This window comes from Streptomyces sp. NPDC056527 (genome assembly GCF_042794475.1).
GTDB lineage: Bacteria > Actinomycetota > Actinomycetes > Streptomycetales > Streptomycetaceae > Streptomyces.
Genome location: NZ_JBHTTQ010000060.1, coordinates 1 through 43,633, shown reverse-complemented (window position 1 = coordinate 43,633; position 43,633 = coordinate 1). Strand labels below are relative to the sequence as shown.

The window sequence follows — 43,633 nt, the reverse complement described above, 5'->3', positions numbered from 1 at the left end:
CGACGTGGGGGCCGGGCGCCGCCTGCCGGCGGCGCCCGTCATGGGTCACACGTCGCCGAATACGATCTCCCGCTTGAGGATCTTGCCGGTGGCGCCCTTCGGCAGCGCCTCCACGAGCTTGATCTCCCGCGGGTACTTGTACGGTGCCACACGCTCCCGTACGAACTCCCGCAGTTCGTCGGTCGTCACGTCCGCCCCGGGGCGCGGGGCGACCGCGGCCGCGACCTCCTCGCCGAGGGTCGGATGGGGCAGGCCGAAGACCGCCGCCTCGGCGACAGTGGGGTGTTCGTACAGCACCTCCTCCACCTCGCGCGGGTAGACGTTGAAGCCACCGCGGATGATGAGGTCCTTCTTGCGGTCGACGATGTAGTAGTAGCCGTCCTCGTCGACGCGTGCGAGGTCTCCGGTGCGCAGCCAGCCGTCCCGGAGTGCCTCGGCGGTGGCCTCCGGACGGCCGAGGTACCCCTTCATGATGTTGTGGCCGCGCACACACAGCTCCCCGACACCGTCGTGAACGTCGATCAGGCACAGCTCGACGCCCTCGATCGGAGTACCCACCGAGCCTGCCTTGCGCGGGCGGTCGAGGTGGTTGAAGCAGGCGACGGGCGAGGTTTCCGACATCCCGAAGCCTTCCAGCACCGGCGTGTCGAAGGCCTTCTCGAAGCCGTGCAGCACCTCCACGGGCAGGGACGCACCGCCGGACACGCACAGGCGCAGGGTGGCCGTGTCATGTGTCTCGGACTGCGCGGTACGAGCGGTGAGCAGTGCGGCGTACATGGTGGGCACGCCGGCGAAGACGGTGACGCCCCGGTCGTGGACGGTCCGCAGTGCATCGGCCGGGACGAAGCGGGTCATCAGGGTGAGCCGGGCCCCCGCTGCGACGGCGGCGTTCATCGCGCAGGTCTGGCCGAACGCGTGGAACAGCGGCAGGCAGCCCAGGATCACGTCCTCGGGAGTGAGGCGGAAGAGCGAGCGCGCGCAGATCTCGGCGTTGCGCAGCAGGTTGGCGTGGGTGAGTTCGGCGCCCTTCGGGGAACCGGTGGTCCCGGAGGTGTAGAGCAGGACGGCGGTGTCGTCGTCGGCACGAGGCTGCGGGCCCGCCGGCTCCGGATGCCCGGCGAGCAGTTCGGTGAGCGTACCCGCGGAGAGCGGGACCACGGCCGCCGCGGTGCCTTCGGCGCCCCGCACCGCGTCCGCGGCGCACATCTCGTCGGCGAACAGCAGCACCGCGCCGGAGTCCCGCAGGTAGTGGGCGATCTCCCGGGGCTTCAACAGCGGGTTCATGGGGACGACGACGGCACCGGCACGCAGGATGCCGTGGTAAAGGACGGGGAAGTCGAGGGTGTTGGGCAGCATCACGCCCACCCGGTCGCCCGGATTGACGCCCCGGCCGGTGAGCAGCGCGGCGCACCGGCCCGAGAGGGTGTCCAGTTCGACGTAGGTGAGAGCGCTTGCGCCCAGCTCGACGGCGGTACGGGGACCGTGCTCGGCGGCGGCGCGCCGGAGGTTCTCGGCGAGGTTCATGTGACTGCTTCGGGTCCGAGGGAGGTGTCTTGGGGCGGAGGTGTCAGCCGCGCAGGGCGGAGGCGAAGAGGCCCGGGAGCTTGGCGGCGGATGGTGCGGCCGTGAAACGGGTCAGCCGCTCGAGGGTCGTCAGGGCTGTGCGGTTGGTCGCGAAGTGCGGCGGACGCGGCGCCAGTGACGGCGAGCCGGTGAACAGGCCGCGAGGGGCGGGCGCGAACGGCGAGCGGACCACCGTCTTCTCGATGTCCTCCAGCAGATACGCGTTGTGCACGAAGCCGACGCCGCTGCCGATGTCCTGCCGGGTGTGGCCGGGGTACGCGCCCCATGGGGTGTACCCCAGCAGGAAGCCGATCGCGCACCAGGCGTTGACTCCGACGGTGCCGTAGCGCAGCCCCGCCACGGCGGAGTCGACGGCGGCGCGGTGGGCACGCTCGGTCCCGGGGTGGACGATGAGCGTCGCGCCCAGGGTGCCGGGCAGCCTGTCGTTGGCGAAGTCCACGGCCTCGCGGAGGAACACGTCCGCGTCGGCTCCCGGCAGCCGGACGACGCCGAGCGCGCTGCCGAACACCTCGTCGGTGAGCATGACGTCGTCCTCGACGGTGAGATCGGGGACGAGGACCCGGCAGTTCCCTTCACCGAGCACCTCCGCCTGGGGATGGGCGGCCCGGACCGCGTCCAGCCTGCCCTCCGCGCCCGGGTAGTAGTCGGTGCGCGGCGGCAGTTCGCGCAGCACCCGGCGGATCTCGCCGAGCAGCCGGTCACTGCCCTCCCAGTCACGGGGCAGGATCAGGATCTGGCTGGCGACGCAGTTGTGCCCCGAGTTGTTCATCTTGCTGGTGACGATGTGCTCGGCCTGGTACCGGAAGTCGGCGGCGCTCCAGTCGCCCGGCGCCACGATGCACGGTGTGACACCCCCGAGTTCGCTGCTGAAGGGCTTGGCGTTCAGCGGCCTGTCGGTGCGGCGGCGTTCGGCGGCCTGCTCGTCCGTGCCCCACACGATCGCGTCGTGGGTACGGTCGCTCCCGGTGACATGGATGGAGTCGACGAGGTCGTGTGCGGCGAGGTAGCCCCCGACATCCGCGCCTCCGTCGACGAAGCGCAGCCAGCCCTGGTCGACGAACTCGCCGAGCACGTGCTCGAAGTGCGGGCGGAGGTAGGCGTTGACCGGGTTCATCTTGGCGATGACGGTCTGCCCCTCGGCGTAGAGCTTGTGCAGGATGTCGAGCGGGGTGATGGCCGCGACATTGCCCGCGCCCAGCACCAGCGCGACGGCTGGTCGGCCGGCGCGTCCCCGGTACTCCCCGGCGGCCCTGTCGAGGACCTGCCGCGCCGTGGTGCCGGGGAGGGCCCACACCTGGGCGCTGGTCCCGTTCTGCAGCAGCGTGTCCCAGCCGGTGGCGGGGAAGACGTCCACGACGGCGCGCCCGTCGCGCTCGTGCACGGCCCCCGGGTCGACGGGGGGCTTGCCGGCGGCGATCCGGCGCAGCACGTGCAGATGGGCGCTCACCCCCTGGGCGAGGGCCCACGGGGCGCCGATCCAGTCCTCGGCGGCCCACGGGGAGTCGGGGGCGAAGCCCTTGGCCGCGGCTGCGTCCGCGACCATCGCCGCCGCGCGTGCGGCGATCCGCGGCAACATGCGCTCCAGCAGCGGTATCCGCTCGGCGATCGGCGAGGCCGTCCAGGTCTCGGCGCCGGCGCGCAGTTCGGCGACGGCGCGGTCCAGCTGTGCGGTGTCGAGGGCGGTGACGGAGGTCATGCGCTTTCAACTCCTGGTCGATGGTGGGGATGGCCGGAAGGGTGGGCGGGACGCTGCGCTGCGCCGTCGAGTGCGCGGCAGTGCTTCCTGCGCCTTCGCCCTGGAGGATCAGGCGCGCAGCCGGGCCCGGTCGCGGGACGGGTTGACGAGGGTGGCGGAGAGCAGCCCACCGACGAGCAGCATCGCGCCGGTGATGATCACAGCGTTCTGGTAGCCGTCCGGGCCTTGCCTGTCGACCATGATTCCGATGATGGCGGGAGCGGCCAGCCCCGCCGTGGTGACCACGGCGTTCATCACGCCGAGGGCCCCACTGGCACGGCCGGGCGGCGCGAGTTCGGAGACGGTGGTGGCCGCGACGGCTGCGTAGGATCCGGCGAGGCCGAATCCGATGGCGAGCAGCGCGGTCTTGGCGCCGGCGCCGTCCACCAGAGGCACACCGAGGCATGCGACCGCGCCGAGGGTGAGTGTCGCACCGCCGACGCCGCCGCGCGCCCACTTGGTGCTGACGCCACGCCGCATCAGCGATCCGGTGACTCCCGCCTGCGTCAGCAGGACGACCGCGCCCATCACCCACGGGAGCACCACGAGGCGGCCGGCTTCGGCGGAGGAGTAGCCGAGTCCGTTGTGCAGGTAGGAGGGCAGCCAGACCAGCATCAGTGCCACGGCCCAATAGCACGTGAAGTACGCGGCGGTGACGGCCAGCCAGGTGGGGGTGGAGAAGATGCGCCGGTAGGTGACGCGCTCGTCGGCCGCTTCGGGGGTCTCGGCGCCGGCCGGTGCGTCAGCGGTTCGGTGCGGTCCGGTCCCGCCGAGGAAGTGCCAGGCCACCGCCCAGATCAGTCCGATGGCGGCGAGCGCCCACAGGGCCGTGCGCCAGTGGTGGTTGTCGATGATCCACGTGAGTCCGGGGGCCGCGGTGACCACGCCGAGGGTGACTCCGAGGGTGACCAGGGCGCCGGGCAGGTTGCGCCGTTGGTCGGGGAACCAGCTGAACGTGGCGTGCTGGGCGACCGGGAACGCGGGACCCTCGGCGGCGCCGAGCATGATCCGGGAGCCGATCAGCACGGCGAGCCCGCCGCCGATGGCGGGCGGCACCTGGGCCACCGACCAGAGCAGCGCCATGATCAGGATCACCGTGGTGGGCCGCACCTTGTCGGCGTACAGGCCGACCACGACGGCGGCGATGGAGAAGAGCAGGAAGAACGCGCTGTTGGCGAGGCCGAACTGGGTGGCGCTGAGGCTCAGATCCGCACGGATCTCGTCGGCCGCCAGTCCCAGCACGGACTTGTCCGCGAAATTGATCATCATGAACACGACGAGCAGACCGGTGACGGTCCAGGCACGGGACCTGGTACCGCGGCCTGCCGACGTCGGATCGCCGAGCTGTCTCGACGTGGTGTCAGCGGCGGTCACGGATCCTCCGGAGGGGTGCGGCCGGCGTCGTTGCCGGGCGGGGAGGGCGAGAGGGCAGGGGAAGGGCAGGAAGGACTTGAAGGACAGCGGGATTCGAGGTCCCGGGGCCGGCTGCCGGCCCCGGACCGGGAATGCGCGGGATCAGGAGAGGGGAACGCCCTCGATCGCGATGCGCTCCATCACCCGGCGTCGCGGGTAGTAGTCGTTGATCGCGTAGTGCTGGGTGGCGATGTTGTCCCAGATCGCGATCGAGTCGGCCTCCCAGCGGAAGCGGATCTGGTACTCGGGGATGCGGGCCTGCAGCACCAGCTCGTCCACCAGCTCACGGCTCTCGGCGTCCGAGAGGCCGACGATGCGGGTGGTGAAGGGCTCGTTGACGTAGAGCGTCCTGCGACCGCTGCGCGGATGGCGCACGACGACCGGGTGCTCGACCTGCGGCCAGTTCTCGCGGAAGGCCGCCTTCTGCTCGCCGTTCATCAGAGCGCCCCAGCTGGGCTCCCAGTCGTGGACCGCGGTGAGGTTCTCGATCCGCTCCTTGAGCTCTTCCGAGAGGTTGTCGTACGCGGCGCCCATGTCCGCCCACATCGTGTCCCCACCGGCGGCCGGGACCTCGATGGCGCGCAGGACCGAGCCGAGGGCCGGGTTGACCATGAACGAGTGATCGCTGTGCCAGATGTTCTTGTTCCCCTTGGACTTGGCGTCCTTGGCGAGCCGGGACACCCCGGCGTGCTCGGTCCCGGGGAAGAACGGGTTGGGCTCCGGCGAGCCCCAGAGGCCGGCCAGCGCGAGCTGGTGCTCGGCCGTGAAGCCGGTCTGACCGCGAAAGAAGATCACCTTCCACTCCAGCAGCGCCTGCCGCAGCTCCTCGGCGAGAGCCTCGCCGATCCCCTGCGTGAGGTCGACGCCGCCGAGCACGGCACCGAAGTGCGGAGTGAGCGGGGTGATGTCGAGGATCTCGTACCGGGTCTCCGGGGTGCCGGGCGACATGCGGTCGAGCACACGTGTCCCGTAGTACATCAGGGGCTTGTCGAGTACGGGCTTGGGGGCGGCGACGGTGGCGTCCATGATCCCTCCGAACGGCTCGAAGATTCGATACCGGCAGTATTGATATGCGCCGACGCCGTCGGCAAGGGGTTGCGGCCACCAAATTCAAAACTGCCGGTAACGAATTCCTCGCCCGAGAAACCCGCCGGGTACAGACCGAGGAGGAAGCCCCGTCAGGGCGCGGCGCCGACGGCGCGCCCGATGAGGTCGACCACCGCGTCCACCAACCGCTCGTCGGGCATGCGCTGTTCGGCGATCATCCGGAACAGCAGCGAGGCGGCGACCAGCGTCACCGCCGCCTCCACGTCGATACCGGGGTCGACGTCGCCGCGCACGATCCCCCGCTCGAAGATGTTCCGCGTCTCCGCCGCGACCCGCGCGGTGTACTCCCCGTACGCGCCGCGCTCGGCGCCCGCGTCGGCCGCGGTGCCGATCACACCGGCCAGCAGCCGGTCGACCCCCGGAGTGCGGTACGCCTCCAGACGCGCCGTGAGCACGGCTCGCAGCTCGGCACGGAAGTCACCCATGTCCGGAACGGTCAACGGACCGACCCGCGACTCGGCGGCGGCGATGACGAGGTCCTGCTTGGTCGGCCATCGCCGGTACATCGACGGCTTGCTGACCCCGGCCCGGGCGGCCACCGCGTCCATCGTGACCGCGCCCATGCCCTGCTCGGCCACCAGCGCGACCACGGCGTCCAGCACCGCGCGGGTGACCCGCTCCTCCCGGGGCCGCCCAGGACCTCGCCCGCTACCCCGCCCCACCTGCTCGTCGACCATGCCCTGACCCTACGGGCGCCGACGATGATCATCCACTCCGTCGGCGCAGGCCCGTCGACACCCACCGGGCCGCGGCCTTCCCCGCTCCCTCATCGCGGCCGAGCCGGTCACCGCGCACCGCGGCCGTCCGACAGCGAGGCCTGACGACGGGACGCGGCCCCGGGCACATGCGCCGGGGTCGCGTCCCGCATCCGGCCCGACAGGGCGTGCCCGCCTCTGGCGTGAAGGTCTGAACGGTGATTCACTGCTTCTATGGCATACCGCAAGACCCCGGCCGAGCTGGCCCGGCTCAGCAGCGCACGGGAGCATCTGGTCCAGCAGGCCACCGACGTCGTGGCCGATGTGGGCTGGGCGCAGGCCTCGGTGAACGCCGTCGCCGCCGCGGCCGGCATCGCGGCCGGCTCGGTCTACCAGCACTTCCCGTCCAAGACGGCGCTGGCCGTCGAGGTCTTCCGGCGCGCCTCCGGCCGTGAGGTCGAGGTGCTGGGCGAGGTGCTGCGCAGCCCGGGTGATCCGGTCGAGCGTCTCGCGCGAGGCGTCGAGGTGTTCGCCCGGCGGTCCCTCGAACGCCGGGGACTGGCCTACGCCTTGCTCGCGGCCCCCGCCGAGCCCGCCGTCGGCGCCGAGCGCCTGGAGTTCCGGCGCCGGTACCGAACGCTGTTCGCCGAGGTCGTGAGCGAGGGGGTGGCCTCGGGCGTGCTGCCGCCCCAGAACCCGGAGGTCACCGCCGCCGCCCTGACCGGTGCCATCGGCGAGGTGCTGGTGGACCCGCTCGGCGCCCCCGACGGGGACTCCTCCGACCGGCTCATCGCCGAGCTGACCGCGATGTCCCTGCGCTGCCTGGGCGCCGGGCAGGCCCCGGCGGGCTGACCGGCCGCACCCGACTCGCACGGACCACGACCGCACCGCCCTTCCCGACGGCTCCGCCCCTCCTCCCGACGACCCCGAAGGACACGCCCATGACCAGCACCACCGACACCCGGCCGGTCAGCAACCCCACCGCCCGCACCCACGACGTGACCAACCAGGCCCCTCCGCTGGTCGGCCACGACGTCGCCGAGGACCCGGTCCTGCTGGAGGGGGTGCGTCGTGAAGGCGCCGAGTGGTACCTCGACGACCTGCACCGGCTCGGTCGTCGTACCGGCAGCGAGGAGGTGCAGCGCTGGGCCGAGGAGGCCAACCGCCACGAGCCCGTGCTGCGCACACACGACCGCTACGGCAACCGCGTCGACGAGGTCGACTTCCACCCCTCGTACCACGCCCTGATGGACGTCGCGATCGGCGAGGGTCTGGCCGGCGCGCCCTGGGCCGACGAAAGGCCCGGCGTCCACGTGGCGCGCGCGGCGGGCTTCATGGTGTGGAGCTCCGCCGAGGCGGGACACGGCTGTCCGGTGTCGATGACGTACGCCGCGGTGCCGGCGCTGCGCAACTCCCCCGAACTGGCCAAGGAGTACGAGCCGCTGCTGACCGGCCGCGTGTACGACCCGGTCCTCAAGGCGCCCGGCGTCAAGGGCGGTCTGCTCGCCGGGATGGGCATGACGGAGAAGCAGGGAGGAACCGACGTACGGGCCAACACCACGACGGCCGTGCGGACGGCCGACGGGAGCTGGCGGCTGCGCGGGCACAAGTGGTTCACCAGCGCCCCGATGAACGACCTGTTCCTCGTCCTCGCGCAGGCGCCGGGCGGCCTGTCCTGCTTCCTCGTCCCGCGCGTGCTGCCCGACGGCAGTCGCAACACCTTCCGCATCCAGCGTCTGAAGGACAAGCTCGGCAACCGCTCCAACGCCAGCAGCGAGCCCGAGTTCGACGACACCGTGGCCTGGCTGGTCGGCGCCGAGGGCAAGGGCGTGCGGACCATCATCGACATGGTCACCATGACCCGCCTGGACTGCATCCTCGGCTCGGCCTCCGGCACGCGCGCCGCCCTCGCGCAGGCCGCCCACCACGCCCGCCACCGCTCGGTGTTCGGCGCCAAGCTCATCGACCAGCCGCTCATGCGCAACGTCCTGGCGGACCTGGCCCTGGAGTCGGAGGCCGCCACCACCCTCGCCCTGCGGGTCGCGGGCGCGACCGATCGCGCCCAGCGCGGCGACGCCGGCGAGCGGGCGTTCCTCCGGCTGGCCACGGCTGTCGGCAAGTACTGGGTGTGCAAGCGCCAGCCGGCGGCCGTGGCCGAGGCCCTGGAGTGCCTGGGCGGCAACGGCTACGACGAGGCCTCGGGCATGCCCCGGTTGTACCGGGAGGCGCCCCTCAACGGCATCTGGGAGGGTTCGGGGAACGTCAACGCCCTCGACGTGCTGCGGGCGCTGCTCCGGGAGCCGGAGTCGCTGGCGGCCTTCCGCGCCGAGGTGGAGTCGGCGGCGGGCGCCGACGCCCGGCTCGACGCGGCCTGGCGGGAGGTGCTGGGCGAGCTGGCACGACCGGAGGACGCCGAACTCCGCGCCAGGCGCCTGGTGGAACGCCTCGCCCTCGTCCTGCAGGGCTCCCTGCTCGTACGACACGCCCCCGCTCCGGTGGCGGACGCCTTCTGTGCCTCCCGGCTGGCCGGCGACCGGGGCCTGGCCTTCGGCACCCTGCCGACGGGCACCGACTTCCCGGCGGTCCTCGATCGCCTGCCCGCCGGTCTGGGATAGCGGCGGCACCTGGAGGGGGTCCCGGGTTCCCCCTCCAGGTGGACCGGCACGTCAGATTCTGCGGGCGTGGAGGGCGTGGGCGCCCAGCGCGAGCGGGGTGTGGCCGACGAGTTCGAGGCCGTGGTCCTCGAACAGCCGGGCGTAGTGGTCGACCGTACGCTCACGGCCTCCGGTGTTGCACATCATGTGGAGGTCCCACGCGGTGGCGAGCGAGGGGGTGTCGTCGGCCGGCAGCAGGCGCTCGACGACGAGGAGGTCCGCGTGCCGGGGCATGGCGTCGGCGCAGTGACGCAGGATGCTCCGGCAGCGGTCGTCGTCCCAGTCGTGCAGGACGCGGGAGAGGATGTAGACGTCGGCGCCCGGGGGTACGTCCGCGAAGTCACCCGCCCGGTAGGCGCACCGCTCGCCCACATCGGTGGCGGCCAGGTACGTGCGCGCCGCGGCGAGGACCTGAGGGCGTTCGAGGAGGATGCCGCGCAGGGCGGGGTGGGCGGTCAGGATGCGGCCGAGGAGTTCGCCGGTGCCGCCGGCGATGTCGACCACGGTGCGAGAGCGGCCCGGGGCGGCGGCGGCGGTCAGGACCGGGTGCGAGGGGAGGGCATCGAACATGGCGGCGCTCGACACCATCGACTGGTCGAAAAGGGTGGCCAGTTCGGGGTCGCGGGCGAAGTGGTCGAAGTGGTTCTCGCCGTAGAGGTGCTCGAAGCCGGGCTGTCCGCTGCGTACGGTGTGGGTCAGGTGGGCGAAGGACTGGTAGAAGGGGCCGCCGTACATCAGCGCCAGGGGCCGCATCGAGCCCGGGGCCTCCGCGTCCAGGAGTGCGCCGACGCCGGTGAGGCGGAATCCGTCCGGGCCTTCGGAGACCACACCGAGCATGGCGAGGTACCGCAGCAGGGTCGCCAGGCTGTTCGGGTCGGCGCCGACGGTCCGGGCCAGCTCCGAACTGTCCACCCCGGTGCGGCGGTTCATGGCCTCCGGTAGCCGAAGCCGCGCGCAGGCCGCCAGGGCCTGGGTGGACCAGGCGCCGGTCAGCAGCCACAGGAGCGCTTCCGCCGGCTGAGGTTCGCCTGCCCGTCGCGCGTGCCCCGCCGGGGCGAGGGGCCGCCCGAGGTGCTCGGACAGTACGTCCCGGTGGTCTCCGCTCGCGTAGAGCTCGACGCGCCGGTACGCCGTCTTCGTGTCGGCGGGGGCGGTGAAGTAGAACACCGTGCCGTCCTCGTGCGGGTTGTACCCACCCCCGTCGGCAACCGCGCCGTGCCGCGCGAAGCTCGCCAGCAGCCCGCGCAGCACCAGCGGGTCGGGCCGGGCGACGTCGAAGGCGAGGTGCGCCTCGTGGTCCAGGCGGCGTTCCTCCGCAGCGATCCCGGACAGCCCGGAACCCGGTGGCACCGTCAATGCGAACACCTCGACCGCCCGGTGTTCTTCGGCGGGGCCGCGGACCCCGGGACGGAGAATCCTTACGTCAAGATCCGCGGGCTTACGGCGGTGACGCGCCGCGAGGCGTTCGCGCACGACGACACTGGGTTGCGCCTGCGCGTCGGCGGGCAGGCCGCATGCCGCCAGGTCCGTCCGCAGCGTCTGCTCGTCGGGCGGGAACACGAGCACGGCGGCGTGCGCGAAGTCGCATCGGTCCGTCAGTGCCCGCAGTTCGGGACCGTCGAGGCCGGGCAGCACACGTGAGAGCAGGACGGACGTGTCCTGCTCCCGGACGAACGCGGCCGTCGCGCTCAGCCGCTCCGCGTCGTCGCCGGCGTTCGCCGCCGTCCTGCTCGTGGGCGTCGTGGTCGCCGTCGTCGTGGTCGCGGGCATGGTGAAGGGATGTTCGGAATGCATTCCCTGTCCGTGTGTGAAGGAGGAAGCCCGGGCCCGGCCACCGGAGCACGCCGTGCACAGGCACGGGCAGCCCGGGGCCAGGCCCGGAACGGGACGAAAGAAGGAAGAAGGGGTCGGTCAGATGCCGACGTAGTTCTCGGCGAACCAGTCCTGTTGGGTGCGCGAGGTGCGCAGCGAGGCGATCCGGGAGTGGCGCAGACGCTCCTGGAAGACGGAGGCACCCTCGGAACCCGGTGCGTCGTGCAGGAGGCGGATCATCCAGTGCGAGAACTCCTGGGCGCGCCAGATGTGGGCCAGGCACCGCTCCGAGTAGGAGGCCAGGGGCTCGGGGTCGCCGTGAGCGAGGACCGCGGTCAGGGCCCGGGCCAGGATCTCCGCCTCCAGCACCGCGAGGTTGGCGCCCTTCGCGGCGGACGGGCTGATCAGGGCGGCGGCGTCGCCCACCAGGAACAGCGAGCCGTGGCGCAGCGGTTCGAGCACGTCGGACTCGAGGTCGACGACGGCGCGCTGGACGAACCGGCCGCGCAGCAGGGGTCCGTACTCGGTCGCGCGCATGCGCAGGTCGAGCTCGTCCCAGATCCGGTCCTCGCTCAAGGCGTCGACCCGGGTGCCGCGTTCACACTGCAGGTAGTACCGGGTGATCTCGGCGGAACGGGCCATGTGCCCGGCGAATCCGCGCGGATGGGTCGCGTAGCCCACGGCGTCGATGCTCGGCGGCGCCTCGGCGAGCAGGCCCAGCCAGGACACGCCGTGGTCGCGGCGGTGGCGGTGGACCCTGTCCGGCGGCAGCGAGCGCCGCCCCACCCCGTGCCGGCCGTCGCAGGCGGCGACGTACCGTGCCCGCCACCGTCCGGGGCGCCCGTCCCCCTCCCGCACGGTCACCGCAGGGGTGGGGCCGTCCGCGTCGGTCACGGCGACCGCCTCGGTGTCGAATCGGATCCGCCCCCCTGCGTCGACGAACCGCTCCAGCAGATCGGAGACCAGCTCGTGCTGCGGATAGACGGTGTGCGGCTCGCCCCGGCCGAGCCCTCGGTAGTCCAGGCGGAAGCGGCCGTCCTCGGTACGGAACTCGCAGACGCTGTGCTCCTGCCCGCGTCGGCGCAGGCCCTCGTCCAGACCGTTGCGTTCGAGGATCCGCACGGTGTTCGCGGCGAGGAAACCCGCCCGCGCACGGTTCCGGACATGGTCACGACCGGCACGTTCCACCACGACACAGTCGATGCCGCTGCGAAGTAAGAGGTTCCCCAGGACCAGTCCTGCCGGACCGGCCCCGAGGATGACCACATCAGCCGAGTGCTGGGCGACCCTGGCGTACTGACTCTCTGTCACAACGGTGGATCATAGGCACTGGAAAATATGTGGACCGTCAAATATCACCCGAATGCGCGACAAGATGCGAAAAGGATTCTGCCCTCGCCGAGGAACGCGTAGAGCGCCCTGGACCCCGCCGGTCACGGCAGCCGCTCGCATCACCTCGCCGCCCGACGGCAGCGCGCTGAGCCGATGGGGTCGAAACCCTGCCGGGTACCCCGTCCGCACCCCTCACGGACAGCGGTGTTGCGATGATCCATGTCACTGTCGTGGGACCTTCAGAAGGCCACGGCGCAGCCCTTAGCGTTGCCGAAACGAGCCGGGCGCGACGCGGGCGAGTGCCGCTCCCACGGCACGACGTACGCGGGGACGTGTCGGCGACCCGTTGCTCATCACCGGCAGGGTGAAGGGATCATGATGTTCCGCAAGGTACTGGTGGCCAATCGCGGGGAGATCGCGATTCGCGCGTTCCGCGCGGGCTACGAACTGGGTGCGCGCACGGTCGCCGTCTTCCCCCACGAGGACCGCAACTCTCTGCACCGGCTGAAGGCCGACGAGGCGTACGAGATCGGTGAGCCCGGACATCCGGTGCGGGCCTACCTCTCCGTGGAGGAGATCATCCGGGCGGCCCGCCTCTCCGGTGCCGACGCCGTCTATCCGGGGTACGGATTCCTGTCCGAGAACCCGGAACTGGCCCGCGCCTGCGAGGAGGCGGGCATCACGTTCGTGGGCCCGAGCGCGCAGACCCTGGAGCTGACCGGGAACAAGGCGCGAGCCGTGGCCGCCGCCCGGGAGGCGGGTGTGCCCGTGCTCGGTTCCTCGGCGCCCTCCACCGACGTGGACGAGCTGGTGGCCGCGGCCGAGGGCATCGGCTTCCCGGTGTTCGTCAAGGCCGTCGCCGGCGGCGGCGGTCGCGGCATGCGGCGGGTCGAGGATCCGGCGATGCTGCGCGAGTCCATCGAGGCGGCGGCCCGCGAGGCCGAGTCCGCCTTCGGCGACGCGACCGTCTTCCTGGAGAAGGCCGTCGTCGACCCGCGCCACATCGAGGTGCAGATCCTCGCCGACGGCGAGGGCAACGTCATCCACCTGTTCGAGCGCGACTGCTCCCTGCAGCGGCGCCACCAGAAGGTGATCGAACTCGCGCCCGCCCCGAACCTCGATCCGGAGGTGCGACAGCGCATCTGCGACGACGCCGTGAGGTTCGCCCGTCGGATCGGCTACCGCAACGCGGGCACGGTGGAGTTCCTCCTCGACCGCGAAGGCAACCACGTCTTCATCGAGATGAATCCGCGCATCCAGGTCGAGCACACGGTGACCGAGGAGGTCACCGACATCGATCTGGTGCAGTCGCAGCTGCGCATCGCCTCCGGCGAGACCCTTGCCGACCTCGGCCTGGCGCAGGAGTCCGTCGTCCTGCGCGGTGCCGCCCTGCAGTGCCGGATCACCACCGAGGACCCGGCCAACGGCTTCCGCCCGGACACCGGCATGATCAGCGCGTACCGCTCCCCCGGAGGCTCCGGCATCCGGCTCGACGGCGGCACCACCCACGCCGGTACGGAGGTCAGCGCCCACTTCGACTCGATGCTGGTCAAGCTGACCTGCCGGGGCCGGGACTTCGGGACCGCCGTCGACCGGGCCCGGCGCGCGGTGGCCGAGTTCCGCATCCGGGGCGTGTCCACGAACATCCCCTTCCTGCAGGCCGTGCTCGACGACCCTGACTTCCAGGCGGGACACGTCACGACGGCCTTCATCGAGCAGCGGCCGCACCTGCTCACCGCGCGCCACTCCGGCGACCGCGGCACCAAGCTGCTCACCTACCTCGCCGACGTGACCGTGAACAAGCCGCACGGCCCTCGGCCCGAGCTGATCGCCCCGGCCGACAAGCTGCCGGCGCTGCCCGCCGGCGAGCCGGCCGCCGGCTCCCGGCAGAGGCTCCTCGCGCTCGGCCCGGAGGGCTTCGCGCGGAGCCTGCGCGAGTCACCGACCATCGGTGTCACCGACACCACCTTCCGCGACGCCCACCAGTCGCTCCTCGCCACCCGGGTCCGGACCAAGGACCTGCTGGCCGTCGCCCCCACGGTGGCGCACAGCCTGCCGCAGCTGCTGTCCCTGGAGTGCTGGGGCGGCGCCACGTACGACGTCGCGCTGCGCTTCCTCGCGGAGGACCCGTGGGAGCGCCTCGCCGCCCTGCGCGAGGCCGTGCCGAACATCTGCCTGCAGATGCTGCTGCGGGGTCGTAACACCGTGGGGTACACCCCGTATCCGACCGAGGTGACCGACGCCTTCGTCCAGGAGGCCGCCGCCACCGGCATCGACATCTTCCGGATCTTCGACGCGCTCAACGACGTCGACCAGATGCGCCCCGCCATCGAGGCCGTACGGGAGACCGGGACGGCGGTGGCCGAGGTCGCGCTCTGCTACACGTCCGACCTCTCCGACCCGGCGGAGAAGCTGTACACGCTGGACTACTACCTGCGGCTGGCCGAGAAGATCGTCGCCGCGGGGGCGCATGTGCTGGCGGTCAAGGACATGGCGGGGCTGCTGCGTGCCCCCGCCGCGGCCAAGCTCGTCTCCGCGCTGCGCAGTGAGTTCGACCTGCCCGTGCACATCCACACCCATGACACCGCCGGCGGCCAGCTCGCCACGTATCTCGCGGCGATCCAGGCCGGGGCGGACGCGGTGGACGGCGCGGTGGCCTCCATGGCCGGTACCACCTCTCAGCCGTCGCTGTCGGCGATCGTCGCCGCGACCGACCACTCCGACCGGCCCACCGGCCTCGACCTGCAGGCGGTCGGTGACCTGGAGCCGTACTGGGAGAGCGTCCGCAAGATCTACGCGCCCTTCGAGGCGGGTCTGGACTCGCCGACCGGGCGCGTGTACCACCACGAGATTCCCGGCGGGCAGCTCTCCAACCTGCGCACGCAGGCCGTCGCGCTCGGCCTGGGCGACCGTTTCGAGGACGTCGAGTCGACGTACGCCGCCGCGGACCGGATGCTGGGCCGGCTGGTGAAGGTCACGCCGTCGTCGAAGGTGGTGGGTGACCTCGCGCTGCATCTCGTGGGCGCCGGGGTGGCGCCCGAGGACTTCGAGGCGGCACCGAACCGCTTCGACATCCCCGACTCGGTCGTCGGCTTCCTGCACGGCGAGCTGGGCACGCCGCCGGGCGGCTGGCCGGAGCCGTTCCGCAGCAAGGCGCTGGAGGGCCGCGCCGGCCCCAAGCCGATGCGGGAGCTGACCGCGGAGGACCGCACCGGCCTGGCCAAGGACCGGCGCGCGACGCTGAACCGCCTTCTCTTCCCCGGCCCGACGAAGGCGTTCGAGACGCACCGTCAGGCGTACGGCGACACCAGCGTGCTCGACAGCAAGGACTTCTTCTACGGGCTGCGCCCGGGGAAGGAGTACGCCGTCGACTTCGGGCCCGGTGTGCGGCTGCTGATCGAGCTGGAGGCCATCGGCGAGGCCGACGAACGCGGCATGCGCACCGTCGTGTCGACCCTGAACGGCCAACTGCGGCCGATCCAGGTACGCGACAACGCGGCGGCCGCCGACCTCCCGGTGACCGAGAAGGCCGACAGGTCCGATCCCGGCCATGTCGCCGCGCCGTTCGCGGGCGTGGTCACGCTGGCCGTCGCCGAGGGCGACGAGGTCGAGGCCGGTGCGACGGTGGCCACCATCGAGGCGATGAAGATGGAGGCCGCGATCACCGCCCCGAGGAGCGGACGGGTGTCCCGCCTGGCCATCACCAGGATCCAGCAGGTGGAGGGCGGCGACCTCCTCGTCGAGATCGGGTGAGGCGCGTGTCGTGAGGCGGCCGGGACACCGAGCCAGGTGTCCCGGCCTCCGCCTGCCCTGAGGACGTGCGGACGCCGGCGCGCTCGGGCGAAGACGGCCGGCTTCGCGTCCGAGGACGAGGACGCGGACGCGGACGCGGACGCGGACGAGCCGGACGACGAGCGCCGGCGGCCCCGGAGGGACGTACGCGCCGCCGCTCGACCCGCTGGAGAGTGCCCGATCGTGATTCCGTGGGACCGGATCTCGTACGGGGGCACCGCGCGCCGGCCGGGTCTCCGTGATGTCCGAACCACGGAGCGCGGGCAGAATTGACGTGAGCGTCCCGCTCCGCCGGTGGGCAACGCACTCGCCTTTCGTCCGTGCCCGGAAAGGGGGCCTGGTGTCCTCGCCTCGACCGGGGGGTCGGCCGGGGGACGAGCAGGCTCCCGGGCCTCTCTGGTCTGAACCCGGGACGCTGCTGGAGCACGTGGCCGTGGCCGTGCTCGGCATCGACCAGGAGGGCAGGATCTGCTACTGGGGGCCCGGTGCTCAGCGGCTCTTCGGCCACGAGGCCGCGGACGTGCTGTCCCGGCCCGCCGCCGTCCTCTTTCCCGCCGCTCCCCTCGACGGCACCGGTGCGGCGGAGCGCCTCGCGGAGCGCGGCCGCACGCTGGGCTACTGGCGGACGCGCGTACCGACGCTGCACCAGGACGGCAGGGTCTTCGACTGCGGGTTCCGGGTCTTCCCGGTGACCGGAGCCGAGGGCGACTCCGTCATCCTCGGGCTGGCGAGCGAGAGCGAGGGGCTCGACCGGGTCAAGACCAACCTCGCCTTTCTCGACGCGCTCTTCGAGACGTGCCCGATCGGCCTGGTGATGCTCGACGAGAACCTGCGCTACGTCCATCTCAACCAGGCCCTGGCGGACATGGACGGGATCCCGATCGAGGACCACATCGGGCGGACCACGGAAGAGTTCATGATCACGTCCGACGGGGGCGAGTACCAGCGCATGCTGCGGGCCGTCGCCGACGGGGGCCGGCCCGTCGTGAGCACGCTGGTCGTCCTGCGTACGCCGGGCCGCCCCGACCGGGACCAGGTACGCTCCGTGAGCTTCTTCCCCCTCAGCCAGGCCGTCGGCACGCGGGCCGGCCTGGGCGGTCTCCTCGTGGACGTCACCGACCGTGAGCAGGCCATCGTGGAGGCGGCGGCCGGGCGGCAGAGACTGGCGCTGCTGGACCGGGCCGCGAACCGCGTCGGCACGACGCTGGACGTGAACGTCACCGCCCGCGAGCTGGTCGACGCGGTCGTTCCCGAGTTCTGCGACGCCTCCGTGGTGGAGGTCGTGGAGTGGAAGGACGAACGCGAGGTGTTCGATCCGGAATCGGTACTGGTCACCCGCCGGATCGCGGCCGGTACGTGCCTGCCGCCTCCCGCCCCCGAGCTGGTCGGCGGCCTGGAGACCGTCACCTACCCGCCCGGCTCCACCATCCACGAGACCCTCATGACGGGCCGGCCCGTCTGCGTCCCCGTGGACGCCGACTTCATGACCAGGACGGTCATCCACCGAGCCCGCACCCGGCTCCTGATCGACAGCGGTCTGACGTCCCTGCTCATCGCTCCGCTCATCGCGCGGGGCACGGTACAGGGCATCGCCATGTTCGGCCGCTCCGGTGGCCGCCCGGTCTTCACGCGGCAGGACCTCAGCCTGGCGGGCGAACTCGCCTCGCGGGCCGCGCTGTGCCTGGACAACGCACGGCTCTACAGCCGGGTCCAGGACATCGCGCTCACCCTCCAGCGGGAGCTGCTGCCCACCGCCCTGGCGAACAACCCGTCCGTGCGCGTCGCCCACCGTTACCTGCCCGGAAGTCACGCCACGGAGGTCGGCGGCGACTGGTACGACGTGATCGACCTGCCGGGCGGCCGTGTGGCGCTGGTGGTCGGCGACGTGATGGGGCACGGCGTGCCCGCGGCGGCGGCGATGGGTCGCCTCCGCATCACCGCGAAGGCACTGGCCCGCCAGAACCTGGAACCCGACAGTCTCCTCGGGGAGCTCGACGCCTGCGCCCAGGACGCCGGCATCGCCTACGCGACCTGCCTCTACATCCGCTACGACCCGACGACGGGCCTGGCCCGCATCGCGAACGCGGGCCACCTGCCACCGCTGCGCCGTAGGGCGGACGGCACGGTCGAGTCCATCGACGAGGTGCTGGGGGTGCCGCTCGGCGTCGGCGACGTGCCCTTCCGTACGACGGAGATCGAACTCCACGACGGTGACACCCTCGCGCTGTACACCGACGGCCTGGTCGAGGCACGCGGCGTCGACATCGGCGAGGGCATGGCGGCGCTGCGGACGCAACTCGCGGGCGCGACCGGCACGTTGGAGGAGACGGCGGACGGCATCCTGGCGCGTCTGCTCCCCGGCGGGTCCACCGACGACGCCGTGATCGTCCTCGCCCGGATCCGGCGTCGAGACCCCGGACCCGGGCCGGGTGACCAGGACTGAGGCCGGGCCCGGTCGGGCTGTTCGACGTCGGGGCGGCGACGCGCGGCCTCGTCAGCCTCCGCTGGACGAGCGCACCCGCAGCCGCGGAAGAACGAACAACCGGTGCCGGGGCGCGTCGGGCTGCTGGAGTCTGCGCACCAACAACTCCACGGCGGAAGCGCCGACTTCATGCTTCGCCGGGGCGACGGCGCTCAGCGGGATGTCGGCGAGCCCCGCCACCTCGTCGTCGTACGCCACGATCGCGACATCGCCGGGGACCTGGACGGACCGCGCGCGCAGCCGCCTCAACAGCGCGAGGGCCTCGTTGTCGGGATGGGCGATGACGGCGTCGACGCGGCCGGCCGCGGCGGCGTCGAGCAACTCCTCGACCGGGCTGTCGCACTCCGGACTCCCGGGGCCCGCACCGGCGGTGCCCAGGACGCACGTCGCAAGAGGGGCTTCGAGCCCGGCGGCGCGCACGCCGGCCTCGAAGCCCTCGATGATCCACTGCGCGGTCGGGCTCGTGCCACGTACGAGCAGCGCGAGGCGGGTGCGACCCGCCTCCGCGAGATGACGCACGGCCAGACGCGCCCCGTGGACGTGGTCGGACACCACATGGTCGATCCCGGCCGTCTCGTCGGCCTCTGGCCTGCGCTCCACGATCACGACGGGGACGGGCAGTTGCTCGTACCAGCCACGCGGGCCCGTCGGCACCACCAGCAGCCCGTCGATGCCGTCGGCGATCATCCTCTCGACCTGTGCGCGCTCCTCGTCCGCGTCGTATCCCGAGATGTCCAGCACCAGTCGGGCGTTCCGCGAGGCCGCGGCCTCGCGCGCGCCCTTGATCACCTCGGGGTAGTAGTAGTCGGCGGACGGCACGATCAGGCCGATCACGCGCTCCCGGCCCCGGGCCGGTGCGACGGGATCCCCGTCGGCGGGTGCGGTCTCCGCCCAGGTCTCGGGGAGCATGGCGCCGCCGTGCACCCTGGCGACCAGACCGCGGTCGGCGAGGACCTCCACGTCGCGGCGGATCGTGACCGGGGAGACGCCCAGCTCGGCGGCGAAGTCGCTGACCCGCAGGGAGCCCTCTTCCCGCAGCCGGCGCAGGATCGCCTGGTGCCTGTGTTCCGCGTGCACTTCCCCGCTCCCCTCGTACGACATCCCAGTTCAGAAGGAGTGTAGCCACCTTGAGATCGATTCTGTCGGTTTTCTATCGAATGGACAACCAGGGGCCGTTCCTGTCCAAACCGTTGCCCTTTTGGTTGTCTGCGTGTTAGAAACCCCCACGCTTACGAGCCAGCGACAGCGCCGAGGCAACGACGCGCTCCTCCCGTAAAGGTCGTCTCCCATGCCATCTCCCTGGCGTCGCCGCACATTCCTCCACGCCGCCGGTGGGGGCGCGCTCGCCCTCGGACTCAGCGGAACGCTCGCGCACCCGTCCCACGCCTCGGAAGTCCTCGGCTCCGGCGACACGTTCGACACATCCGCCACGGCGTCCGACGCGGAGTTCGACGCGCTGCGCGGCAAGTGGCGCGACCTCGTCCTCGGTACGGGCTTCAGCCCGACCGCGGAGCCCTACCGGACCATCCTCGGCAACCTCGGCACGACCGCGGCCGGCTACCGGACGACCATGGCCCCGGCCGTCGGTTCGCTCTGGCCCGGCCGCTCCTGGACCGACCCGGAGCCCGATCTCGACGCCGAGTCCTACGCCTTCTCGGCGACCATGAACGACAGCTACAACCGGCTGCGCACCATGGCCGAGGCGTACTCCCAGCCCGGCACCGGACTGACCGGGGACGCCGGGCTCCGTGACGCCGTCCTCACGGGCCTCGACCACCTCTACTCCGAGGTCTACAACGAGAACACCGCACGGTACGGCAACTGGTACAACTGGCAGATCGGCGCTCCTCAGGCGCTGATGGACACCTGCGTGCTGATGTACGACCACCTGTCGGACACGCAGATCGCCGACTACTGCCGCGCCGTCGACGCGTTCGTGCCGGATTCGGTCTTCGCCTCGTACACGGGCACCAGCACCGGCGCCAACCGGGTCGACCTCTGTCGCGGAGTCATCCTGCGCGGGATCGTCGGCAAGGACCCGGCCAGGATCGCGCTGGCGTCCCAGGCGCTGGCACCGGTCTTCCCCTACGTCACCTCGGGCGACGGCTTCTACGACGACGGATCTTTCGTCCAGCACCGCAACGTCCCCTACATCGGCGGCTACGGCGCGGTGCTGCACGACGGAGTGGGCCGGCTGCTCGCCCTGCTGCGCGGGTCGAGCTGGGAGGTGAAGGACGCCGGCACCCAGCTCTTCCTCGACACGATCGAGAAGGCCGTCGCGCCGTTCATCTACAACGGTCTGATGATGGACAACGTCAGCAGCCGGGGCATCAGCCGCATCGGCACCAACGAGCACCAGCGGGCCCACGGCCTGATGGCGACCATCCTGCTGGTCGGCCAGGGGGCGAGCCCCGAGGAGAACGCCCGCTGGCGGGCGATGGTCAAGGGCTGGCTGCAACGCGACTACCACTACCCCGCGCTCAAGAACCCCGGTCTCAGCCTGATCAGGGCATCGCTCCTGCAGGCGCTGCAGGACGACACCTCCGTCAAGGCCGCCCCCGAGCCCGTCGAGCACCGGCTGTTCCACAACATGGCACGAGCCACCCACCGTCGTCGCGACTGGGCGGCCTCCGTCTCCATGGCCTCGAACCGCATCGCCCACTACGAGTTCGGCAACGGCGAGCACGCCCGTGGCTATCACACCGGCGCCGGGTGGCTGTCCTGGTGGGGCAGCGACTTCGGTCTGGAGCAGTACTCGGACGCCTACTGGCCCACCGTCGACCCGTACCGCCTGCCCGGTATCACCGCCTCGCGCAAGCCGCTCGCCGACGGCGAGGGCGGCAACTGGGGTCAGCCCATGCCGGACGCGGCCTGGGTCGGCGGCACCACCGACGGCGAGTACGCCGCCATCGGCCAGCACCTCAAGGGCATCTCCAGCACCATGGATGCCAAGAAGTCCTGGTTCTGCCTCGACGACTCCGTCGTCTGCCTCGGCGCCGGTATCACCTCCGCCGACGGCCACGCCGTCGAGACGACCGTCGACAACCGGGCCCTCGGCGCCGCCGGAGCACCGGTCCTCACCGTCGACGGCAAGGCACAGCCCCTCACGCAGGGCTGGACGGCCACCTTCGACGGCGCCGAGTGGGCCCACATCGCCGGGCAGGCGGGCTATGTCTTCCCCGGCGGCGCCAAGCTCAGCGCGGTACGCGAGGAGCGCACCGGGTCCTGGCGGGACATCAACACCGGCGGCTCCCCCGACCCGATCACCCGCCGCTACCTGACCCTCTTCACCGACCACGGTGTCGATCCGGCCGACGGCGACTACGCCTACGTCCTGCTGCCGGGCGCCGGCGCCAGGACCACGGCCCAACGCGCCTGCGACCGGGGGTGGTTGCGGATCCTCGCCAACTCCGGTGCCCAGCAGGGCGTCCGCGTCCCGAAGCTGGGGCTCACCGCGGTGAACTTCTGGACCGCGGGCACCGTCGAGAGGCTCCGGGCGAGCGCACCCGCCTCCGTCCTCGTACGGGAGCACCGCAACGGCACGGCGACCATCGTCGTCTCGGACCCCGCGCGGCAGGCCACCTCGCTGGACATCGTCTGGAACCGCAGGGTGAGCAAGGTGCTCTCCAAGCCCGTCACGGTCACCGCCGCGACCACAGGATCGTCGCTGAAGCTGACCTTCGGCGACCTCAGCGGCCAGGCCGGCGCACCGCAGAAGGTCACCGTCCGCCTCGGCTGACACCAGGCCGGAGGTGCCTGTCCCCGGCCGGGCGCAAGTCCGAGGCAGGGGCGGCGCCTCCGGGACGGTGGCCGACGGCTCCGTCGCCGAACAATCGACTCGGCTCCCCCGCCGACGTCGTCGTCCCCGCGCCGCTCTCCCGAGGTCCACCCTCCCCCCACCACTGCCAGGGTGCGCACCTCTCCCGGGTCCCGCTCTCCCCCCACCGGAGGAACCCATGCGTCACGACAACGCCCGAAGCGCCTCGCTCTCGGACGCCGGCAGGTCCCCCGCCGACCGGCAGGCGCCGCCCCGGCGGCGCAGGCGCCTGCTGACCCCCACGGCGCCGGCCGCGGCACTCTCGCTCGTCCTGGCGACACCCGCGCATGCGACGGTCGAGTGGGACGGCGACGCGGACAACGGAGGCACCGCGGTGTTCGCCTCGGTGCTGTGCGACTCCCCGTCGTACGTGTACCAGCCGGACTGGGGCGACGGCCGCGGGAAGATCTTCGGCTTCACCAAGGCGGTGGGCTCCGAGCGTTGCGAGGGCCACGGCATCGCCGGCCGCACCCTCACGTCCGGCAGGACGTACTGGTTCGGCTGGGAGTCCATGACCAAGACCGGCAACGCCCAGACCGTCTTCCAGTGGAAGTCATGGGGCACCGGTGACGAGCACGATCAGAACTACCCGGTGATCATGAAGGTCGAGGACAGCCGGCTGAAGATCTGGTACGTCGCCCCGGGCGAGCAGTGGATCTCCGTCGGCAGCGTCGCCTGGACGCCGGCCACCTGGAACAAGATCGAGCTGGGCATCGACGCCCAGACCTCCACGAGCGGTTCCTTCGCCCTGTACGTCAACGGTCAACTGGTCGTCGACCGCCGGAACGCGCGGACGTGGGATCTCAAGGGCAACGTCCCCCGCTGGGGCTCGTACGGCTCCACGATCGTCGACGTCGAGTCCGTCCACTGGGTCGACGGCCTGAAGATGGGCACGACGCGGGCCGACGTCGACTGACCCACGGGCTCCGGACGCCGGAGCCTGCCGACGGTTGGTGAGAACGGACCAGGGAGGGTGAGTGCCGCCCACGCGCGGGACCGTCGGCCCGGCCTAGCGTGGACGGAGCGGGGCGATCCCGCCCCCACCCTCTTCCGCCTTCACCGAGGACTGATCCCATGCCCATGCAACCCTGGTTCCCCGATGCCAAGTTGGGCCAGCTCCCACAGAGCCGTCCAGACCTCGGCGTCCGCCCTGCGCGGAGCGCGCGGTGCCACCGCGATGGCCCGCAGCAGAAGCTCCGTGAGGGCCGGTGTCCGCGCCCCCGCGTCCTGGCCGGGGCACCCGGCGCCGACTCCGGGTGCCCCGCACGTTCGGATCCCGTTGCCGGGGGCGGCGTCTCATCCCTGGCGGCCCGCCAACTCGACCAGGGAGGTGAGGACTTCCTTGCCCGACTCCCGCTCCCGCGCGTCGCACAGGACCACCGGTGTGCCCGGGTCGAGGTCGAGGGCGTACGCGACCTCCTGCGCGGTGTGGTCCCGGGCGCCGTCGAAGCAGTTGACCGCGACGACGAACGGGAGCCGGCGGCGCTCGAAGTAGTCGATCGCCGGGAAGGAGTCCACCAGTCGACGGGTGTCCGCGAGCACCACCGCGGCCAGTACACCCCGGGGACGGTGGGGGCCCCGCCTCTCTAAAGTGGGGTCCGGCCCCTGACTTTCGACAGGCGGGAGCCGGGGTCAGGCGTCGTCGGTGGACAGGCCCGTGCGGTACGCGATCCGGGCGGCCTCGACGCGGTTGGACACGCCGAGCCGCGCGAGAAGCTGGGTGACGTGTGCCTTGACCGTGCCCTCGGTCATGCCCAGTTCGGCCCCGATGTCCGCGTTGGACAGTCCCCGCCCGAGCAGCCGCAGCACGTCGAGCTGGCGGGCGGTCAGCGAGGCGACCCGTGGGTCGTCCTCGGCGGTCGTGCCGCCCCCGTCGCGCGTGGTGAGGTCGATGACGTGGCCGGTCACCGTGGAGCCGAACGCCGCGTGGCCCTCGGCGACACTGCGCAGGGCTCCGAGCAGATCCGCCGGTGGGGTGTCCTTGACGAGGAAGCCGACCGCTCCGGCCGCGAGGGCCTGCTCGACGTACTCGTCCTGGCCGAACGTGGTGAGGATCAGGACGGCCGGCGGCGACGGCAGTTCCCTCAGCCGTCGGGTCGCGGTGATCCCGTCCATTCCGGGCATCCGCACGTCCATCGCCACGATGTCGGGGAGCAGGCGACGTGCCTGGTCGACCGCGATGTGCCCGTCCCACGCCTCCGCGATCACGCGCAGGTCCGGCGCGGCGTCGATGATCGCCCGCAGCCCGTCGCGTACGGCCGGGTCGTCGTCCGCGACGAGGACCGTGATCATGAGCTGATCCCCATGGCCCCATGCTCGCCCGGATCGCGGACGCGGGCGACGCGACGGACCGGACGGGTGAGGGGCGGGACCGCTCGCCGTGCCCGAGTCACCCTCGCTGACTACCGTGGCGACATGGCCGCTACGCCGCTCTCCCGCTGGCCTCCGCGGCGCGTCGACGCCCTGGTCACCGCGGTGGTCGTCGCGCTCGGCATCGCCGACTCCTGGGTGAAGCCGTCCAGCGGTCTGCTGACCGGTCTGCCGACTCCGGTGATCGCGGCCTGTTCGGCGGTGGTCGGCCTGAGCCTGTGGTGGCGCAGGCGATGGCCCCATCTGGTCGCCGTGTTCGTGACGGTCATGCACGTGGTGTCCTTCACCCCGGTGGCGCTGGCCGCCGCGATGTACACCGTCGGCAGCCTGGACCGGCGGCTGAGGGTCCTCTTCGCGTACGGCGTCGCCGGGTTCGTCGCCGGTCTGGCCGGGCTGCGCGGAGGGCTGCCGAACGCCGGGATCCGGGAGGCCGCGTACTCACTGGCCGCGATCGTCGGACCGCTGGCCGTCGGGTACGCGGTCGGTGTACGGCGCGATCTGACGGCGGCCGTGCAGGCCAGGGTGGCGGTCCTGGAGCGCGAGAACCGGCTTCTGGACGAGCGCGCTCGTGCGGAGGAGCGGGCCGAGATCGCCCGCGAGATGCACGACGTGGTCGGCCACCGGGTCAGCAACATGGTGCTGGCCGCCGGTGCCCTGGAGTCGGGCCCGGCCGCAGAGGTGCCGGAGGCGGCCCGTACGGCGGAACTGATCCGGTCCGACGGCCGGCAGGCGCTGGAGGAACTCCGCGAGATCCTCGGCGTGCTCGCCCCCTCCCGGATGACGGCCGGAGAACCGACCGGGGCGGCGGCGGGCGTACGGGCCGCGGTGCCGTCCGGGCCGGACACGGAGGAGCTGTCCGACCTGGTGGCGCATGCCCGCGACCGCGGACAGGAGGTGGAGCTGCGGGTGAACGGCCATCCGGAGATCCTGCCGCTCCCGATGCAGCGCGCCCTGCACCGGATCGTGCGGGAGGCGCTGACCAACGCCGCGAAACACGCTCCAGGGGCGACCGTGCGGGTGGACGTCGCCTGCCGAGCCGACGGCGTGCACCTCGATGTCGCGAACTCGGCCCCGACGCGTCCCACGTCGCCCGATCTGCCCAGCGGCGGGCACGGAGTCGTCGGCCTGACCGAGCGTGTCGCCCTGCTCGGCGGCACACTGACCGCTGGGCCGCGCGACGGCGGCTTCCTGCTCTCGGCCTTCATCCCCCACAGTCGGGGAGCATCCTCACGAGGAGCACCATGAGCATCCGGGTCCTGATCGCGGACGACAACGAGATCACCCGGCGCGGACTGCTGTGGATCATCGACGCCAGCGGTGACATCGAGGTGTGCGGCGAGGCGGCGGACGGGGAGGAGGCTCTCGTCCGGACCGAGGAGAGCGGGCCGGACGTGGTGCTGCTCGACATCCGGATGCCCAGGGTCGACGGCCTGGCCGCGCTCCCCCGGCTGCTGGCGCTGCCGAGGCCGCCGAAGGTGCTGATGCTCACCACCTTCCACGACGACGAGCAGGTACGGACGGCGCTGCGTGCCGGGGCCTCCGGGTTCCTCCTCAAGGACACCCCGCCCGACGAGCTGCTGCGCGCGATCCGCGACGTCCACGGCGGCCGGGCGGTCCTCGGCCCGCCGGTCGCCAAGCGCCTGGTGGACGGCCTCGCCCACAGCTCGGGCGGGCTCGCTCCCGAGGAACAGGGCCGGCTCGACTCGCTCACCGCTCGCGAGCGCGATGTCCTCCGACTGCTCTCCCGGGGGCTCACCAACAGCGAGATCGCGACCGAACTCGGCACCACGGAGGGGACGGTCAAGGGGTACGTGAGTGCCGTGCTGGCCAAACTGGGCGCGGACAGCCGGGTCCAGGCGGCCCGCGTGGCCTACCGGGCCGGCCTGGACACGGACTGACGGGTCCCGGTCTCCGGTCTTGGTATCCGGCCCCGGTCCCGGCCTCACTCTCCGGTCGGGTCTCCGGTCCGGCCCCGGCCTCAGTCTCCGGTCCTGGGTCTCCGGGGCGGCTCACCGCCGCGTCGTGGGAGCGTCGCGCGGCCGGGCACCGCCTCGACCGTGGCGATCGGGCGGTGCTCGGCGGTCCCCACGGGTCAGCTGTCGGCGGCCGTGCTCAGGGCGTCACGCGAACGTCGGGCCGAAAGCCGAGCCGACCCCGACCCCCTACTTTCGTCACCTCGGACGCCGACGATGGGCACCCCGGCGGGCTCGGATGCGCCGGGACGATGGAGTAGTGGCGCGGCACCGCCCTCCTCCTCCCCCTCCTCGGCAGGGCGGCGCCGCCCCCCGCCCGTCAGGGCACACCGAGACTGGGAGTTCATCGTGAACGCACACAGCGGCATCGCCGTCCTGCCCCGCCACCCCCGCGCCGCCGCCGACGCCCGCCACGTCCTCGGCCGGATCGCCCCCGAGGGCCACGACGAGGTGGACATGGCGGCCCTGCTCCTGAGCGAGGTCGTCTCGAACGCGGTCCGGCATGCGGAGGGACCCGCCATCGAGATCGCCGTCGGCTACGACCGGGGTGCCGGTGTGGTCACCGGAGCCGTCTTCGACACGAATCCCCGCATGGGTTCGGGTGTCCGGTCCAGCCGGGACGAGGCGGACACCGACGAGACGGAGCTGGAGACGGGTCGTGGGCTGGATCTGCTGGATGCGGTGGCCGGGGCCTGGGGCGTGGCCACGGTCGGCGACCAGGGCAAGTGGGTCTGGTTCCAGGTCCAGGCGGCCTGACCCAGGGGGCGCCCGCGGACCCGGTCGACGGGACGGCGACCGCTGTGGGGACGGGCCGCGGGGGCGGGCCCTGGGGGCGGGCCTGTGGGGCCCAAGGGGGCGCGCCGAGCTTCGCGCTCGGGGCGGGAGCTCGGCGCACGTCGGGGTCCGTCTACCAGATCGCCTCGACCCACTCGGGGTGGTCGATGAACGGGTTGCGGTTGCCCTGGTAGGTGCCGTGGATGATGTCGTTGCGGCGTTCCTCGAAGGCGCTCGGCGGGTCCTGCTCGTTCCACTGCTTCAGGACCGAGAGGCGGCCGTGGAAGCGGACGCTGCCGTTGGTGGTCGACTCGTTGGGCTCCAGGTCGGCCCAGGCGTCGTCCCCCTCGTAGCGGACGGCCATGTAGAGGATCATGCGGGCCACGTCACCCTTGTCCGCGTCGCGCGGCTCGAAGGAGTTGGAGTCCGTGTAGCTGCCGGGCGCGCCGCTCACCGCGCTGCCGCCGTTGTCGAAGTCCTTGTTGCCGCGGATGCTGTTGACCTGGACGTCCGCGGGGCGCAGGTGGTGGAGGTCGGTGCCGGGGCCCGCCGAGGTGCCGAAGTTGCCGTGGGACTGGGCCCACACGTGCTCGCGGTTCCAGTCGCCCACGTCGCCGCCGTTGAGGGCCTTGCTGCGCGAGGTGCCGCTGTACAGCAGGATCACGTTGCCGCTGTTGTTCGGGTCCTGGTCGGTGACCTTCAGCGCGTTCCAGACCGCGTCGTACGAGATCTTGCTCTGGCTGCTGATGATCGTGTGCAGCGAGGACTTCAGGCTCGTTCCGGTCTTGCCGATCGCGTTCTTGTAGTACGTGCTGTCGTACGCGGTGGTCGTGGCGCTCGCGGGGGGCGCGGTGACCGCCGGAAGGGTGAGGCCGAGGATGACGGCGCCTACGGCTGCCGCCTTCGCCTTCCATCTGCCTATCTGTACAACGGACATGGGGGGTGTCCTTTCCTGGGGACGGCCGTGCCGGGACGGGATGGTGCGGCTGAACGGCGTCGCGATCTACGCGTGTTGACTTCTGGCAACCGGGAGCGTGGCATGGATGCGTGGTCGGCCGTGTAACCGGGAGAAGGCTTTTCCGTGACGTTCTCGCATACGGCGCGACCGCCGGCCGGGCGGCGGTGAACTTCTCCGACGGAGAAGAAAGTTCGGCCGGAGGTGAATCCTTTCCCGACCCCGCCGCCTCCTATCTGCGAACCGGCCGAACGCGCCGGCGGAACCGGGAGGAACCACCCATGTTGATCACTGGCATCGTCGTCGTCGGAGCCCTGCTCGTGGGGGCATGCAGCTGGCACCTGACGCGGCGTTACAGGAGCCGGGGTTGACCAGGCCCGCGAGCGCGGCATTCCGATATGAGTAGCTCATGAACCAACGCTTCCGCTGGCCGGACGAGCGGCTGATCAAGGCCGCTCAGAACGGCGACGTCACGTCGCTCATCACCGTCGTCATGGAATCGCAGCCGCATGTGCGCAAGTTCGCGGGATCGCTGTGCGCCTCGCCGCAGGACGCGGAGGACGCGACGCAGGAGGCGCTGATCATCCTCTACCGGAAGATCGGCACCCTGCGGGCCACCGGCGCGCTCGCCTCGTGGATGTTCCGGATCGTGCGCAACGAGTGCCTCCGGCAGGTACGGCTGCTCGTCTCGCGGAGTGACGAGGCGTCGCACGAGGCGGAGGCGTCCGCGGAACCGTCCGCCGAGGAGGCGGTGTTGCGCAGGCTGGAGGCGGAGCGGATCGCGGTCGCGGTCGGTGCCCTTCCGCGTGATCAGCGGCAGGTCCTGATCATGCGGGACATACAGGGGCTGCCGGGCGGGACCGTCGCCCATTCGCTCGGTCTGAGCAACGCCGCGATGAAGTCCCGGCTGCACCGAGCACGCGCAGCCCTGCGGGACTCCTTGGCAGCGAGCGAACGAACACCCGAGCACACCGTCGACCGATCCGTCGGAGGAGACCCACCACTGTGAACATCGTGAAGCCCGCGCAGGGAGCGAAGGCCCGGTCCACGGCGCCCGGGCCCGACTTCGCCAGCACGTCCGTCCCGCGCCACCTGGCGCGCGGCGCCATCGGGTTCGGGCTGATCATCGGCTCGATCGCCCTGGTGCCCGTCGTCGGCCCGGCCGCCCTGCTGGCGGCCCCGTTGGCCCTGATCGCCTTCCGCGGCTGCCCCACCTGCTGGATGGTCGGCCTGGCACAGACCGTCTCCCGCGGCCGGCTGGAGCGCCGGTGCGAGGACGGCGTCTGCACCCTCACCAAGGCGCACCCGGCGGGGGTCGACAGCCCCTGACGGCCCCGCGCCGACACTCCATTACCGCTCCTAACCGGCCATGCGCAAGCCATAGACGGGAGAATCCTTGCCGACGCATTAGACTGGCGGGCTGTTTGGCGCCGGATCGGAACAACCTGGGCAGACCCGGGCTCCGCCGGCGACCCGGACGGTGCCGGGAACGAGACGCGAGGTCCGATGGCAGCCACACCAGAGCGCGGTGACATCACTCTGCTCGACGAGGGGGGCACATGGGAGGAGGAGTCCGGCAAGTCCGCCCGGTTCTCCGCCGGACCAGCCGCCCCGGTGCGCACCCTCGTCGACGTCTTCGAGGCGTCCGTACGGGCCTACCCCGACGAGCTCGCCCTGGACGACGGCGACACCCGGCTGACCTACCGGGCGCTGGCCGCGGAGGTCGAGCGCCGACGGCGCGCCCTGGCGGCCGCCGGGGTGGGGCTCGGCGACCGGGTCGGCGTCCGCGTGCCCTCCGGGACCAACGAGCTGTACGTGGCCATCCTGGCCGTGCTCGCCGCGGGCGCCGCCTATGTACCGGTCGACGCCGAAGACCCGGACGAGCGGGCGGAGCTGGTCTTCGGCGAGGCGGGCGTGCGGGCCGTCCTCGGCGCGGGGCACCGGATCGACGTCACCGCGCGCGAGGGGGACCGCGCCCCCGCCACCCGCCCCGGTCCCGAGCACGACGCGTGGATCATCTTCACCTCCGGCTCCACGGGCAAGCCCAAGGGCGTCGCCGTCAGCCACCGCAGCGCGGCCGCGTTCGTGGACGCCGAGGCGGCGCTCTTCCTCGTCGAGGAGCCGATCGGACCCGGCGACCGGGTCATGGCAGGGCTCTCCGTCGCCTTCGACGCCTCCTGCGAGGAGATGTGGCTGGCCTGGCGCTACGGCGCCTGCCTCGTGCCCGTCCCCCGGTCCCAGGTGCGCAGCGGCGCCGACCTCGGCCCCTGGCTGGTGGAGCAGGAGATCACCGTGGTCTCCACCGTGCCGACCCTCGCCGCGCTCTGGGAGCCGGAGGCACTCGACGAGGTCCGGCTGCTGATCTTCGGCGGCGAGGCCTGCCCGCCCGAGCTGACCCAGCGTCTGGTCACGGAGGGCCGCGAGGTCTGGAACACGTACGGCCCCACCGAAGCCACCGTCGTCGCCTGCGCCTCCCTCCTGACCGGTGAGGAGCCCATCCGGATCGGTCTCCCGCTGAACGGCTGGGAACTGGCGGTGGTCGACGAGTCGGGGGAACCGGTGCCGATGGGCGGCAGCGGCCAGTTGGTGATCGGCGGCGTCGGACTCGCCCGCTACCTCGACCCCGAGAAGGACGCCGAGAGGTACGCGCCGCTGGAGTCGCTGGGCTGGGAGCGCGCCTACCGCAGCGGCGACCTGGTCCGCGCCGAGCCGGAGGGGCTGGTCTTCCTCGGCCGCGGGGACGAGCAGATCAAGCTCGGCGGCCGCCGTATCGAGCTGGGCGAGGTGGACGCCGCGCTGCAGGCCCTGCCCGGCGTCGCCGGCGCGGCCGCCGCCGTCCGTACCGCCCGCAGCGGCAACCAGTTGCTCGTCGGCTATCTCGTCACCCAGGAGGGCTGGGACCACGCGGCGGCGGTCGAGCGGCTGCGCGCCGAACTGCCCGCCGCCCTCGTGCCGCTGCTCGCGCCGGTCGACGAACTACCGACCCGTACCTCCGGCAAGGTGGACCGGGACGCGCTGCCCTGGCCCCTGCCCGATCTCGAGAGCACCGGCCCCGCCGAGCGGCTGTACGGCACGGAGGCATGGCTCGCCGAGCAGTGGAGCGAGACCCTCGGAGTGGCCGTCACCAGCGCCGCCGACGACTTCTTCGCGATCGGCGGCAGCAGCCTCGCCGCCGCCCGGCTCACCACCCGGCTGCGCACCCGCTATCCGAGCGCGGCCGTCGTCGACATCTATCAGCAGCCCACCCTGCGCAAGCTGGCCCGGCGTCTGGAGAGGTCCGTCCAGGACGACGGCGCCGTCCGGACCGTCACACCGGTTCCGCTCCGGACCGGGCTCGCCCAGAGCGTCCTGCTGCTCCCGCTCTTCACCGTGGTCGGGCTCCGCTGGACCGTGGCGCTCCTCGCCCTGGGCAACGTACTGCACTGGTTCGGGCCCTACCCGTGGGCGCCGACCGCCTCGTGGTGGCTCGTCGCGGTCGGAGCGGCGCTGCTCTTCAGCCCGCCCGGCCGGCTCGCGATCGCGGCGGGCGGCGCACGCCTGCTGCTGCGCGGGGTGAAGGCGGGACGCCATCCGCGCGGCGGAAGCGTCCATCTGCGGCTGTGGACGGCCGAGCGTCTTGCCGAGTGCGTCGGCGCGACCTCGCTCACCGGCTCCTGGCTGGAGCGCTACGCACGGGCACTCGGCGCCAAGGTCGGCCCCGACGTGGACCTCTACTCGCTGCCGCCGGTCACCGGCATGCTCAAGCTCGGGCGCGGCTGCGCCGTGGAGTCCGAGGTGGACCTCTCCGGATACTGGCTGGACGGCGACCGGCTGGAGATCGGCCCGGTCAAGGTCGGCGCGGGCGCGGTGGTCGGCACGCGCAGCCTGCTGTTCCCGGGGGCGCGGGTGGGCAAGCGGGCCGAGGTGGCGCCCGGCTCCGCCGTCGCGGGACAGATCCCGACCGGACAGCGCTGGGCGGGTGCGCCCGCGGGCAAGCTCGGCAAGGCCAAGCGGAACTGGCCCAAGCAGCGACCGGCGCGCGCGGTCCGCTGGCGGGCCATATACGGCGCGAGCGGCTTCTTCCTCTCGGCCCTGCCCGTGCTCGCCGCCCTGCCCGCCCTGCTGGTCGTGAGCCGCTTCGTGCCCGCCGACGCCGGGCTCGCCGGTGCGCTGCCGGGAGCGCTGCTCGCCGTGGTGCCCGGGGCGCTCGCCTACGGTTTCGCGTACGCGACGCTGGTGCTGGTCGCGGTACGGCTGCTCAGCCTCGGGCTGCGTACCGGGAGCCATCCGACGCACGGCCGGGTCGCCTGGCAGGCGTGGACGGTCACGCAACTGATGGATCTGGCGCGGGAGACGCTCTTCCCGCTCTACGCCGGGCTGATCACTCCGGTCTGGCTGCGGCTGCTCGGGATGAAGATCGGCCGGGGCGCGGAGGTGTCGACGGTGCTCGCGCTGCCGAGCCTGACCACCGTCGGCGAGGGCGCGTTCCTCGCCGACGACACCCTGACCGCTCCCTACGAGCTGGGCGGTGGCTGGGTGCGGATCGGGCACTCCGAGATCGGTCGCCGGGCGTTCCTCGGCAACTCCGGCATGACCGCGCCGGGCCGCACGGTCCCGGACGACGGCCTGGTCGGCGTGTTGTCCGCGACGCCGAAGAAGGCCAAGAAGGGCAGCTCGTACCTGGGTCTGCCGCCGGTCAGGCTGCCGCGGTCAGCGGCGGACGCCGACCGGAGCAGGACGTACGACCCGCCCGCTCACCTGCTGTGGGCACGTGGCCTGGTGGAGCTGTGCCGGCTCGTTCCGGTGTTCTGCTCGGCCGCTCTCGCGGTCCTGACCGTGGCGGCTCTCTGCGCCCTGGCCACGGCGACCGGTCTGGGGGTCTTGGGCACCGCGCTGCTGTCCGGGACGGTCCTCCTCGCCGCCGGGGCGGCCGCGTGCCTGGTCGCGGTGGCCGCCAAATGGGTGCTCGTGGGCCGGCACCGGACGGGCGAACACCCCCTCTGGTCGGGCTTCGTGTGGCGCAACGAGCTGGCCGACACCTTCGTCGAGGTGCTGGCCGTACCGTGGCTGATCGGCTCGGTGCCGGGAACTCCGCTGCTCGCCCTGTGGCTGCGTGGACTCGGAGCACGGATCGGCCGGGGTGTGTGGTGCGAGAGCTACTGGCTGCCCGAGACGGACCTGGTGGCGCTGGGCGACGCGGTCAGCGTGAACCGTGGCTGTGTCTTGCAGACACACCTCTTCCACGACCGGATCTTGAGGACGGATACTGTGGTCCTCCGCGAGGGCGCCACCCTGGGTCCGGGCGGAATCGTCCTGCCCGGCAGTACGGTCGGGGCCCGCTCCACGCTGGGTCCCGCCTCCCTCGTGATGGCCGGGGAATCCGTCCCCGACGACACCCGCTGGCTGGGCAATCCGATCGAGGCGTGGCGGGCCTGAACGGGCCGCACGAGCACAGCACAGGGCAGGGAGCGGAAGCGGCAGTGAGTGGCGAGCGGCGAGCGGCATCGGACCCGTACTTTCCTGACCACGGCGACTCCCGGTACCGCGTGCATCGGTACGAGCTCGCTCTGGAGTACCGTCCCGGCCCCAACCGGCTCGCCGGGACGGCGCGGCTCAGCGCGATCGCCGGACGGGCGGCGCTCTCCGAGTTCCACCTGAACCTGGCCGAGTTCAAGGTCGGCCGGATCCTCGTGGACGGCCGGGCGCCGCACTACGCCCACCGGGGCGGCAAGCTGCGCGTCCGGCCGGTCAAGCCGCTGCCCGCGGGCGCCGCGTTCACGGTGGAGGTGCACTACGCGGGCAACCCCAAGCCGGTCCGCAGCCCTTGGGGCGGGCTCGGCTGGGAGGAGCTGACCGACGGCGCGCTGGTGGCCAGCCAGCCCGTCGGCGCACCCTCCTGGTACCCCTGCAACGACCGGCCGGCCGACAAGGCCTCGTACCAGATCTCGGTCAACACGCCCTCCGCGTACACCGTGGTGGCGGGCGGCCGGCTGCTCACCCGTACGACCAAGGCCAGCACGACCACCTGGGTGTACGAGCAGTCCGCGCCGACCTCCAGCTACCTGGTCGGCCTCTCCATCGGCATGCACCAGACGGTGCTCCTCGGGGACCCGGGGCTCGGTGGTGTCACGCAGAGCGCCCATGTGCCGGCGCATCTCCTGCCGCGCTTCTCCCGCGACTTCGCCAGGCAGCCCGCGATGATGCAGCTGTTCGAGGAGCTCTTCGGGCCCTATCCGTTCGGCGAGTACGCGGTGGTCGTCGCCGACGAGGAGCTGGACGTCCCGGTGGAGGCCCAGGGACTCTCCCTCTTCGGCGCCAACCATGTCGACGGCGCGCGGGGTTCCGAGCGCCTCGTCGCCCATGAGCTCGCGCACCAGTGGTTCGGCAACAGCGTGACCATCGCCGACTGGCGGCACATCTGGCTGAACGAGGGCCTGGCCAAGTACGCCGAGTGGCTCTGGTCGGAGCGCTCGGGCGGCCGTACCGCGCACGAACTGGCGGCCGCCGCGCACCGCCTGCTCTCCACCCAGCCCCAGGACCTGAAGCTCGCCGACCCGGGGCGCAAGCTGATGTTCGACGACCGGCTGTACGAGCGCGGCGGTCTGACCGTGCATGCGGTCCGCTGCACCCTGGGCGACGGTGCCTTCTTCCGGATGCTGCGCGACTGGGCCACCGTGCATCGCCACGGCGTGGTGACCACAGCGGGCTTCACCGCCCATGTGACCCGGTACGCGGACGGGCCGGTGGACGAGCTGCTCACGGCCTGGCTGTACCAGCCGTCCCTCCCGCCCCTGCCCGCACCGCACGGCTCCCCTTCGATACCGCAGCGCCCCGCTTACCCGCCCACGAACGACGGGTCCGCGGGCAGAGCCTCCGCGTAGCGGCCCGGACGGACCGGGTGGGCCGGCGTCGCCGCCCACCCGCTCGCCCTGCCGCCTCACGAGGAGGGGACGACGATCTCGCGCTTGAGGATCTTCCCCGTGGGGCTCTTGGGAAGTTCGGCCAGGAAGGTGACGATCCGCGGATACTTGTACGCCGCCATCCGTTCCTTGACGTACTCGCGGATCTCCTCGGCCGTCACATCGGCGCCCTCGCGGCGGACGATCACCGCCGCGACCTCCTCGCCGTGCACGTCGTGCGGCACGCCGACCACCGCGACCTCGGCCACGGCGGGGTGCTCGTACAGGACTTCCTCGATCTCACGCGGGTACACGTTGTATCCGCCCCGGATGATCAGGTCCTTCTTGCGGTCGACGACGAAGTAGAACCCCTCCTCGTCGACGCGGGCCAGATCGCCGGTGTGGAACCATCCGTCACGTACCGCCTCCGCCGTCGCCTCCGGGCGGTTGACGTAGCCCTTCATCACGTTCTCGCCGCGGATCGCGATCTCGCCGATCTCGCCCGGGCCTGCCGCGGAGCCGTCCTCGGCGACGAGCTTCATCTCGACTCCGCGGATCGGCATCCCGATGGAGCCGGCCTTGCGTGGACGGTCCGGGTGGTTGAAGGCGGCCACCGGTGACGTCTCCGACAGCCCGTATCCCTCCAGCACCGTGGCCCCGAAGCGCTGCTCGAATCCGTGCAGCACCTCGACGGGAATCGCGGCACCGCCCGAGACGGCGAGGCGCAGCCGCGAGGCGTCGAAGCCGTCGGGGAGTTCGGCGTGGAGCAGCGCCGAGTACATCGTCGGCACGCCGAGGAACACGGTGACCCCGTCGCGGAGCATGACCTCCAGCGCCCGCTGGGGATCGAAGCGGGACAGCAGGGTCAACGTCGCCCCCGCGGCGATGGAGGTGTTGAGCGCACAGGTCTGCCCGAAGGCGTGGAACAGCGGCAGAGCGTCCAACAGGACGTCGTCCGGGCCGACCCGCAGCAGCGTCTCGGCGGTGGTGGCCGTGTTCGAGACCAGGTTGCCGTGGGTCAGCTCCGCCCCCTTGGGTGTGCCGGTGGTGCCCGAGGTGTGGAGGATCAGCGCGGGGTCCCCGGGCGCCCGGTCGACGATGCCGGAGAGCGGTTCGGCAGCGGTGAGCAGATCGTGGAAGGCCGCGGGTTCCGTCGCGAGGCAGTCGGCTCCCACCTCTACGGCGGCCTTCGCGACCTCCTCCGCGAACAGTGGGGAGGTCACCGTGATCCGGGCCCCGGAGTCGCGCAGGAGGTACGCCACCTCGCGGGCCTTGAGCAGGGGGTTCATCGGAACGACCACTCCCCCGGCCCGCAGGATCCCGTAGTAGACGACGGGGAACAGCGGCAGGTTCGGCATGGTCAGGGCCACGCGGTCGCCCGGCCGCACGCCGCGGTCGTGCAGCACCGTGGCGAACCTGGCGCTCGCGTCGTCCAGTTCGCCGTAGGTCAGGGCGGCGTCGTCGTGGCGCACGGCGAGCTGACCGCGACGGGCCGCCGCGGAGTTCACCAGAAACGCGGCGAGGTTGGTCATGCCGGCGGTCTCCTTCTGTTCGTCTCGGCCGTCGGCACGGTGCGGGCGACGGTCGTCTCCACTGATATCCGTCTCGGCGGCCACGTGCGCGCCGTCCTGTGCCGTTCGCCGGGGTCGCGTTGCGGAGATGCTAGGGCGGGCCTGCTCTCTATGCTTGACGTCAGGGGACGAGAAACTTAACTTCTGGGGACCGAACCCAGGAGCATGGTCATGAGGCCCCTTGTCCGCACGGCAGCGCTGAACGGCTACGTCGAGCTGAGCCGCTCCCTCGGAATCGATCCGCGTGCGCTGATGAAGCGGGTGGGTCTGGACACCGCGGACCTCGCCGTCCAGGACCGGTGGATCTCCGGCCCGGCCGCCGTCCACCTCCTGGAACTGTCCGCGGCCGCCTCGCACCACGACGACTTCGGCCTGCGCATGGCCGAGCTGCGCCGCTTCTCCAATCTCGGCCCCATCAGCCTGGTCGTCCGCGAAGAGCCCGACGTGCGCAGTGCGCTGGGAATGCTGCTGCGCCACGAGCACATGTACAACGAGCTCCTGCACACGCGACTGTCCGAGCGGAACGGCCTGGCCACCATCAAGGTGGACCTCCGGCTCGGTGAGACGGCGCCGGCCCGTCAGGCCACGGAACTGGTCGTGGGTGCCTTCACCCGCATCCTGCGGGGATTCCTCGACACGCGGTGGCAGCCGCTCTCGGTGTGGTTCGCCCACGGCGCTCCCGCGGACTCCGCCAAGCACCGCCGTATGTTCGGCACCGGGCTGGAGTTCGACCGCGAGTTCACCGGCATCGTCTTCTACGCCGACGACCTCGACGCCCCCAACGCCATGGCGGACCCGCAACTGCGGAACTACGCCCGGCAGTACTTCGACACCATCGGCGCCACGCCCAGGGACACCTCGGTGGCGGACCGGGTGCGCGAGCTCATCGAGGCGCTGCTGCCCACCGGCCGATGCTCCATCGAGCAGGTCGCCCGCAGCCTCGGCGTCGACCGACGCACCGTCCACCGGCATCTGACCCACTCGGGAGAGACGTTCTCGTCGCTGCTCAACGCCACCCGGGCGCGGCTCGCGGAGCAGTTCGTGGCCAGTCCCCGCCGTTCACTGACGGAGATCTCGGACCTCCTGGGCTTCTCGTCCCTGAGCGCGTTCTCCCGCTGGTTCCACCAGCAGTTCGGGTGCAGCCCGAGGGAGTGGCGCAAGGAGAAGGCCCGGCAGCAGGACCCGGGGCGCGGCTGACACCCGCGGCGCCGAGCACGGACGACGCACCGGTCACGGCTGTCCCCAAATGACAAGTCGCCCGTCACCGTAGGTCAAGCAGTCGTGTTCACGCGGCCCTACCTTGGCTGCACCGCCGACAGTGGTCGGCTGCCGGAGGCGGCCCGTTACCCCACAGCCCGTTCCGCTCCGGGAAAGCCGATCGCGCCCCGGGCCGTGCGCCCGACGTTCTCTCCCATCACCCGCACAGTGCCTGCCGTCCGCTGGCTCCGACTCGGCAGCCGCGGACGGCCGCGACGGGTGATCATCCGTACGCGAAGGAGAAGCATCATGCATTTCCACGACGACTCGCTCTTCCCCGAGAACCAGGAGAAGCTCGTCATCCAGGCGGCCCCCTACGGGCCCGAATGGCTGCCCGGCGACGCCGACGACCTGCCCCTGACCATGGACGAGCACGTCCAGGCGGCCGTCGACTGCCACAACGCCGGGGCCACGGTGCTCCACATCCACGTACGCGAGCTCGACGGCAAGGGCTCCAAGCGGATGTCCATGTTCAACGAGCTGATGGGCCGGCTGCGCGAGGCGGTCCCGGACATGGTCCTGCAGATCGGGGGCTCGATCTCCTTCGCCCCCGAGGGCGAGGGCGGCGACGCCAAGTGGCTCTCCTACGACACCCGGCACCTCCTGGCCGATGTCACTCCGGCGCCGGACCAGGTGACCATCGCGATCAACACCAGCCAGATGAACATCGTCGACATCATGACCGCCGACGATCTGGAGGGCACCTCGATCGCGAAGCCGGAGTACTACCGGGCCTACCGGGACATGGTCGTCGAGGCCGGTCCCGAGTTCTACCTGGAACACCTCGAGCGACTGCACGCGAGCGGGATACAGCCGCACTTCCAACTCGCCACCATGGCCCAGCTGGAGACCGTCGAGCGGCTCATCCGCTCCGGCGTCCACACCGGCCCGCTGGTCCTCAACTATGTCGCGATCGGCGGCGGTTTCGCCGGGCGGCACCCCTCCGACCTGATCGAGTTCATCCGCCGCGTGCCGGACGGGGCGGTCCTCACCATCGAGAGCTCCATGCGCGCCGTGGCGCCGATGAACGCGATCGCCATCGCCCTCGGCGTGCACGTCCGGGTGGGCAACGAGGACAACCTCTGGCGGCGCAAGGGGGAGCGGATGTCCTCCGTCGAGCAGGTCGAGCAGATGGTCCGGATCGCCAACGTCCTGGGACGGGACATCGCGACCGGAGCCGAGGCCAAGAGGCTCTACAAGATCGGCGAGTACTACGCCGATGCCGACGAGACCCTCGACCGTCTCGGCATGGTCCCGAACCGCCGGCCGGGGCAGCGCGGCTTCATGCTCCGTGACCTCGACGAGCGCTGACCCGTCCTTCCGCCCCATTCGCAAGCCCGCACGTTCGAGTGATCGGAGCAACCCGTGGCCCACGCCGTCCGCTTCCACGAAACCGGTGGACCCGATGTCCTGACCTGGGAGCAGGTCGCCGTCGGCGACCCCGGTCCGGGTGAGGTGCGCATCCGGCACCTCGCCGTCGGTCTCAACTTCGCCGACACGTACTTCCGTACGGGTCTCTACCCGGTCCGGCTGCCCGACGGCATCGGCGTCGAGGGCTCAGGGGTGGTCGAGGCCGTCGGCGAGGGCGTCACCCATGTCGCCGAAGGCGATCGTGTCACCTACACCGGCAGCCCGCTGGGGGCGTACAGCACGGAGCGGGTCATGCCCGCCTCTCATCTGATCAAGCTGCCGGACGAGATCGGCTTCGAGACCGCCGCGGCCATGACCATGCGCGGCCTGACCTCGGCGTATCTGCTCCGCCGGATCCACCCGCTGCGGGCCGGTGACACCGTGCTGCTCCACGCGGCTGCCGGCGGCGTGGGTCTGATCGTCAGTCAGTGGGCGAAGCTCCTCGGAGTCACCGTGATCGGAACGGTGTCCAGCGAGGAGAAGGCGGAGATCGCCCGCGCGCACGGCTGTGCGCACGTCATCCGGTACCGGCGCGAGAACGTGGCCGACCGGGTGCGCGAGCTGACCGACGGCGCCGGAGTGCCGGTCGTCCTCGACAGCGTCGGCAAGGACACCTTCGCCGGCTCGCTGGCGTCCCTGTCGCGTCGTGGACTGCTGGTCTGCTTCGGTACGGCCTCCGGCCCGGTACCACCGATCGATGCCATGCAACTCGCCCTGAAGGGTTCGCTGTTCGTCACCCGTCCGGCGCTGGCCGACTACATCGCCGAACCGGCGGAGCGGGACGCCCTGGCGGGTGAACTGTTCGGTCACGTCGCCTCCGGACGCATCGCGATCGAGATCAATCAGCGCTACTCCCTCGAGGACTCCGCACAGGCGCATCGCGACCTGGAAGCCGGACGGACCACGGGGTCCTCCGTCTTCGCCCTCTGAGGCCGCCCCCACCCCACCCCACCCCAGGAGTGAGCATCATGCCCGAGACCATCCGACCGAAGGAACACACCCCGGCCCTGGTGCGCCCGGACGTGCTCCGCACTTCTCTCACCGTCGAGCCGCTGACCTGCAGCATCGGCGCCGAGCTCGCCGGAGTGAGCCTCGCCGACGCGGCTCGCGACGACGACCTCTTCGCCGAGATCAAGAGCCTGCTGCTGCGGTACAAGGTGCTGTTCCTGCGCGACCAGGACATCACGCGCGCCGACCACGTCGCCTTCGCGGAACGCTTCGGGCCGCTGGAGGAGCACCCGGTGGCCGGCAGCGACCCGGACCACCCGGGCCTGGTCCGTATCTACAAGGACCTGGACAGCGCGCCCGAGCACTACGAGAACGCTCTCCACACCGACGGCACCTGGCGCGAGAACCCGTCCATGGGAGCCGTACTGCGTTGCGTCGAGTCGCCCCCCGTGGGCGGCGACACGATCTGGGTCGACATGGTCGAGGCCCACCGCCGCCTCCCGGAGCACGTCAGGGCGCAGATCCGGGACCTGCGCGCCCGGCACAGCATCGAGGCGACCTTCGGCGCGGTTCTGCCCGCGGAGCGGCGTCACGCACTGGCCGCGCGGTTCCCGGACGCGGAGCACCCGGTCGTGCGCACCCACCCCGAGACCGGCGAGAGCATCCTCTTCGTCAACGCCTTCACGACCCACTTCGTCAACTACCACACGCCCGAGAACGTCCGCTTCGGCCAGGACTTCGCGCCCGGCACCGGCAACCTGCTGAACTACCTGATCAGCCAGGCCGCGGTGCCCGAGTACCAGGTCCGCTGGCGCTGGCGGAGGAACAGTGTGGCCATCTGGGACAACCGCTCCACCCAGCACTACGCCGTCCAGGACTACTGGCCCGCCGTCCGCAGGATGGAGCGCGCCGGGATCGTCGGCGACAGGCCCTTCTGACTCTTCCGCCCGGCCGCGCCTGCCGGCCTTCCGACCCTGCCCTTCCCGTCAACAGCAGTCGAGGTGATGACAATGGGGTTTCTCACCACTGCGGCACCCGCCCCGGAGAGATCCGGTACCGGATCCCGCTCCCCGGTATGGCCCGTGTCCCGGAGCTACGCCTGGGTGGTCTTCTCACTGAGTTTCGGTCTCCTGCTCTCGGACTACATGTCCCGGCAGGTACTCAACGCCGTCTTCCCGATGCTGAAGGCCGACTGGTTGCTCTCGGACGCCCGACTGGGCTCCCTCAGCGGCATCGTGGCGCTGATGGTCGGTCTGCTCACCTTCCCCCTGTCGCTGCTGGCCGACCGGTGGGGCAGGGTGAGGACCCTCGTCGTCGCGGCGACGATGTGGAGCCTGGCGACCCTGGGCTGTGCGGTGGCGGCGAGCTACGGCCAGATGCTCGTCGGAAGGCTCTTCGTCGGCATCGGTGAAGCCGCCTACGGCAGCGTGGGCATCGCCGTGGTGCTCAGCGTCTTCCCGCGTACCTTGCGGGCGACGCTCTCCGGGGCCTTCATCGCCGGCGGGGCGTTCGGCTCGGTCCTCGGCATCTCCATAGGCGGCGCCGTGGCCGAGGCGTACGGCTGGCGCTGGGCGTTCGGTGTGATGGGCGTCTTCGGCCTGGTGCTCGCCGGCGTCTACGCCGTCGTGGTCACGGAGAGGAGGCTGGCCCCCGGGGCGCGGCCGACGGAGGACGAAGCGGCCGGTACCGGCACGACCGCCCGGCTCCGGGTGCTGCTGCCGCGGCTGTTCTCCTCCGTCTCCGTGGTCAGCGCCTACATCGGCAGCGGTCTGCAGCTCTTCATCGCGGGCGCACTGATCGCCTGGCTGCCCAGTTACCTCAACCGCTACTACGAGATGCCGACCGCGAAGGCCGGCGCGACCGCGGCGCTCTTCGCGCTGGTGATCGGGGTCGGCATGATCGCCGGCGGCTTCGCCTCTGACCGGCTCAGCCGGCGCGACCCGATCCGCAAGTGGTCCGTCGCCATCTGCTGCAGCGTGGGCTCCCTCGTGCTGCTGACGGCCGCGTTCCGTCTGCCCGCCGGCCCGGCGCAGCTGGTGGTGCTGGCCCTGGGATGCCTGCTCTGCGCCGGTACGGCCGGGCCCGGAGCGGCCATGGTGGCGAATCTGACCCCCGCGGCCATCGCCGCGACGGCGTTCGCCACGCTCACTCTCGCCCAGAGCCTCCTCGGGCTGGCCCCGGGCCCCGCGGTCACGGGAATGCTCGCGGACCGGATCGGTCTGCTCGGCGCGCTCCGGTTGGTCCCGCTCATGGCGATCGCGGCCACCGCGGCCTTCCTGATCGGGCGCCGACGGTACGAACGCGATCTCCGACGCCTCACCCCGCCCACCTCGACGCCGGAGCCCGGAGAACAGGAGCCGTCCTCATGACACGAACCACCGTGCCGGCCATCGTCATCGTCCCCGGCTTGCGGGAACACGTCGAGAACCACTGGCAGACCGTTCTGGGCGAGCGGCTCGACGACGCGGGCCGCACCGTCCACATCGTTCCCCCGCTGCTCCACGACCGGCTCAGCCGCGTCTCCCACGTCGCCAACCTGGTCGAGGTGATGGCGGGGATCACCGGGCCCGTGATCATCGTCGCCCACAGCGCCGGCGTCATGACCACGGTCCACTGGGCCCAGTGGCATGCCGCGGACGTCCGGGGCGCCCTGCTGGCGGCGCCCCCGGACTTCCGAACGCCCCTGCCGGACGGCTACCCCACCCCCGCCGAGCTGGAGACGCACGGCTGGACACCGGTGCCCCGGCGACGGCTGCCGTTCCCCAGCATCGTCGCGGCCGGTTCGAACGACCCCCTGGGATCACGGGGAAACGCCGCCGAACTCGCGCGCGACTGGGGCAGCCGCCTGGTCGAACTCGGCCCGGTCGGGCACCTCAACCCCACCTCCGGGCACGGACCGTGGCCCCGGGCCGAGGAACTCGTCGAGGCGCTCGAACACGGCCGGCACGGTACGGCTCCGCGGCCCGTGCCGTAGTCCGCCGCACACTCGCCCACGCGTGCCTCCCACGGCGGACGGGGCGCCGGCCGGCGTCCGGGGCGCGGATCGGGCGGCGGTGGCCGTACCGGCCACCGCC

Annotated in this window: 30 protein-coding genes and 1 pseudogene; 19 read left to right on the top strand and 12 right to left on the bottom strand. The window is 71.9% G+C overall.

Annotated elements, in window-relative coordinates; genetic code table 11:
- Positions 1 to 45 precede the first annotated feature (45 nt).
- From ACFQ7Q_RS25125 to ACFQ7Q_RS25105, 5 genes are all read right to left on the bottom strand, one after another.
- The gene (locus tag ACFQ7Q_RS25125; protein WP_383558930.1) at positions 46 to 1,524 is read right to left on the bottom strand and encodes a long-chain fatty acid--CoA ligase; all 1,479 of its coding nucleotides are present in this window, start codon (positions 1,522 to 1,524) and stop codon (positions 46 to 48) included.
- 43 nt (positions 1,525 to 1,567) lie between these two features.
- Positions 1,568 to 3,280: an aldehyde dehydrogenase family protein gene (locus ACFQ7Q_RS25120; protein WP_383558928.1), complete on the bottom strand. Its 1,713-nt coding sequence runs from the start codon at positions 3,278 to 3,280 to the stop codon at positions 1,568 to 1,570.
- Between the two features lie 108 nt (positions 3,281 to 3,388).
- Complete coding sequence (locus tag ACFQ7Q_RS25115; protein ID WP_383558927.1) at positions 3,389 to 4,693, bottom strand: MFS transporter; 1,305 nt, start codon at positions 4,691 to 4,693, stop codon at positions 3,389 to 3,391.
- A 141-nt stretch (positions 4,694 to 4,834) separates the two neighbouring features.
- The gene (locus ACFQ7Q_RS25110; protein WP_383558925.1) at positions 4,835 to 5,758 is read right to left on the bottom strand and encodes a TauD/TfdA dioxygenase family protein; all 924 of its coding nucleotides are present in this window, start codon (positions 5,756 to 5,758) and stop codon (positions 4,835 to 4,837) included.
- 152 nt (positions 5,759 to 5,910) lie between these two features.
- Positions 5,911 to 6,516 (bottom strand): TetR/AcrR family transcriptional regulator, encoded by a 606-nt coding sequence (locus ACFQ7Q_RS25105; protein ID WP_383558923.1) that lies wholly within the window; start codon positions 6,514 to 6,516, stop codon positions 5,911 to 5,913.
- 252 nt (positions 6,517 to 6,768) lie between these two features.
- Here ACFQ7Q_RS25105 and ACFQ7Q_RS25100 point away from each other — a divergent pair, with 252 nt between their 5' ends.
- A complete protein-coding gene (locus tag ACFQ7Q_RS25100; RefSeq protein ID WP_383558922.1) occupies positions 6,769 to 7,386 on the top strand; it encodes a TetR family transcriptional regulator in 618 nt (205 codons plus the stop codon).
- 89 nt (positions 7,387 to 7,475) lie between these two features.
- Positions 7,476 to 9,149, top strand: a complete 1,674-nt coding sequence (locus ACFQ7Q_RS25095; RefSeq protein ID WP_383558920.1) for an acyl-CoA dehydrogenase family protein — start codon at positions 7,476 to 7,478, stop codon at positions 9,147 to 9,149.
- 51 nt (positions 9,150 to 9,200) lie between these two features.
- On the opposite strand, the gene ACFQ7Q_RS25090 is transcribed toward ACFQ7Q_RS25095, so the two are convergent.
- Both ACFQ7Q_RS25090 and ACFQ7Q_RS25085 read right to left on the bottom strand, forming a co-directional pair.
- A complete protein-coding gene (locus ACFQ7Q_RS25090; RefSeq protein WP_383558918.1) occupies positions 9,201 to 10,958 on the bottom strand; it encodes a methyltransferase in 1,758 nt (585 codons plus the stop codon).
- A gap of 141 nt (positions 10,959 to 11,099) precedes the next feature.
- Entirely contained in the window at positions 11,100 to 12,311 is a 1,212-nt protein-coding gene (locus tag ACFQ7Q_RS25085; RefSeq protein WP_383558917.1) for a 4-hydroxybenzoate 3-monooxygenase, read from the bottom strand.
- Between the two features lie 399 nt (positions 12,312 to 12,710).
- Between ACFQ7Q_RS25085 and ACFQ7Q_RS25080 the strand changes: the two genes are divergently transcribed.
- Together ACFQ7Q_RS25080 and ACFQ7Q_RS25075 are read left to right on the top strand one after the other, a co-directional pair.
- A complete protein-coding gene (locus ACFQ7Q_RS25080; RefSeq protein ID WP_383558932.1) occupies positions 12,711 to 16,085 on the top strand; it encodes a pyruvate carboxylase in 3,375 nt (1,124 codons plus the stop codon).
- 379 nt (positions 16,086 to 16,464) lie between these two features.
- On the top strand, positions 16,465 to 18,567 hold the full coding sequence (locus ACFQ7Q_RS25075; RefSeq protein WP_383558915.1) for a SpoIIE family protein phosphatase: 2,103 nt from the start codon (positions 16,465 to 16,467) through the stop codon (positions 18,565 to 18,567).
- A 51-nt stretch (positions 18,568 to 18,618) separates the two neighbouring features.
- Here the strand turns inward: ACFQ7Q_RS25075 and ACFQ7Q_RS25070 are convergent, their stop codons facing one another.
- The gene (locus ACFQ7Q_RS25070) at positions 18,619 to 19,683 is read right to left on the bottom strand and encodes a substrate-binding domain-containing protein (protein WP_383558913.1); all 1,065 of its coding nucleotides are present in this window, start codon (positions 19,681 to 19,683) and stop codon (positions 18,619 to 18,621) included.
- A 211-nt stretch (positions 19,684 to 19,894) separates the two neighbouring features.
- Between ACFQ7Q_RS25070 and ACFQ7Q_RS25065 the strand changes: the two genes are divergently transcribed.
- Together ACFQ7Q_RS25065 and ACFQ7Q_RS25060 are read left to right on the top strand one after the other, a co-directional pair.
- Positions 19,895 to 22,345: a polysaccharide lyase 8 family protein gene (locus ACFQ7Q_RS25065; RefSeq protein ID WP_383558912.1), complete on the top strand. Its 2,451-nt coding sequence runs from the start codon at positions 19,895 to 19,897 to the stop codon at positions 22,343 to 22,345.
- A gap of 217 nt (positions 22,346 to 22,562) precedes the next feature.
- Positions 22,563 to 23,339, top strand: coding sequence for a hypothetical protein (locus ACFQ7Q_RS25060; protein WP_383558910.1), 777 nt, complete (start codon positions 22,563 to 22,565; stop codon positions 23,337 to 23,339).
- A gap of 380 nt (positions 23,340 to 23,719) precedes the next feature.
- Here the strand turns inward: ACFQ7Q_RS25060 and ACFQ7Q_RS25055 are convergent.
- Both ACFQ7Q_RS25055 and ACFQ7Q_RS25050 read right to left on the bottom strand, forming a co-directional pair.
- Positions 23,720 to 23,986, bottom strand: a pseudogene (locus ACFQ7Q_RS25055) (ATP/GTP-binding protein); the annotation flags it as partial.
- A 69-nt stretch (positions 23,987 to 24,055) separates the two neighbouring features.
- On the bottom strand, positions 24,056 to 24,715 hold the full coding sequence (locus tag ACFQ7Q_RS25050) for a response regulator (RefSeq protein ID WP_383558909.1): 660 nt from the start codon (positions 24,713 to 24,715) through the stop codon (positions 24,056 to 24,058).
- A gap of 123 nt (positions 24,716 to 24,838) precedes the next feature.
- Between ACFQ7Q_RS25050 and ACFQ7Q_RS25045 the strand changes: the two genes are divergently transcribed.
- The 3 genes from ACFQ7Q_RS25045 (at position 24,839) to ACFQ7Q_RS25035 (ending at position 27,522) form a co-directional block, all read left to right on the top strand.
- Positions 24,839 to 26,038 (top strand): sensor histidine kinase, encoded by a 1,200-nt coding sequence (locus tag ACFQ7Q_RS25045; RefSeq protein ID WP_383558907.1) that lies wholly within the window; start codon positions 24,839 to 24,841, stop codon positions 26,036 to 26,038.
- Entirely contained in the window at positions 26,035 to 26,691 is a 657-nt protein-coding gene (locus ACFQ7Q_RS25040; RefSeq protein WP_383558905.1) for a response regulator, read from the top strand. Before ACFQ7Q_RS25045 ends, ACFQ7Q_RS25040 begins: the two co-directional genes overlap by 4 nt.
- A gap of 423 nt (positions 26,692 to 27,114) precedes the next feature.
- The gene (locus ACFQ7Q_RS25035; protein WP_383558904.1) at positions 27,115 to 27,522 is read left to right on the top strand and encodes an ATP-binding protein; all 408 of its coding nucleotides are present in this window, start codon (positions 27,115 to 27,117) and stop codon (positions 27,520 to 27,522) included.
- A 151-nt stretch (positions 27,523 to 27,673) separates the two neighbouring features.
- Here the strand turns inward: ACFQ7Q_RS25035 and ACFQ7Q_RS25030 are convergent, their stop codons facing one another.
- Entirely contained in the window at positions 27,674 to 28,477 is an 804-nt protein-coding gene (locus ACFQ7Q_RS25030) for an endonuclease I family protein (protein ID WP_383558902.1), read from the bottom strand.
- Positions 28,478 to 28,904: 427 nt separating this feature from the next.
- Here ACFQ7Q_RS25030 and ACFQ7Q_RS25025 point away from each other — a divergent pair, with 427 nt between their 5' ends.
- From ACFQ7Q_RS25025 to ACFQ7Q_RS25010, 4 genes are all read left to right on the top strand, one after another.
- Complete coding sequence (locus ACFQ7Q_RS25025; RefSeq protein ID WP_383558900.1) at positions 28,905 to 29,504, top strand: RNA polymerase sigma factor; 600 nt, start codon at positions 28,905 to 28,907, stop codon at positions 29,502 to 29,504.
- The gene (locus ACFQ7Q_RS25020; RefSeq protein WP_383558898.1) at positions 29,501 to 29,824 is read left to right on the top strand and encodes a hypothetical protein; all 324 of its coding nucleotides are present in this window, start codon (positions 29,501 to 29,503) and stop codon (positions 29,822 to 29,824) included. Before ACFQ7Q_RS25025 ends, ACFQ7Q_RS25020 begins: the two co-directional genes overlap by 4 nt.
- Before the next feature lie 177 nt (positions 29,825 to 30,001).
- Complete coding sequence (locus ACFQ7Q_RS25015; protein WP_383558895.1) at positions 30,002 to 33,910, top strand: Pls/PosA family non-ribosomal peptide synthetase; 3,909 nt, start codon at positions 30,002 to 30,004, stop codon at positions 33,908 to 33,910.
- A gap of 44 nt (positions 33,911 to 33,954) precedes the next feature.
- On the top strand, positions 33,955 to 35,355 hold the full coding sequence (locus tag ACFQ7Q_RS25010; protein ID WP_383558893.1) for a M1 family metallopeptidase: 1,401 nt from the start codon (positions 33,955 to 33,957) through the stop codon (positions 35,353 to 35,355).
- Positions 35,356 to 35,411: 56 nt separating this feature from the next.
- On the opposite strand, the gene ACFQ7Q_RS25005 is transcribed toward ACFQ7Q_RS25010, so the two are convergent.
- Positions 35,412 to 36,905, bottom strand: coding sequence for a long-chain fatty acid--CoA ligase (locus tag ACFQ7Q_RS25005; RefSeq protein ID WP_383558892.1), 1,494 nt, complete (start codon positions 36,903 to 36,905; stop codon positions 35,412 to 35,414).
- Between the two features lie 210 nt (positions 36,906 to 37,115).
- On the opposite strand from ACFQ7Q_RS25005, the gene ACFQ7Q_RS25000 reads away from it, so the two are divergent.
- From ACFQ7Q_RS25000 to ACFQ7Q_RS24975, 6 genes are all read left to right on the top strand, one after another.
- Complete coding sequence (locus ACFQ7Q_RS25000; protein ID WP_383558890.1) at positions 37,116 to 38,141, top strand: AraC family transcriptional regulator; 1,026 nt, start codon at positions 37,116 to 37,118, stop codon at positions 38,139 to 38,141.
- A gap of 309 nt (positions 38,142 to 38,450) precedes the next feature.
- Positions 38,451 to 39,512, top strand: coding sequence for a 3-keto-5-aminohexanoate cleavage protein (locus tag ACFQ7Q_RS24995; protein ID WP_383558889.1), 1,062 nt, complete (start codon positions 38,451 to 38,453; stop codon positions 39,510 to 39,512).
- 54 nt (positions 39,513 to 39,566) lie between these two features.
- On the top strand, positions 39,567 to 40,541 hold the full coding sequence (locus ACFQ7Q_RS24990; protein WP_383558887.1) for a quinone oxidoreductase family protein: 975 nt from the start codon (positions 39,567 to 39,569) through the stop codon (positions 40,539 to 40,541).
- Between the two features lie 38 nt (positions 40,542 to 40,579).
- Positions 40,580 to 41,497, top strand: a complete 918-nt coding sequence (locus ACFQ7Q_RS24985) for a TauD/TfdA dioxygenase family protein (protein WP_383558885.1) — start codon at positions 40,580 to 40,582, stop codon at positions 41,495 to 41,497.
- 144 nt (positions 41,498 to 41,641) lie between these two features.
- Positions 41,642 to 42,928 carry an MFS transporter gene (locus ACFQ7Q_RS24980; protein WP_383558883.1) on the top strand — a complete coding sequence of 429 codons (1,287 nt, stop codon included), beginning with the start codon at positions 41,642 to 41,644 and terminating at the stop codon, positions 42,926 to 42,928.
- The gene (locus ACFQ7Q_RS24975) at positions 42,925 to 43,533 is read left to right on the top strand and encodes an RBBP9/YdeN family alpha/beta hydrolase (RefSeq protein ID WP_383558882.1); all 609 of its coding nucleotides are present in this window, start codon (positions 42,925 to 42,927) and stop codon (positions 43,531 to 43,533) included. Before ACFQ7Q_RS24980 ends, ACFQ7Q_RS24975 begins: the two co-directional genes overlap by 4 nt.
- Positions 43,534 to 43,633: the final 100 nt, after the last annotated feature.

Excerpts from the sequence above, each read along its gene's own strand:
- ACFQ7Q_RS25100 (WP_383558922.1), top strand. The coding sequence starts at position 6,769 with ATGGCATACCGCAAGACCCCGGCCGAGCTGGCCCGGCTCAGCAGCGCA.
- ACFQ7Q_RS25040 (WP_383558905.1), top strand. The coding sequence starts at position 26,035 with ATGAGCATCCGGGTCCTGATCGCGGACGACAACGAGATCACCCGGCGC.
- ACFQ7Q_RS24995 (WP_383558889.1), top strand. The coding sequence starts at position 38,451 with ATGCATTTCCACGACGACTCGCTCTTCCCCGAGAACCAGGAGAAGCTC.
- ACFQ7Q_RS24985 (WP_383558885.1), top strand. The coding sequence starts at position 40,580 with ATGCCCGAGACCATCCGACCGAAGGAACACACCCCGGCCCTGGTGCGC.
- ACFQ7Q_RS25000 (WP_383558890.1), top strand. The coding sequence starts at position 37,116 with ATGAGGCCCCTTGTCCGCACGGCAGCGCTGAACGGCTACGTCGAGCTG.
- ACFQ7Q_RS25080 (WP_383558932.1), top strand. The coding sequence starts at position 12,711 with ATGTTCCGCAAGGTACTGGTGGCCAATCGCGGGGAGATCGCGATTCGC.
- ACFQ7Q_RS25060 (WP_383558910.1), top strand. The coding sequence starts at position 22,563 with ATGCGTCACGACAACGCCCGAAGCGCCTCGCTCTCGGACGCCGGCAGG.
- ACFQ7Q_RS25050 (WP_383558909.1), bottom strand. The coding sequence starts at position 24,715 with ATGATCACGGTCCTCGTCGCGGACGACGACCCGGCCGTACGCGACGGG.
- ACFQ7Q_RS25125 (WP_383558930.1), bottom strand. The coding sequence starts at position 1,524 with ATGAACCTCGCCGAGAACCTCCGGCGCGCCGCCGCCGAGCACGGTCCC.
- ACFQ7Q_RS25105 (WP_383558923.1), bottom strand. The coding sequence starts at position 6,516 with ATGGTCGACGAGCAGGTGGGGCGGGGTAGCGGGCGAGGTCCTGGGCGG.
- ACFQ7Q_RS24975 (WP_383558882.1), top strand. The coding sequence starts at position 42,925 with ATGACACGAACCACCGTGCCGGCCATCGTCATCGTCCCCGGCTTGCGG.
- ACFQ7Q_RS25110 (WP_383558925.1), bottom strand. The coding sequence starts at position 5,758 with ATGGACGCCACCGTCGCCGCCCCCAAGCCCGTACTCGACAAGCCCCTG.
- ACFQ7Q_RS25095 (WP_383558920.1), top strand. The coding sequence starts at position 7,476 with ATGACCAGCACCACCGACACCCGGCCGGTCAGCAACCCCACCGCCCGC.
- ACFQ7Q_RS25045 (WP_383558907.1), top strand. The coding sequence starts at position 24,839 with ATGGCCGCTACGCCGCTCTCCCGCTGGCCTCCGCGGCGCGTCGACGCC.
- ACFQ7Q_RS25015 (WP_383558895.1), top strand. The coding sequence starts at position 30,002 with ATGGCAGCCACACCAGAGCGCGGTGACATCACTCTGCTCGACGAGGGG.
- ACFQ7Q_RS25025 (WP_383558900.1), top strand. The coding sequence starts at position 28,905 with ATGAACCAACGCTTCCGCTGGCCGGACGAGCGGCTGATCAAGGCCGCT.
- ACFQ7Q_RS25030 (WP_383558902.1), bottom strand. The coding sequence starts at position 28,477 with ATGTCCGTTGTACAGATAGGCAGATGGAAGGCGAAGGCGGCAGCCGTA.
- ACFQ7Q_RS25005 (WP_383558892.1), bottom strand. The coding sequence starts at position 36,905 with ATGACCAACCTCGCCGCGTTTCTGGTGAACTCCGCGGCGGCCCGTCGC.
- ACFQ7Q_RS25065 (WP_383558912.1), top strand. The coding sequence starts at position 19,895 with ATGCCATCTCCCTGGCGTCGCCGCACATTCCTCCACGCCGCCGGTGGG.
- ACFQ7Q_RS25120 (WP_383558928.1), bottom strand. The coding sequence starts at position 3,280 with ATGACCTCCGTCACCGCCCTCGACACCGCACAGCTGGACCGCGCCGTC.
- ACFQ7Q_RS25090 (WP_383558918.1), bottom strand. The coding sequence starts at position 10,958 with ATGCCCGCGACCACGACGACGGCGACCACGACGCCCACGAGCAGGACG.